The 57,671-nt window shown below is 38.3% G+C and carries 44 protein-coding genes, 2 tRNA genes, 1 pseudogene and 1 riboswitch (1 of these 48 only partly in view); of the genes and pseudogenes, 27 read left to right on the top strand and 20 right to left on the bottom strand.

The genetic code is table 11. The features are described from left to right. Window positions 1-489, top strand: partial view of a pyridoxal-phosphate dependent enzyme gene (locus E6H07_12505; GenBank protein TMI63592.1) — the 3' portion only. 462 nt of this gene lie to the left of the window's left edge; only the last 489 of its 951 coding nucleotides appear in the window; its start codon lies beyond the left edge, outside the window; it ends in the stop codon at window positions 487-489. Window positions 490-493: 4 nt separating this feature from the next. On the opposite strand, the gene E6H07_12500 is transcribed toward E6H07_12505, so the two are convergent. From E6H07_12500 to E6H07_12475, 6 genes are all read right to left on the bottom strand, one after another. Continuing rightward, on the bottom strand, window positions 494-1,144 hold the full coding sequence (locus E6H07_12500; GenBank protein ID TMI63591.1) for a J domain-containing protein: 651 nt from the start codon (window positions 1,142-1,144) through the stop codon (window positions 494-496). A 25-nt stretch (window positions 1,145-1,169) separates the two neighbouring features. Beyond that, window positions 1,170-1,913 (bottom strand): CHASE2 domain-containing protein, encoded by a 744-nt coding sequence (locus tag E6H07_12495; GenBank protein ID TMI63590.1) that lies wholly within the window; start codon window positions 1,911-1,913, stop codon window positions 1,170-1,172. Window positions 1,914-1,915: 2 nt separating this feature from the next. After that, window positions 1,916-2,959 carry a rhodanese-related sulfurtransferase gene (locus tag E6H07_12490; GenBank protein ID TMI63589.1) on the bottom strand — a complete coding sequence of 348 codons (1,044 nt, stop codon included), beginning with the start codon at window positions 2,957-2,959 and terminating at the stop codon, window positions 1,916-1,918. A gap of 105 nt (window positions 2,960-3,064) precedes the next feature. Beyond that, the gene (locus E6H07_12485; GenBank protein TMI63588.1) at window positions 3,065-5,578 is read right to left on the bottom strand and encodes a carboxypeptidase-like regulatory domain-containing protein; all 2,514 of its coding nucleotides are present in this window, start codon (window positions 5,576-5,578) and stop codon (window positions 3,065-3,067) included. A 76-nt stretch (window positions 5,579-5,654) separates the two neighbouring features. Continuing rightward, window positions 5,655-6,005 (bottom strand): hypothetical protein, encoded by a 351-nt coding sequence (locus tag E6H07_12480; GenBank protein ID TMI63587.1) that lies wholly within the window; start codon window positions 6,003-6,005, stop codon window positions 5,655-5,657. 38 nt (window positions 6,006-6,043) lie between these two features. Further along, window positions 6,044-8,485 (bottom strand): penicillin acylase family protein, encoded by a 2,442-nt coding sequence (locus E6H07_12475; protein ID TMI63586.1) that lies wholly within the window; start codon window positions 8,483-8,485, stop codon window positions 6,044-6,046. Window positions 8,486-8,853: 368 nt separating this feature from the next. Here E6H07_12475 and E6H07_12470 point away from each other — a divergent pair, with 368 nt between their 5' ends. The 7 genes from E6H07_12470 to E6H07_12440 all read left to right on the top strand — a co-directional run bounded on the left by E6H07_12470 (window position 8,854) and on the right by E6H07_12440 (window position 14,785). Further along, a complete protein-coding gene (locus E6H07_12470) occupies window positions 8,854-9,414 on the top strand; it encodes a LemA family protein (protein ID TMI63585.1) in 561 nt (186 codons plus the stop codon). Between the two features lie 27 nt (window positions 9,415-9,441). Next, a complete protein-coding gene (locus tag E6H07_12465) occupies window positions 9,442-10,398 on the top strand; it encodes a protease (protein ID TMI63584.1) in 957 nt (318 codons plus the stop codon). 99 nt (window positions 10,399-10,497) lie between these two features. After that, window positions 10,498-11,226 (top strand): SDR family NAD(P)-dependent oxidoreductase, encoded by a 729-nt coding sequence (locus E6H07_12460; protein TMI63583.1) that lies wholly within the window; start codon window positions 10,498-10,500, stop codon window positions 11,224-11,226. A gap of 39 nt (window positions 11,227-11,265) precedes the next feature. After that, window positions 11,266-12,048, top strand: coding sequence for an AraC family transcriptional regulator (locus tag E6H07_12455; GenBank protein ID TMI63582.1), 783 nt, complete (start codon window positions 11,266-11,268; stop codon window positions 12,046-12,048). A 62-nt stretch (window positions 12,049-12,110) separates the two neighbouring features. Then, window positions 12,111-12,962: a VOC family protein gene (locus tag E6H07_12450; protein ID TMI63581.1), complete on the top strand. Its 852-nt coding sequence runs from the start codon at window positions 12,111-12,113 to the stop codon at window positions 12,960-12,962. Between the two features lie 40 nt (window positions 12,963-13,002). Next, entirely contained in the window at window positions 13,003-13,302 is a 300-nt protein-coding gene (locus E6H07_12445) for a hypothetical protein (GenBank protein TMI63580.1), read from the top strand. Between the two features lie 253 nt (window positions 13,303-13,555). Continuing rightward, window positions 13,556-14,785 (top strand): DUF418 domain-containing protein, encoded by a 1,230-nt coding sequence (locus E6H07_12440; GenBank protein TMI63759.1) that lies wholly within the window; start codon window positions 13,556-13,558, stop codon window positions 14,783-14,785. A 55-nt stretch (window positions 14,786-14,840) separates the two neighbouring features. Here E6H07_12440 and E6H07_12435 read toward each other — a convergent pair whose 3' ends face one another. After that, window positions 14,841-17,453, bottom strand: a complete 2,613-nt coding sequence (locus E6H07_12435; GenBank protein TMI63579.1) for a glucosidase — start codon at window positions 17,451-17,453, stop codon at window positions 14,841-14,843. 210 nt (window positions 17,454-17,663) lie between these two features. On the opposite strand from E6H07_12435, the gene E6H07_12430 reads away from it, so the two are divergent. From E6H07_12430 to E6H07_12420, 3 genes are all read left to right on the top strand, one after another. Continuing rightward, a complete protein-coding gene (locus E6H07_12430) occupies window positions 17,664-18,575 on the top strand; it encodes a cysteine synthase family protein (GenBank protein TMI63578.1) in 912 nt (303 codons plus the stop codon). Between the two features lie 101 nt (window positions 18,576-18,676). After that, on the top strand, window positions 18,677-21,121 hold the full coding sequence (locus E6H07_12425) for a S9 family peptidase (GenBank protein ID TMI63577.1): 2,445 nt from the start codon (window positions 18,677-18,679) through the stop codon (window positions 21,119-21,121). A 3-nt stretch (window positions 21,122-21,124) separates the two neighbouring features. Next, window positions 21,125-21,484 (top strand): cupin domain-containing protein, encoded by a 360-nt coding sequence (locus tag E6H07_12420; protein TMI63576.1) that lies wholly within the window; start codon window positions 21,125-21,127, stop codon window positions 21,482-21,484. An 8-nt stretch (window positions 21,485-21,492) separates the two neighbouring features. On the opposite strand, the gene tnpA is transcribed toward E6H07_12420, so the two are convergent. Next, entirely contained in the window at window positions 21,493-21,954 is a 462-nt protein-coding gene (tnpA, locus tag E6H07_12415) for an IS200/IS605 family transposase (protein TMI63575.1), read from the bottom strand. Between the two features lie 352 nt (window positions 21,955-22,306). Then, window positions 22,307-24,667 carry a S9 family peptidase gene (locus E6H07_12410; GenBank protein ID TMI63574.1) on the bottom strand — a complete coding sequence of 787 codons (2,361 nt, stop codon included), beginning with the start codon at window positions 24,665-24,667 and terminating at the stop codon, window positions 22,307-22,309. Between the two features lie 132 nt (window positions 24,668-24,799). Between E6H07_12410 and E6H07_12405 the strand changes: the two genes are divergently transcribed. Next, window positions 24,800-25,252, top strand: coding sequence for a GNAT family N-acetyltransferase (locus tag E6H07_12405; GenBank protein TMI63758.1), 453 nt, complete (start codon window positions 24,800-24,802; stop codon window positions 25,250-25,252). Window positions 25,253-25,353: 101 nt separating this feature from the next. Here the strand turns inward: E6H07_12405 and E6H07_12400 are convergent, their stop codons facing one another. Further along, on the bottom strand, window positions 25,354-25,869 hold the full coding sequence (locus E6H07_12400) for a hypothetical protein (protein ID TMI63573.1): 516 nt from the start codon (window positions 25,867-25,869) through the stop codon (window positions 25,354-25,356). A 204-nt stretch (window positions 25,870-26,073) separates the two neighbouring features. On the opposite strand from E6H07_12400, the gene E6H07_12395 reads away from it, so the two are divergent. Together E6H07_12395 and sucD are read left to right on the top strand one after the other, a co-directional pair. Continuing rightward, window positions 26,074-27,321 (top strand): agmatine deiminase family protein, encoded by a 1,248-nt coding sequence (locus E6H07_12395; protein ID TMI63572.1) that lies wholly within the window; start codon window positions 26,074-26,076, stop codon window positions 27,319-27,321. A gap of 192 nt (window positions 27,322-27,513) precedes the next feature. Next, entirely contained in the window at window positions 27,514-28,389 is an 876-nt protein-coding gene (gene sucD / locus E6H07_12390) for a succinate--CoA ligase subunit alpha (protein ID TMI63571.1), read from the top strand. Between the two features lie 103 nt (window positions 28,390-28,492). Here sucD and E6H07_12385 read toward each other — a convergent pair. Together E6H07_12385 and E6H07_12380 are read right to left on the bottom strand one after the other, a co-directional pair. Next, window positions 28,493-28,582: pseudogene (locus E6H07_12385) on the bottom strand (SH3 domain-containing protein). 445 nt (window positions 28,583-29,027) lie between these two features. Next, window positions 29,028-29,876: a DUF4476 domain-containing protein gene (locus tag E6H07_12380; protein TMI63570.1), complete on the bottom strand. Its 849-nt coding sequence runs from the start codon at window positions 29,874-29,876 to the stop codon at window positions 29,028-29,030. A gap of 252 nt (window positions 29,877-30,128) precedes the next feature. Here E6H07_12380 and E6H07_12375 point away from each other — a divergent pair, with 252 nt between their 5' ends. From E6H07_12375 to E6H07_12365, 3 genes are all read left to right on the top strand, one after another. After that, window positions 30,129-36,287 (top strand): alpha-2-macroglobulin, encoded by a 6,159-nt coding sequence (locus E6H07_12375; GenBank protein TMI63569.1) that lies wholly within the window; start codon window positions 30,129-30,131, stop codon window positions 36,285-36,287. An 82-nt stretch (window positions 36,288-36,369) separates the two neighbouring features. Further along, window positions 36,370-37,428 (top strand): FAD-binding oxidoreductase, encoded by a 1,059-nt coding sequence (locus E6H07_12370; GenBank protein TMI63568.1) that lies wholly within the window; start codon window positions 36,370-36,372, stop codon window positions 37,426-37,428. Window positions 37,429-37,523: 95 nt separating this feature from the next. Next, window positions 37,524-37,880 (top strand): hypothetical protein, encoded by a 357-nt coding sequence (locus tag E6H07_12365; protein ID TMI63757.1) that lies wholly within the window; start codon window positions 37,524-37,526, stop codon window positions 37,878-37,880. Between the two features lie 123 nt (window positions 37,881-38,003). Here E6H07_12365 and E6H07_12360 read toward each other — a convergent pair whose 3' ends face one another. Then, window positions 38,004-38,780, bottom strand: coding sequence for a zinc-dependent peptidase (locus E6H07_12360; protein ID TMI63567.1), 777 nt, complete (start codon window positions 38,778-38,780; stop codon window positions 38,004-38,006). 112 nt (window positions 38,781-38,892) lie between these two features. Further along, window positions 38,893-39,699 (bottom strand): zinc-dependent peptidase, encoded by an 807-nt coding sequence (locus tag E6H07_12355; GenBank protein ID TMI63566.1) that lies wholly within the window; start codon window positions 39,697-39,699, stop codon window positions 38,893-38,895. Window positions 39,700-39,779: 80 nt separating this feature from the next. Between E6H07_12355 and aspS the strand changes: the two genes are divergently transcribed. Then, on the top strand, window positions 39,780-41,609 hold the full coding sequence (aspS, locus tag E6H07_12350) for an aspartate--tRNA ligase (protein TMI63565.1): 1,830 nt from the start codon (window positions 39,780-39,782) through the stop codon (window positions 41,607-41,609). Window positions 41,610-41,663: 54 nt separating this feature from the next. Beyond that, window positions 41,664-42,509 (top strand): alpha/beta hydrolase, encoded by an 846-nt coding sequence (locus tag E6H07_12345; GenBank protein ID TMI63564.1) that lies wholly within the window; start codon window positions 41,664-41,666, stop codon window positions 42,507-42,509. Here E6H07_12345 and E6H07_12340 read toward each other — a convergent pair. After that, window positions 42,469-43,929 carry a serine protease gene (locus tag E6H07_12340; protein TMI63563.1) on the bottom strand — a complete coding sequence of 487 codons (1,461 nt, stop codon included), beginning with the start codon at window positions 43,927-43,929 and terminating at the stop codon, window positions 42,469-42,471. The genes E6H07_12345 and E6H07_12340 overlap by 41 nt on opposite strands. A 36-nt stretch (window positions 43,930-43,965) precedes the next feature. Between E6H07_12340 and E6H07_12335 the strand changes: the two genes are divergently transcribed. Then, on the top strand, window positions 43,966-45,234 hold the full coding sequence (locus E6H07_12335; GenBank protein TMI63562.1) for a replication-associated recombination protein A: 1,269 nt from the start codon (window positions 43,966-43,968) through the stop codon (window positions 45,232-45,234). Here E6H07_12335 and E6H07_12330 read toward each other — a convergent pair. After that, the gene (locus tag E6H07_12330) at window positions 45,228-46,115 is read right to left on the bottom strand and encodes a phytanoyl-CoA dioxygenase family protein (GenBank protein ID TMI63561.1); all 888 of its coding nucleotides are present in this window, start codon (window positions 46,113-46,115) and stop codon (window positions 45,228-45,230) included. The genes E6H07_12335 and E6H07_12330 overlap by 7 nt on opposite strands. 67 nt (window positions 46,116-46,182) lie before the next feature. Here E6H07_12330 and E6H07_12325 point away from each other — a divergent pair, with 67 nt between their 5' ends. The 4 genes from E6H07_12325 to E6H07_12310 all read left to right on the top strand — a co-directional run bounded on the left by E6H07_12325 (window position 46,183) and on the right by E6H07_12310 (window position 48,981). After that, entirely contained in the window at window positions 46,183-46,632 is a 450-nt protein-coding gene (locus E6H07_12325; GenBank protein TMI63560.1) for a GNAT family N-acetyltransferase, read from the top strand. A 131-nt stretch (window positions 46,633-46,763) separates the two neighbouring features. Then, window positions 46,764-47,741 (top strand): hypothetical protein, encoded by a 978-nt coding sequence (locus E6H07_12320; protein TMI63559.1) that lies wholly within the window; start codon window positions 46,764-46,766, stop codon window positions 47,739-47,741. A gap of 38 nt (window positions 47,742-47,779) precedes the next feature. After that, window positions 47,780-48,166: a T9SS type A sorting domain-containing protein gene (locus E6H07_12315; protein ID TMI63558.1), complete on the top strand. Its 387-nt coding sequence runs from the start codon at window positions 47,780-47,782 to the stop codon at window positions 48,164-48,166. A gap of 398 nt (window positions 48,167-48,564) precedes the next feature. Then, the gene (locus E6H07_12310; GenBank protein ID TMI63557.1) at window positions 48,565-48,981 is read left to right on the top strand and encodes a hypothetical protein; all 417 of its coding nucleotides are present in this window, start codon (window positions 48,565-48,567) and stop codon (window positions 48,979-48,981) included. Window positions 48,982-49,029: 48 nt separating this feature from the next. Here E6H07_12310 and uvrA read toward each other — a convergent pair whose 3' ends face one another. Beyond that, a complete protein-coding gene (gene uvrA, locus E6H07_12305) occupies window positions 49,030-51,897 on the bottom strand; it encodes an excinuclease ABC subunit UvrA (GenBank protein TMI63556.1) in 2,868 nt (955 codons plus the stop codon). A gap of 183 nt (window positions 51,898-52,080) precedes the next feature. On the opposite strand from uvrA, the gene E6H07_12300 reads away from it, so the two are divergent. From E6H07_12300 to E6H07_12290, 3 genes are all read left to right on the top strand, one after another. Further along, window positions 52,081-52,686: a hypothetical protein gene (locus E6H07_12300; protein ID TMI63555.1), complete on the top strand. Its 606-nt coding sequence runs from the start codon at window positions 52,081-52,083 to the stop codon at window positions 52,684-52,686. Window positions 52,687-52,863: 177 nt separating this feature from the next. Further along, a riboswitch (SAM riboswitch) is annotated at window positions 52,864-52,993 on the top strand. Window positions 52,994-53,139: 146 nt separating this feature from the next. Then, window positions 53,140-54,399, top strand: a complete 1,260-nt coding sequence (locus E6H07_12295) for a homoserine dehydrogenase (protein ID TMI63554.1) — start codon at window positions 53,140-53,142, stop codon at window positions 54,397-54,399. Window positions 54,400-54,448: 49 nt separating this feature from the next. Further along, on the top strand, window positions 54,449-55,420 hold the full coding sequence (locus E6H07_12290; protein ID TMI63553.1) for a glycosyltransferase family 2 protein: 972 nt from the start codon (window positions 54,449-54,451) through the stop codon (window positions 55,418-55,420). 62 nt (window positions 55,421-55,482) lie between these two features. On the opposite strand, the gene E6H07_12285 is transcribed toward E6H07_12290, so the two are convergent. From E6H07_12285 to dnaA, 3 genes are all read right to left on the bottom strand, one after another. After that, window positions 55,483-55,574, bottom strand: a tRNA-Ser gene (locus E6H07_12285). A gap of 123 nt (window positions 55,575-55,697) precedes the next feature. Beyond that, window positions 55,698-55,771, bottom strand: a tRNA-Pro gene (locus E6H07_12280). A gap of 123 nt (window positions 55,772-55,894) precedes the next feature. Then, window positions 55,895-57,328 (bottom strand): chromosomal replication initiator protein DnaA, encoded by a 1,434-nt coding sequence (dnaA, locus tag E6H07_12275; GenBank protein TMI63552.1) that lies wholly within the window; start codon window positions 57,326-57,328, stop codon window positions 55,895-55,897. Between the last annotated feature and the right edge of the window lie 343 nt (window positions 57,329-57,671).

Below are 57,671 nucleotides of genomic sequence, written 5' to 3'. Positions count from 1 at the left end.
GGCCAGGCTACTGCAGCTAAAGAATTGATCGAAGAAACTTCATCACTTGATTGCATCATTGCCCCTGTTGGCGGAGGGGGTTTGCTGAGTGGAACAGCATTGAGTGCTCATTATTTTTCTCCCGTTACTTTGGTATATGCCGGCGAACCCGAAGGGGCAGCCGATGCTGTTCTCTCTTTTAAAAACGATAAAATAGAAAAAGCTCCATTTGTAAAAACAATTGCTGATGGTTTACTTACAACACTGGGCGATAAAACATTTCCTATTATTAAACAATATGTAAAAGACATTCTTACCGTAAGTGATGAAGAAATAATTGCTGCAATGAAATTAGTGTATGAGCGAATGAAAATAGTAGTTGAACCAAGTGCCGTTGTGCCTTTAGCAGCTTTATTAAAAAACAAATCACTATTTGAAGGAAAAAGAGTTGGAATAATTTTCAGCGGAGGAAATGTGGAGCTGGGGAAACTGGGAGAATGGTTTAAATAATTCTTTATCTGCCAGCCAGCCATATCAACAAACAAATAAGTGCTGTTATAACAATAGCAATAACGAAAGAATATTTTTCTTGCTGATCCTGCTTTGTCAATTTTGTTTCAAAATTTCTTATTCTCAATGACTGCACATCATTTTTGCCGGCTAATTTATATAACTGCCGAACTATTTCCTTTGTATAGTCAGGGGTCAACACCCGGCCAGATTTCATTATCGAATCAATTATTGAAATAGTGATATCCGGTTCATTAAAGCCGGAAAGTTTTTCAATCGTTTCATCCGAAACCAGGTTCAGTATATAATCTCTTAACCCTCCTTTGTCCATTCGAAAAACATCAATCTGCGCCGCATATCTCTCCAGTTCCAATGCCTGCTTCAAAACAGCTACCGGTGTTGTAGCCTGCTGCTTTGTTTTTTTACCAATACTTTGTTCATACCAGCGTTGCTGCAGGTAGTAATACTTTTTTGAAGGATTCGTAAGTACCTCATAGGCTTCCTTTACATCAGCAAAATGAACAGCCGCATATTTATCATTGTTTGTTTTATCGGGGTGATATTGAAGTGCAAGCCTGCGGTAAGCTTTTTTGATCTCCTGCATTGTAGCGGAGGGCTCAAGTTCAAGTATCTGGTAATAATCTTTGAGGTGCATGAAGTAAAAAGAGTGTATAATTAATTTAGTCCTGGAAATCCAAAATTGTCCTCAATGCATTTGCAAGAATAACAACACCATAAGTATCTGGCTTTTTATCCGGGTAATCCTTGACAAGTCTTATTGGAGTAAAATGTTTATCCTCATCTGTAGGCCCCAAATAACCAAAGATCACAATCTTTCCTTTAAAAATATTTGCAACTAAATCCTTATTAATATCTTCTCCATGCACATGCTTATACTGGTTCACCGTTCTTGTGAAATTAACCGGTATTGACTTGTTCACCTTGAATTTATAGCCAAAGTCAGGCTTCCAATGCCTTGCTATTTTTAAAGCGAAATGCTCATAAAGATTTCTCTTAATCTTACTGACAGGAATAAACCTATCCGATAAGCCATTTGTTTCTTCGAGCACAGCCAAGCCTTCATCCATTGCATGAGATCGGAATTTATTATGTGATCTTATCGGGTTACCCAATGAGTCAAGTGCATAAGAAAGAATATCATTTTTAACAATCCTCAAAGCTTCAACCAATTTTGAATCCTGTAAGCTGTCTTTCTCCCTGATAAACCACGCATCTATAGCAATAAGTATAGGTTTGCAGCTATCAATCTTAAGAAGCATTTTTGCAATAGCTGCCCTGTCTACATCCCCGATATTAACAAGAACGATATCGGGATCAACCTGATTTGTAAGTTTTACTTTGGGAACATTACAACGCACATTAAAAAGTAGTCCCGAGACAAGTAGGATAAATGAAAGACGCATTTTTATTTTTTATTTTTTTCAACAAACTGATCCAATCTCGCCTTTGATTTATTAAACACATTCCTTCCTTTATCAATTCCACTTCTTAGTTTCTTTTGTTCTTCTTCGGTTAAATGAATAAAATCCAGGCATTCATTGCCGCAGGTATTTTCATACTTCACTTTGCACTCATCACATTGTATAAATAATAAATGACAAGCATCGTTCACACAGTTAACATGTGTATCTGCAGGTTTACCACATTGATGGCATTCGGAAATAATTTCTTCCGTTACCCTCTCCCCCAACCGCTGGTCGAATACAAAATTCTTTCCGTGAAATTTCAGATCCAATCCATTTTGTTTAGCCTGATTCACATAATTGATAATACCGCCTTCAAGATGAAACACATTTTTAAACCCCCTATGCAGCATATACGCCGAAGCTTTTTCACAACGAATACCCCCCGTGCAATACATGATAATATTTTTCTCTTTGTTTTCTTTCATCATATCGGCAGCCATTGGCAACTGCTCACGAAAAGTATCACTGGGTATTTCAATAGCCTTTTCAAAATGGCCTACTTCAAATTCGTAATGATTACGCATATCAATAACGATGGTATCGGGATCATTGGTCAGTTTATTAAACTGCTCCGCATTTACATACCTGCCACGATTGGCCATATCAAATGCGGGATCGTTAATTCCATCGGCCACAATTTTATTCCTGACTTTTATATCCAGCACATAAAAACTTTTACCGTCATCGTCTACCGCTATATTTAAACGCAGATCATTTAGAGGTTTTATTGAATACAGGTAAGATCTGACCGCTTCAAAATTTGCTGTAGGCAAACTGATCTGTGCATTGATACCTTCCGATGCTACATAAATTCTTCCTAACACACCCAGTTCTTTCAATTGTTTGTACAGTTCATTCCTGAAAAGCTGTGGCTCTTCAATTTTAAAGTAACAGTAAAATGAAATGGTAGTACGTGAGGTGGAATCGTTCTTAATGATCTCTTTCAGCTCCTTGCGGGAGATGCGGTTATGTAATTGTGCCATGTTGTTTAAATTTTATCCGCCGCGGCGGACCCAATTGCAGGTTGGGCAAAATTCTAAAGCAGCACAAAGATAAGCGGGAAAAAGAAAAGGGCAAGAGGCCAGCAATTATGGATAATCATCCCGTTGCTTCGCAATTTTTCTTCCGATACCAATTCTGAAATTACTCGTCCATTTATTGCCATTAAGGAATGATTGCACAAAATCAATTCGTACCCCTCTTACGATCTTCCAGATATTGATATTTTCAAAACCGGCCGATACCTCGTAGAAGTTTGCATTTTTATGATAGAATCCATTAGCAGCAGCGATCAAATGCCAGTTCAATTTTTTAATTAATGGAATTTTATTGGTAATAAATCCATTAAAGTGATGTTCAATATGCCCATATGCATAAAATTTTTCTGTGTTGCTGAACTCGTACATAGGTAATAACTGGAAGCTGTTTAGGTAATCTGCAGCAAAATGAGAAATGTTACCATTGAAGTGGCTATAGTCGGGGACCTGTACATTATTAACATTGACAAACCCACCGGCCCCGATATGATAACTGAATTTTCCCTGTAGCCTGAAGTTCAGGTCGTCATTAACTGATAGCTTCCATTTTGAAAAATCCCCATCAGTACCCAGAAGGCCATTAAATGCTCCTTCAACCTGTAGATCAAATACCGGGTACTTTGAACCGAGATTAATTTTTCCTTCCGGCAGTTCAATATATTTTGATTTTGGCTGCCAACTTAGTTTGTATAAAAAAGTAAGCATCTGGTGGCGTTTGAGATTTTCATTCATCAACTCCACCGGGTAGTTAGGTGTAAATTCCCTGTCATCTTTATTATACCACGTATAATCGGTGCTATTTTCAAGCGGCATTCTGTCCTGGTATTGAAATCCAACTGTCCAGTTAAACCCATTACCAATTCCCTGGGAATAACTACCACGGAGGTACCATGCTTCATAAAAAAGCAAAAGATTTTTTTGACTAAAAAGGGTGGCTAATGTATTTCTCCGTGGTCCGATATTGATCTTATTATTAAATTGAAAAACACGTTTACCTCCGGAAAGCATAGCCGACGAATGATACTTCGTTCCGAAATTGTATCGTGTCGTAAGATGGGCATAAAAATGCTTATTCAAAAAACCATACCTGATATTGGGTGATAATGTGATTTTCCTTTTGCTGTAAGGGTTTTCATCCAGCCGTTTCGTCCAATCAAAACCGGTATTAAGAACTATTCCCTCGACGATATTATAACTCAATATCTCCGGTATCGGTTGAAACTGCAGCGTAATTCTTTTAGGTGTTGTTACAAAAGTTGCACCTGTAAACAATGCACTAAACACAGATATCTTGCTCATCACCTTGTCCATTGAATCAATATAATTCTTACCCTTCTTTACAATTTCCATGCTGTCCTTCACTTTGTAATCATGTACTTCATCAGTCATCAATGGCACTGGTCTTGCAGTTTCCCAATAACCCATTGTTTTTTTGTTGGCACTGTCTGTAACTTTTAATAAGGTGCTGCTAAAATCTTTTTTTGATAATACAGGATTGAAATTAACATTTGAATACACATTTAAAAAACTTCCGTATGCATCAACACCTAATATATTTACTGTAGGATAAAGCACCTGGTTTTTTATCATCCACCTGTTGTCGCTACCGTGTCCGTGTGTATACAATTGCTGGATCTTTAATGTATCGATCAGTTCTATCTGGCTTTCTTTGGTAAGTGTAAGTTCCAGCGAATGGATCCGCCAATCATTTTCAACAATATTTATAAAGCCGGTGAACAATGGTTCATATTTTCTACGAGGGATAACCTGTATCTTATTAATGAGTATTCCATCTTCTATAAAAGTCCCTTTGAAACGAAATTTATAATAAGAGACCGCATTATCTGCCAATGGGGAAACAAAGCCGCGTTGGTTGAGTGAATTTTCCCGTCCACCGATAAAAACATTTTCTTCATAAAAAGAAAAAAAGTGAGGTGCACTCAATCCATAATCATTGGGCCGGCCGCTTACTTTGGTTGAGATCACTTCTATCTTTTCTTTATCCGGTTTATCAACAGAATAATTTGCGATCGATTCAGATAGGTAGATCATTTTCTGTTTACTGGTATCTGCATCACCAAAATCTACTTTCTGTCCCAGTATTTTTTTAGGGTAGCTACGAACCTTAAAATTTCCTTTTGTATACACCTGGCAGGTGAATTTATCCATCTCGGCATTATGAACTTTGCGTTTGGCTATTGCCGCTCTCATGATCTGGTAAGCCTTATCTGACGGCGCACTTACTACAATTTCTTCAAGACCTTTTTCCTCCACGTCAAGAATAAAATCAACTGTCATATCAGCATCAGTAACATTAATACTCCTTTCTTCTTTTCTATATCCTACATACTGACATATGAGAGTGTATTTGCCCGGCGCCAGTTGTAAAACAAAAACTCCGTCATTATTGGAGTTGATACCATTTGTGGTTCCTTTTACCGATATACTTGCAAATGGAAGTGGTTGATTGTCGTCTTTAGTCCGCACACTTCCAGTGATTTTACCGGCAAACCCAGAAGAATAAAAAGCGAATAAAAAAAGGAGGCAGGAAAAAATTCTTTTCATATTGTGGTTGCCGGATCAAAACTCCGGTGGGTGGTGAATATTCTGCTCAATATAAGAATTCTATTTCTTTTATCAGTCATTTGACCGGTGACGAACGCAAATAACTACCAGCTAAAGCAGCCAGGCCACCAATGAGTCCTGCTATAAATCCTGTAACAACTATTAATAAATATGGAGACCCACCTAAGGGTAATAATGAAGCGACTTTAACAGCCAATACACCATCATTTTTTAAATTGATCCAGAGAGCTAATCCACCCCATAACAAAAACAAACCTAAAAACCCGGAGAGAAATGCTTTCCATGGTTTCTGATGAATAAGTGCTGCAACTAAAAATGCTGCGATGGCTAAACTCCACCATGGAAGATATAATCCGGCTATAAATGCAAGCAGACCGGTTAAAATGATTGATGTGATAAGTTTCATCGCTTTAGTTTTTGTTATTGGTTGCTTGTAATATAATACTATTGATTAATTTTCATTCTCCACTTCACTTTTGCATCATTCTTATCTCCTTCACGCATATACCATAGCTGGTTATATTTTCCATTGGCCCATGTATCAACTGTGTTATCATAATACTTACTACCGGGGTTTCCGCTTTGTCCGCCGGGATAAACACCATAAGCTTCTGTTGGAGTAGTAAGATGTACGATCATTCGCCAACTGGGACCATGACTATGCGTAACCGCATTTATAATATTACCATAACCACCTACATTCAATCCTTTTCTTGCAAAAGGTTCCAGGGTTTTGATCAAATGATAAATTGTGGGATTTTTGAATTTTGTCCACTCCAGTTTTCCTTCTGCTTCTTCTTTCTTCAGCTCAATACTTGCTTTTTTTAATGCAGCCGTAACCACATCAAACAAAGTTTCTTTCTGTGGTGTATTAATATTATCTATAAACTTCATGGCGGAATCCCTTTTCAGTATTTCCATTAAAGTTTGTTCACCGGGTGCATATGCTTTAGGAGTTACTCTTGCAAGATCATCTGCCCATATCTCTCTTTCTAAACTATCATACCAGCATTGATAAACTGTTTGTCCTTTCGAATCAGGTGATGCTTCCAGGTTCCAGCTTTTAAAAATATCTAAATACTTTTTCTCATCTGCATTCAGTTCCCCTTCTTTTATATATTGTAACATAATTCCTCTCGCATCTTCCGCCAATGTATTGAAATAATCTCCCTGTAGTTTCATCATATCCTGTGGTGTTATGGCATTCATTGCAGAAAGTTTATTAGAGATAGTGATGCCACGTGGTGTTATATAGTCACCAGGAATAAAATATGGATAGGTAGAATCAACGGGTCGTTGGTTGGCACTTTGTAAAAATCCCTGCAATGGATTTTTTGAATGAGGATTTTCTCCCTGTGGTATATAACCTTGCCAGAAATAACTGCTGTCAGTACCCGGCATCAGGTATTGGCCCTGCATATCCCATCTTGCAGGAAATTTTCCTTGTTGCCAGATAGCAATATCGCCGGAGTGAGATGCAAATACAAAATTCTGTCCCGGGCAACTGAATGTTTTTATCGCATCAACATACTCATCATAGTTATGTGCATGGTTTAGTTTATAAAATGTGATGCCTTCATTGCTGGCTTCATGTGCAGCCCACTTCACTGCAATATTTTTGTTTTTTGCTAATGGTTCAGTAAAACTTTCATCAAACATCACCGGGCCGAAGATGGTATAAGCAACCGTGTCCAGTACATCTGCACCGCCTTTTACTTTTATTCTTTCTTCCTGCAATGTTGATGATGTCCATTTTCCATCAAACCAATATTCCTTTTTTTGTCCGTCTTTAAATTGTATTTCATAATAATCCTTAACATCCCGCTGTGCATTGGTTACACCCCAAGCAATACTATCATTGAATCCAATAATTATAAATGGACTGCCGGGTAATGAAACACCATAGGTATTACTTGAAGCTGACACCAGTTGCATTTCATACCAGATAGATGGCAATGAAAGTTCAAGATGCGGATCATTACATAAGATCGGTGCACCGCTTTGCGTTTTGCTTCCGGCTACTACCCAGTTATTACTTCCATTCGTTTTATCCTGCTCCACTTCTGGTCTTGCAGGCACAGTATCTTTTTTAGCAAAATAAATTGAATCAGCAGTTGCAGGTTTTACCGGTACAATACCTGGTGGGTCAAACACTGTTCCTTTAGGTATGATGGGCACCAGCGAATCATTCACTTCAGGATAGATCATTTTAAATTCTTCCGTTGTGAAAACACTTTTTGCGTTAGTGTATGCAAGATCATGTTCTGTTTCACTGCTCAGCATTTTTGCCATCATCTTTAATAATAATGCTGTACGCAGGTTGCTCCAGGGTTCTGGTTGTATGTTCAGTAATTTATACTCAAGCGGAACAGAACTTTCAGTAAGTGTGTTGATATAGGCATTGACGCCATTTGTATAGGCATCAAACATTTTTTTATTCACCGGATCTTTTTCAATTTCTTTTAATGCATTCTCCGCAGCGTAAACCATTCCTAGTCTTCTTTGCCCCCTGTCAAAATTGATGGCCTTCTTTCCGGCCACTTCACTTGCACGGCCTGCAGCTGCTTTGGTTTGCAGATCCATCTGGAATAAACGGAATTTTGCATGTAAATAGCCTTGTATAAAATAAAGGTCCTCATCATTCTCAGCAAATACATGAGGAACCAATCGTTCATCAAATAATACTTCAGCCTTCCCTTTCAGGTTCGGAAATTTTAATTCTGCATCAAAACTTTCATCAGCCGGTTCAGCATTTTGCCAAAAGCCAACCTGTGGACTTAAAAATTTTCCAGCCGGCATTGGCAATGAATCGCCCCAGGGCCTGCTGAGTGCATACACAAGACCAGCCGTTACAACCGAAGAAATTATAAAAGGTACTATTCTCATGGATCTGATTTATTCCCGAAAAGTAAAAAAGAACAGGCAAATGGATGGAAATAGTTTTAAACCTGTGAGAATGTAATGTGCACCTACAAATATTTGAGTTTTGTCATACCGAGCCAGATTGAAACAGCTTTTAATAGAATGACTGCAAGCGAGTCATCTCAGACTTGTTAACCTTTGAGATACTTCGACTACTATCATTATAAAAGAAAGAGTATCTAACTAGCCGTCTTCGGCATGACAGACTCGGGTAAATAGAGCATTCACTATTGACTATTAACTGCTGATCACCGACTCCTGACTACCAACTACCGACTCTCAACTCATCACTCATCTTTTTTCTTTAAATTACATTTCTAAAAAAATCAACTATGCCAATTCTTATTGTTGTCGGAATAATTGTTCTGATCGTTATCTGGGCTATTTCATTGTACAACGGACTTGTTCGCCTGCGCAACCGCAGGCAAAATGCTTTTGCAGATATAGATGTACAACTTCGTCAGCGTCATGACCTGGTACCACAGTTAGTAGAAACAGTAAAAGGTTATGCATCACATGAAAAAGAACTGCTGACAAGAATTACGGAAGCCCGTACAGCAGCAATGAGTGCAAGATCAATTGATGATAAAATTGTAGCCGAGCAGCAACTTACTTCTGCTTTGCAGGGTTTGCGGGTACAGGTAGAAGCTTATCCTGATCTGAAAGCCAACCAGAACTTTTTGCAACTACAGGAAGAACTCAGCGATATAGAAAATAAACTGGCTGCCAGCCGTCGCTTCTTTAACGCCGCCACAACTGAATACAATAATGCAGCGGAATCTTTTCCCGGAAATCTTATTGCAAACAATTTTGGTTTCAAACGTGAAATTATGTTTGACCTCGGCACCGAAGGAAGACAGACGATGGAAGCACCACCAACAATCAAATTTTAGTCCCGATAGCTATCGGGAGCAGATTCTATGAGATATATCGGACTCGATAAACAGATCAGCAGGAATAACCGTAATTCATTTTTCCTGCTGATTGCTTTTCCCGCATTGCTGCTGGCAATGGTATATGCAGCTGTTTACTTCCTTGTAAAAAATCACAACTCAAATGCAAATGTGAATGACAGTGTGTATGATTCCACACAAACTTTTATAGGCGTAGCGCCGGTTGTATTGGCAGCAGTAGGTTTGTGGTTTTTAATTGCATGGTTCGGACATTCGGCATTTATCCGTTTGGCAACAGGCAGTAAACCGCTTGACCGGAAAGAAAATAAAAGAATTTATAATCTCGTAGAAAATCTCTGCATACAAAAAGGCATGCAAATGCCGAAGATCTATATCATCGAAGATGATTCGCTAAATGCATTTGCAAGCGGTATTAATAAAAATAGTTTTTCCATTTCCGTTTCAAGGGGATTGTTGAATAAACTGGAAGACGATGAACTGGAAGGTGTGCTGGCACATGAACTTACTCATATCATTAACCGGGATGTAAGAGTACTCATCATCTCCATCATCTTTGTCGGCATATTTGCTTTCCTTGCAGAAATGGCTTTCCGCAGTATACGCTTTACCGGCAGAAGCAGTAAAGACAGTAAAGGAAGTGGCGCTATCATCTTAATTGCAATTGTAGTTACAGCACTCGCCTACTTTATTTCCATGTTACTCCGTTTTGGCATTAGCCGCAGTCGTGAATATCTGGCTGATGCTGGCGCTGCAGAAATAACAAAGAAACCTTATGCGTTGGCTAATGCATTAAAAAAAATCAAAGGCGATCCTTTTATAGAAGCAGTAGAAAGTCGTGATGTAGCACAATTGTTTATTGATAACCCACAAGTATCTGAACGCAAATCCGGTTCATGGGATAATTTATTTGCCACTCACCCACCGATTGATAGAAGAATTGAATTGCTGGAGCAGTATGTGTGATAAAAAATATTTACTTTTTAAAGGGTGATTACTTTGGCATATTTTTAAATTTGCAAAAAGATTCTGCATCTATTATTCATTAACCATAAATATTAAAAAATGAAAATCACAAATAAGAAAATACTGATAACAGGTGGAGCTTCCGGAATTGGTTTTGCTTTAGCAGAAAGATTTATACAGGATGGCAATACAGTTATTGTCTGTGGAAGACGTGAAGCTGTTTTAAATGAAGCTAAAGGGAAACTACCATCACTCATCACAAAAGTTTGTGACCTGGTATCAGATACAGAAAGGGAATCTCTTTTTAAATGGATATCTGAAGAACATAGTGATCTGAATATATTAATTAATAATGCAGGGATCCAGCAATGGATATCGCTCAATGATCCTGATTTTTTTCAAAGAGCAAAAGAAGAGATCACTATTAATATAGAAGCCCCGATACACCTGGCTTATTTATTTCAAAACTTACCTTCCTTAACAGCAATAATGAATGTAACATCAGGCTTATCGTTTGTTCCGCTTACTAAAACCCCGGTTTATTCAGGCACAAAAGCATTTTTTCACTCCTTTACACTTTCGCTCCGGCATTTATTGAAGCCAAAAAATATTGAAGTGATAGAAATAATACCACCAGCATTGAATACTGATCTTGGCGGAAAGGGTATACATGATTTTGCCCCGCCAGTAAGTGGTTTCATCGAATCAATATTCGAACAGTTAGAGCAAGGGAAAAATGAACTCACTTATGGCTTTACAGAGCAAGCATCTAAAGCGGGGGCTGAAATATTAAAGCCGGCATTTGATAAGGTAAACCAGGTAAATTAAATACGGTTATCAGCATTAGTAGCATAATCATCAATCCAAATGAAGTACTGGTATCAAAAACCAAATCAGTTAATAGCAGAATATGTAAGAACAGTTTTGATACTGGAAAGCTTTTCTCAACCAGATTCAAATAACCTGCCGCTATTTACCAATGGTATGCCTGCTCTTCTTTGCCGGACCGAAAATGAAGAAACGGGAAATGAGAATATTTTACAATTGACCTTGTTTGGAAAATCAACTCCCACAGATGGTTGGGAAACTGATGACAATACAACAATCATCGCTTATTTCTTTAAGCCATTTGCATTGGCAAGTATATTTAATATAGCTGCCGCTAAACTAATAGATACACCAATTGATCTTTCTAACTGGAGTCCGCATAAAACAAATGCACTCAGAACACAATTAGTCTATGCAGCGTCAACAAGCAGTAAAATAGAAGTACTTGATAATTTATTAATTCATCAACTGCAGGAGAACAACAAAGAATGTGAGATCATTAAATACGCCACCGACCAGATCATGTACGATTCAGGTACTGAAGTTTTATCTGCAATACTGAAAAAATTAGATCTCACTGAACGAACCTTTCAACGCATCTTTAAAAAGTATGTAGGTGTAACACCCAATCAATACAGGCGGATCTGCCAGTTCCAACTTTCATTTACACAATTAAGGTCCCAGGAATTTAATAAGCTTACTGATATTGCTTATGATAATGGTTTCGCCGATCAAAGCCATTTTATCCGTTCATTCAAAGAGTTTACGCAAACTACTCCTATGAACTATCTCAGATCGGGCCTGAATAAAAAAGATGAGTAGTGTCGGTTTTATTCTATTCTCCGCTTATAGACTATCTTAGGTTTGCCTGTAAATACTAAAATATGAAAGAGAAAATAACTCCCTGCCTTTGGTTTAACGGCCAGGCAAAAGAAGCAGCAACATTATATTGTTCTGTTTTTGCTAATGCAAAAATTACGGCGCAATCTCCCATTGTAACATCTATCAACGTTTCGGGTCAAAGCTTTACTCTTTTGGATGGTGGGCCTATGTACAAGCCCAATGCATCCATTTCGTTTTATTACATCTGCGAAAAAGAAGAAGAGTTAAATAATATCTGGAATGCATTCAGTAAAGAAGGTACTGTGCTAATGCCATTGGATAAATATCCCTGGGGTGAAAAATATGGATGGATAAATGACAAGTTTGGCATTTCATGGCAATTGGGGTTAGGTAAAATAAGTGATGTGGGTCAGAAAATAACACCCTGCTTCCTATTCACCGGCAAACAATATGGAAGGGCTGACGAAGCTATTGCACATTATTCTTCCATTTTTAAAAACCCGATAGTTGATGGCATTCTTCGATATGGTCCTAATGAGTCACCGGATCAGGAAGGAAAAATAAAACATGCTCAGATGAGCTTAAGCGATAATAAGTTTATGTTGATGGAAAACGCAGCGTCACACAATTTAACTTTTACAGAAGGTGTATCATTAACTATCTATTGCGAAACACAGGAAGAAATAGATCATTACTGGAATCAACTTACAGAAAGCGGAGCCGAAAGTATGTGCGGATGGCTGAAAGATAAATTTGGTGTATCATGGCAGATCATCCCAACTATATTAAACAAAATTATGAGTGATCCCGCCAAAGCAGGTAAGGCAGCTCAAGCTTTTATGTCAATGCGGAAATTAAATATTGAACAAATAGTGCAAGCCTCTATTGCGTAAAAATCAGAACACATGGCTATTTAAAATTTATCTTTATGGGATGGCGAACAACACATCCCCGCATATATTAAACACATCTGCTACCCTTCTGGGTTTTTGCCTTGTTGTAATTACATCCCTGCGTATTGCAAACCTGACTGAGACAATGATCATTGATGAGCTGACATCAGTAATTGCTTTATTGCTTACTCTTTCATGCGGGTTTTCATTTATGTCTATCCGTGCAAAAAATGAGGTCAAAGAAGAAAGATTTGAAACAATTGCTGATTATTTTTTTATGATCTCGTTGTTCGGGATTTTGATCATCATTTTATTGATCACGTTTAATTTTATTAAATAAACTTAAACAGCAGTATGCTATCTGCTATACTTAAGCTCAAAATAAATTTTCTGAGATCATTTTGATTACATTATCTTGTTACACCATCCATTGTTATTCATTCAAGTCACCAATTTAGATTTCTTAATTTATTATACACCAAACCGCCATTGATCTACACATGCAACCACCAAACACTCAAGCCACTCCTGCGGGTGGAGAAACCGCTTTTATTCCGGTAACCAATTCTGAACGCATCTTACCACTTGACATCATGAGAGGTTTTGTGCTTTGCGGCATCCTGCTCATGAATATTACAGGATTCGGACTTGCCAATGCCTACATGAACCCAACTGTTTCTGGCGGCTCTACCGGCTGGAGCTTATACGCATGGATCACTACCAATATGTTTTTTGAAGGCACTATGCGGGCCTTGTTCTCACTGCTATTTGGCGTAGGCGCCTTTATTATATTAGATCGCTTAAGTAAAAAAGATGCCGGAATAAAAGCTGCAGATATTTATTTCAGAAGACTTTTATGGATGCTTGTTTTTGGTTTGATACATGGCTACCTCCTCCTTTGGACCGGTGAAATTTTATATGATTATGCTCTTATGGGTTTATTACTTTTTTCATTCAGGAATATGGCACCAAAAAAATTGATTCTTATTGCCCTACTCCTTTTTGCAATTGGTACATTCTGGACCTACAAAGATTATACAGGCGACAAAAAATTAGTTGCCGATGTAGCCCTGGCTCAAACTAAAACAGCGCAGGGGCAGGAACTTTCCAAAGAACTGAAAGAAGCTACAGCTAAATGGGAAAAAATAGAAGAAAAAAAATCTCCTAAACATGTAGAGGAAGTTAATACAAACATGAGAAAAGGATACCTTGATCTAGTTGGTTATTTAGCACCCAAGAATCTGGAAGGCGATACATTTTGGGTTTACCGGTATGACCTATGGGATATATTTAGTATGATGTTATTGGGTATTGCTTTTTTCAAATTGAATATACTATCAGGTGGAAAATCATACCGCTTTTATGGGCTGATGGTTTTATTGGGATATGCTGTTGGCTTAACAACAAATTATTATGAAGTAACATCTATAATGTCAGGCAATTTTTCATTTTTAGCTTTTTCAAAATCATATCTTACCTATGACCTTGGCAGAGTTGGTATGGCCGTCGGGCATATCGGGCTTATAATGATATTCGCCAAATTACCCATACTGGGTTGGCTAAAAACAAGAATAGCTGCCGTAGGTAAAATGGCATTAACCAATTACATCATGCACTCCCTTATCTGCATGGTGATCTTTACAGGTGTTGGTTTTGGAATGTTTGGAAAATTGCAACGCTATGAATTGTATTATGTAGTATTTGCTGTTTGGATCTTTCAATTGATCATTAGCCCGATCTGGTTAAAGTATTTTCATTTCGGACCAATAGAATGGCTTTGGAGAAGATTGAGTTATCAGTATAAGCCACCTTTCAAAAAATAAAATAATTCTTTATGCAGTTGCTGGGATAAGCATACCAGCAACTGCATAAGTGATTTTAATCCTCATCCATCTCCAATAATAAATTAACGATCAAAGCTGTCCATCCCGTTTGGTGAGAAGCTCCCAATCCCTTCCCTGTATCGCCATGAAAAAATTCATAGAAGAGATGATGCTCTTTAAAATGCTTTTCTGTCCAGCATGAATGATCCATATCATGATACTGAAAAGCACCTTCATCATTTCGTTCAAAGATTTTTAATATTCGTTTGGTAAGCTCATTGGCAATTTGCTTGAGGTTCATTTTTTTTCCTGAACCTGCAGGAAATTCATAAGTGTATTTATCGCCATAATATTCATAATATTTCCGAAGCGAATTAATGATCAGGTAATTTAATGGCAACCAGATAGGCCCCCGCCAGTTGGAATTGCCCCCAAACATATCACTGGAACTTTCCCCGGGTTCATACTGAATACTGTAATTGCGATCCTTATATTCAAATGAGTAAGGATGGTCCTGGTGAATTTTTGACAAAGAACGAATACCATAATCAGATAAAAACTCAGCTTCATCCAACAATCTTTTTAACAGGTGTTCCATCCTGTCACCGATCATGATCGCAAATAAATAATTACCGTCTGCATTCTTTTTATCAATATCTGAGATGATGCGTGTCAGGTCAGGTCTTGTTTGCCTGATCACTTCTAATCGTGTATTGAATTGGCGAAGCTCTTCAAACATATCGACATGCATTATTTCAACAGCCAGCAATGGAATGATCCCTACCAATGAACGTATTCTCAATCGCTGGCTGGTACCATTTTCAAATTGAATGGCATCATAATAAAATGCATCCTGTTCATCCCATAAGGAAATATCTTTTTTCCCGATATGATGCATGGCCCACCCGATATTTAAAAAGTGCCGGAAAAATTTTGCTGCCGATTCTTCATAAGCCTTGTTATGCTGCGCCAGTTCCAATGACATGCGCAACATATTGAGTGCATACATTGCCATCCAACTGGTAGCGTCAGCTTGTTGCAATTTTTTTATACCCGGTGGCATATGGTTCCTGTCAAACACACCGATATTATCCAGACCTAAAAAACCACCTTCAAAGATGTCTGTTCCATTTGCATCTTTTTGATTTACCCACCACGTGAAGTTCATAAGCAATTTCTGAAAAGCCCTTTCTAAAAAATCCCAATCAGGAACTCCTGTCTTTTTTCTATCCGTTTCAAATACTTCCCATACACCCCATGCATGTACAGGAGGATTTACATCACTGAAATTCCATTCGTATGCAGGAATTTGTCCGTTGGGATGCATATAATATTCGCGGAGCACAACCAATAACTGTTGCTTCGCAAATTCCGGATCTACATGAGCAAAAGTTGTTGCATGAAAAGCAAGATCCCATGCTGCAAACCATGGGTACTCCCATTTATCCGGCATGGAAATTATGTTGCGGCAAGTAAGATGTTGCCAATCATAATTTCGTTTATGATTACGGCTGGGTGCTTCTTCACCGGGTTCTCCAAACAACCATTTAAAAATATCGAGATAATAGAATTGTTTTGTCCAGAGCAGGCCGCTTGCAGAGCTACGCAGTAATGCTTTATGTTCAGGTGATAATTTTTTTGGTGTCAACTCATCATAATATTCATCAGTCTCTGCTATTCGTTTGGCAAAAATTTTATCAAACTCGATCCATGGGTCTTCAATTTGATTTTTGCTTAACCTCACTTTAAAAACTGCGGATGCTCCCGGCTTTATTTTTTCCTCCAACCAGATCGCTGCTTTAGTACCTTGCTTTTTGGGGTTGACCGTATCCTCATTATCGACGACATAGTTATTGATCCCATCTTTTACAAATGGAGAATCATTTGGCCGGTTATACATCCTCTCATTATTCGTTTCATTTTCACAAAATAATTGCTCACCACCCTGGTGATAAAGAAAAAAAATACCATTACGATCAGAACTTGTTTGCAGGCAATCGGCAGAAAGCGAAGAAATTTCAGGCCTTGAGAAACGGGAATTATGTTTCCAGAAATTACGAAACCAAAGATGAGGCAGTACATGAATGGTAGCATCCTCAGGTCCGCGGTTATAAACTGTAACCTTCATCAGGATATCGTTCATCTCCTCTTTTGCATATTCGATATAGCAATCAAAATAACGGTTCTCTTTAAATATACCTGTGTCGAGTAATTCATACTCGGTACTTAAACGATCTCTCTTGTTTTGCTCCATCATATCCAGGTAAGGAAACTCTGCCTGCGGATATTTATATAAAAATTTACAATAGGAATGCGTAGGTGAAGAATCCAAATGAAAATATAATTCCTTCACATCCTCTCCATGATTGCCTTCTCTATTGGTCAATCCAAAAAGACGTTCCTTTAAAATGGTATCTTTTCCATTCCAGAATGCCGGAGCGAAACATAATACCTGGTCACTATCACAAAAACCTGCTATCCCTTCTTCACCCCAACGGTAGGTGTAACTGCGGGCAAGATCATGATTAATGTAATTCCATACATTTCCTTCTTTGCTATAATCTTCCCTTACTGTGCCCCATTGCCGGTCAGACAAATAAGGGCCCCACCTTTTCCAATTTTTATTATTGTGTGAACGGGAAAGCCGTTCTTTTTCTACAAAGTCCAATAGTGTGTATTTAAAACAATTAAACTGTTTGAATAACTAAATATAAATCGTCGGGTCATTATAAATAGTATATAATTTATGCTAATATAACGATTACAGTCTCTCATTGAAGTATATCACCTGGCGGCGTAGAACAGTTTGTGAAAAACAAGATTTGGCTGAATAGAAATGTTGATTTAGGAAATATCTTTACCAAAATCATTAAAAGAAATGAAAGCGATAGGCAATACACCTTTGATCAAATTGGAAAAATTATCAGAACCCGGCTGCGCCGATATCTATGTGAAATATGAAGGGGCCAATCCAACAGGAAGTATGAAAGACCGGATGGCACTTTCGATGGTTGAAGGTGCAGAAAAAAGAGGACAACTAAAGCCAGGCGACAAAGTGATGGATTATACTGGGGGAAGTACTGGTAGTTCGCTGGCAATGGTGTGTGCCACTAAAGGTTACAAGGCATACTTTGTTTCTTCCGATGCATTTGCAGAAGAGAAACTACAAACTAGGCGTGCCTTTGGGGCAACGCTTGAATTATTTCCAAGTGAGAATCGTGCCATAACAGCGAAGCTGATCGATTCAATGGTGCAGCGGGCAAAAGAATTAAGTAAAGAACCGGGTGTATTCTGGACAGATCAATTTAATAATGTTGACAACCGGAATGCTTATCATGAAATGGCGAAAGAAATTATTGATGTATTGGGGAATGATATCGATGAGTTTATCATGGGTGTTGGTACTGGTGGATGTTTCTCCGGCAACTCAGAATATTTAAAAGAAAAAATTCCAGGTATTAAATGTATTGCAATAGAACCTTATCATGTTCGTGCATTGTCGGGTGGTGAAATGGGTGGCAAACATAAATTAGAAGGCATCGGTGCTGGTTTTATTCCTTCTATATGCAGATTAGATCTGGCAGATGAAATAGTTGCCGTGAAAGATGAAGATGCAATGGATACTACAAGAAAACTGGCAAGAACAGAAGGTATATTCGGCGGCACTACTTCCGGTGCCAATGTATGGACGGCTATTCAACGTGCCAGAAAGCTGGGAGCAGGAAAAAAGATCGTTACTGTAGTTTGTGATTCGGGATTGAAATATTTGAATGGGGATTTGTACAAATAGTTTCAATACAAAATCATTCTTACAACTCTTCTTGCTGAATATTTCAGAAGGTTAATTCTGAATACCGTTTAATCAATATATTTAAGCCTTAATTTTTTACCATGCACAAACCAATTATTTTTCTTTTTTCACTTATTCTGTCAGTATCCATTTTAGCACAACAAAAACTAACAGTCGAAAAAATAATGCGTGACCAGAATTGGGTGGGCACATCTCCATCCAACGTTCAGTGGAGCAATGATGGTCAGTCAATTTATTTCAACTGGAATCCGGATAAAGCCCTGGCAGACTCTATTTACTACATCACACTTACCAATAAAATTCCAGTAAAAGCTTCTTTAGCTGAAACACAGAATTACAGATCTGTTGGAAATTATGTTTATAATCTTTCCCGCACTGCATATGTATTTTCAAAAGATGGTGATATTTTTTATACCGATACAAAAACAGGAAAGACGAAACGCATTGTTCAAACTTCCGATGCCGAAAGCAACCCTCAATTTTCTTTTAATGAAACAAAGATCGTTTATACAAGAAGCCAGAATTTATATGCATGGGATATTGCTTCCGGTGAAACGATGCAGTTAACAAACCTTCAGGCTGCACAAGCCGGACAAACAACACCACCACCTACAGGAAATTTTGGAGGAGGCGGAGGTTTTGGCGGTGGCGGAAGACAAACAGGTGCTGGTTCTGCCGCAGCAGCTAATCAACAGGAAGATTGGTTAAAGAATGATCAACTCAAATATTTTGAAGTATTAAAATCAAGAAAAGAAAAAAGAGACAAAGGTGATGCATATAATAAGTCATTACCTAAACCAAAAGAATTGCGCAGCATAAATATTGAAGACAAACAATTACAAGGATTGAATTTAAGTCCTGATGGACGATTTATTGGTTATCGTTTATTCAAAGCTGCACCTGTTGCAAATGCAAAGACCACAATTGTTCCGAGCTATGTAACTGAAACCGGTTTTACAACAGATATTCCGGGCCGTACAAAAGTGGGAACAGCACAAGGCAGTTCTGAGTTTTTTATTTATGACAGGGAAAGAGATACCGTTTGGTCAGTGAAAGCTGATTCAACAATTCCGGGAATAAAAGACCCGCCTGATTATTTGAAAGACTATCCTAAAAAATTGGAAGAGAAAACAAAGAACCCGCCAATGAGAGCAGTAACTTTTAATGCAGTGCAATGGTCACCATCAGGAACAAACCTGGTAGTTGAGCTTCGTTCTGTTGACAACAAAGACCGCTGGCTGATGTTATGGGATACTGCAACACATAAATTAAAATTGCTCGATCGTCAAAGAGATGAAGCATGGATCGGCGGTCCTGGAATTGGCTTTGGCCGTATTGGCTGGATCGATGATAACACATTCTGGTTTCAATCCGAATCGACAGGCTATTCTCATTTATACACGATCAATGTAAATACAAAAGAGAAGAAAGCATTAACAAGCGGTAAGTATGAAGTGCAGCAAGCACAACTTAGCCGTGATAAAAAATCTTTCTTCATTACAACTAATGAAGTGCATCCGGGTGAACAACACTTTTATCGCCTGTGGATCGCCGATGGAAAAAAAGAACGCATTACTACAATGACGGGAGCACACCAGGTTGCTGTTTCACCTGATGAAAAATATTTAGCTGTGCTCTATTCCTACTCTACCAAACCATGGGAATTGTATTTACAGGAAAATAAAGCTAGTGGAAAAACTGAACAGATCACAAACAAAGCAATGAGTGATGAATTTAAATCATACTCATGGAGAGACCCTGAAGTAATAACATTTACTGCAGCAGATGGTGCTCAGGTATATGCAAGAATATTCAAGCCGGCAAACCCTCATCCCAATAAGCCAGCTGTTTTATTTGTGCATGGCGCAGGCTATTTACAAAATGCACATAAATGGTGGAGCAGTTATTCCCGTGAATATATGTTCAACAACCTGCTTGCCGATAATGGTTATTATGTAATGGATATTGATTATCGTGGCAGTGCAGGTTATGGCAGGGATTGGAGAACGGGCATCTATCGTTTTATGGGAGGAAAAGATATGACCGATCATGTGGATGCTGTAAACTATTTGGTGAAAACATATGGTGTCAATCCAAAACATGTCGGGCTGTACGGTGGTTCATATGGCGGCTTCATTACATTGATGGGTATGTTTAACTATCCTGATGTATTTGCAGCAGGTGCTGCATTACGTCCGGTTACAGATTGGGCAAATTACAATCATGGTTATACTGCTAATATTTTAAATGAACCATTCAATGACAGTCTAGCGTACAGGAAGAGCTCACCTTATTATTTTGCGGATGGACTGAAAGGTGATTTGCTTATCTGTCATGGTATGATAGATGTGAATGTACATTACCAGGATGCTGTAAAACTTACACAAAGGTTGATCGAATTAGGAAAAAATAATTGGGAGCTTGCTTCTTATCCCATGGAAGATCATGGATTCGTTGAGCCCAGCAGCTGGACGGATGAGTATAAACGTATATTTAAATTGTTCGAAACAGTTTTAAAAAAATAGATCATGCTTCAAAAAATAAACTGGGACAATGTGCCTACCGAAACTGTGAACCCTTCAATGGAAAGAAAAATGATATGGGGTGAAAAGATCATGATCGCTAAAATGAAATTCAAAGATGGCTTTGTTGTGCCGCTGCATCATCATTTTCATGAGCAGGTTACACAGGTTATTAAAGGTCAAATGCGTTTCTGGTTTGGAGAAAATAAAGAACAGGTAATGGATCTATATCCCGGTGATGTAATTGTTATCCCTCCCGATCTGCCGCACGAAGCATTGATGATCGGTGAAGTGGAAGAGATTGACACATGGTCACCACCAAGACAGGATTGGTTAGATAAGACGGATGACTATTTGAGGAAATAAATGGAATTTTATTCTGGTTCTTTAAAAATATATTGTTCTTCGTATTCTACTTCAAAAACTTTTAAGAAATGTCTATACTCATCTAAGAATGTTTCTTTCTGATGATGAACTTCCTGATTTTGAATATATCGAACTACTTCATCTACATGACTTTTAGAATATGAAAATGCGCCATAACCTTCTTGCCATGAAAATGGAACGGCACAAAAGCCTTTGTCTTTAATCCATTTGCTACTTTCTGTTTTTATATTTTGCACCAATGATGAAATGGATTGTAACGGTCGAAGACCAATAAGTATATGAATATGATCGGGCATGCTATTTATTTGTAACATCTTGTGACCATTATTTTGAATGATACCGGTCATATATTTATGTAATTCATCCTTCCAGGCTTTTTGAATTAATGCTTTCTTGAATTTTACAGCAAATACAAATTGAATATGCAGTTGTGTATAAGTGTTTGCCATTTATCCTAAATAAGATAGATAAATATACTAAAGCTTGCCGTGTTCCGTAGGAACACATTAAGGGTAGAAAATCGAAAATCCGTGTTGGCGTTCCGTAGGAACGCATTGTGCTCATTGGGTTTGATATTTTGATTTCACATAATGTTCCTACGGAACATTATTCTTAATTCCCATTTTTCTACCCATAAGATGTCCCTACGGGACATAAGTACATTTCGAGATGTGCTCAATAGAATTACCAACCGCAAAAGTGTGCGACGCAACAACAGCTTAATAGTAGCAATGCAGTTTGTTTAATAAATAAAAAAGCCAACCCAAATCAGGCTGGCTTTGAAATAAAATGTTGTAGAGTTTAAAATCCAAACTGTTGTCCGCCACTTCTCGGATCAGTCTTTGTTTCAAACTTAAATTCTTTTGGCGGCTCTGCTCCCATCAGGTTCTTTACAAAATAATCCCAGCGTTTGCGCATCATATAAGGTGAGTCGGCACCAAAACCATGACCTGCATTGGGAAATACAACAAGATCATAATCCTTGTTCGCTTTTGTCAATGCATCTACAACAAGCATTGTATTATATGGCGGCACATTATTATCCATCAGTCCATGTGCAAGCATCAGTTTTCCTTTCAGATTTTTTGCATAGGTCTGGTTGGCTTGAGCATCATAATTATCTTTTCCATCAGCACCTTTCGTTAATAAACCAATATAACGTTCGCCCCAATCATCTTCATAGTTGCGATTATCATGATTACCGGATTCTGAAATACCTACTTTATAAAAATCAGGATAACGGAACATAGCCGCTGCTGTTGCAAAACCTCCGCCTGAATGTCCCCAGATACCAACCTTAGTTGTATCGATATAAGAATATCGCTGTGACAATTGGCGAATGCCTGCGATCTGGTCCGGCAATGTATTAGTACTCATATCGGGCCAATACATATCATGAAAACTTTTTGAACGGCCGGGATTACCTGTGCCTTCAATTACAACAACTACAAATCCCAATTCAGCCAAAGCCTGGTGATCACCTCTTGCTGCACTGAAACTCCACCCGCCTACACTACCGCCTTGCGGACCGGGATAGATATAATTAACAACAGGATATTTTGCCTTTGAATCGAGATTAGTTGGCGTAAACATCAAACCATAAATATCTGTTTTGCCATCTGCTGCTTTTAATGTTACAGGTGTTGGTGGCTTCCATCCTGTTGCTTTCAGTCTTGATACATCTGTTTTTTCTAACTCAGCAATTTGTTTCCCATTTATATCACGCAACACGGATACTGATGGTACATCCGGCTTTGAATACGTATCGATAAAATAATTTTCATTTGGTGAAAAGCTGATGGAATGTGTGCCTGCACCCGGAGAAAGTAATGTGAGACCTTTTCCATCAAAACCAACTTTATAAAATTCGGCGAAATAAGGATTCTCTGTTTGACGGCCGTTAACCATAAAATACAGCTGGCGTTTTGCTTCATCCACTTTTATTAAACGTGTCACTACCCAATCACCTTTTGTAATTTGATTTTTCAGTTGGCCTGTAGTTGCATCATACAAATACAGATGGCCCCAGTTATCTCTTTCGGAAAACCAGATGATCTCTTTAGATTTTGGCAAATAACGCCAGTTGATAGAACCCCAGCCTGATTCATATTGAGTAGCCACTGTTTCTTCAAACACTTCACGTACTTCGCCGGTTGTTGCATTCGCAATACGCATTTTTCCCTGCTTATGATCACGGGAAGTAGTAAGAAAAGCAAGTTCTGTTCCATCAGTATTCCAGGCGATATCATCAAAAGTTCCACTGCTTGATATATCATCACTGAGTGATGCACGATGTGGATCGGGAGGAATATTGAACATTACAACCTTTGCTTCATCAACATTAATTACACAACGGCTGATCATCGGAATTTCTTTATCACCCGGCAACGGATATTTCCATGCTTTTAATGTTGGATGACCCACATTGGTAGATGCGAGATACATATCACCCACATTACGTTGATCCTGTTTGAAGGTGGCGATCTTTTTTGAATCGGGTGACCATTTTACTATTGCCCTGTCGCTGGCTTTCCATCCTGCATTATCTGTTGCATATCCAAAATCTTTTATGCCGTCAGTAGTTAATTGCTTTTCCTCTTTTGTTTTCACGTCTCTTACCCAGAGGTTATAATCTTTAATGAATACTGCCTTTGTCCGGTCAGGCGACATCACTTCAAGGCCAGCTCCCCTGAAACCGCCTTGCCCCGACTGCATAGCATTATTAATTGCGGTATCAGTTGACACAATTCCGCTTTGCAGATCATATCTCCACTGTTTTCTGTCAGCATTAAATATGATTGCTTTCCCATCCAGCGAAAAATTAATATTCTGAAATGGAAGCATTGAAGCTTTGTATGATCTTCCGGTTGCTTTAGAAAGCCCTTCAGCCATTTTTTCATGATCAAAGGCTGCACTTTTTGTACCCTTTACTGCATCCACCATTATAAACTCGCTACCCGTAGGTGTTAATACACGGTACCAGAATTTATCACCGGGCATCCAATTGGCTCCTACATTGCCACGGTCAATATACCGTTGTATATTGCCGCCTAAAAGATTTTCTGCCTGCTGGTAATCTTTTGTTGTAAAAACTTTGCCTGGCTGTGCGGATGCTGAAAATAGGATTGAACAAATAGCAACTGTGCTGAGTATTCTTTTCATGTTATGTTATTAAAATTTTGGAAGGTGAACAGGGCGCAATTTAGAGAATCAGAAGGAAACCGCAGTTACCACTTATCCAGTGGATAAACTGCGAGTAGAATGCATGCTATTTTTCTGATTATCTTCGAAAATATGTTGAGCATATTAAGAACTGATTCCACGCATCCTGATTTTATAGAACTGGTAAAACAGTTGGATGCTTATTTAGCTGAACTGGATGGTGAAGAGCATGCATTTTATAATAAGCTGAATGTAATTACACATATTAAACACGCAGTGGTTGTTTATGAAAATGATTACCCAGTTGCCTGCGGTGCTATCAGGGAATTTAAGGCAGACAGTATGGAAGTAAAACGAATGTACACCCTGCCTGAAATGCGGGGTAAAGGAATTGCCGGAATTGTTTTAACTGAATTAGAAAAATGGGCTGCTGAGCTGGGTTATAAAAAATGTGTGTTAGAAACCGGCAAAAGACAACCCGAGGCTATCCATCTTTATGAAAAGAACGGCTATAAAATTATTCCCAACTATGGAGAATATCTAAATATTGAAAACAGTGTTTGTTTTGAAAAAGAATTGAAATAATAGCATATATGTGATCAATAATTTTTATCACCATCACAGCGAAGAATACAAAAGCCAACCTGAAACAGGTTGGCTTTTGTGATAAAATATCTGATGAAGAATTAAATTAAAACTGCACCCCAGATGATCAATGAAATAATAGCACCGATCCATGCCCATTTAGTTCTTGAAGATTTATCACCCCCGCTAATCAGGTAAGCAATCAAAACTCCTATTAATGACAGAAAAAGTCCCAGGGCCAAACCACCCCAGTTGATACCACCAACTCCGGCTACCGCAGGTTCTCCGTTTACCGCAGCTTTAGTGAAATATTTTTCTACCCTTTCTTTGCTGAAACTACCATCCTCGTTTATGTTACTTCTCAACTGCCGCTGTCCTAATTTAAAATTCATCTTGTCAAAACGACTCATTTTATTTCCAGTCATCTTTTCAAGATCCTTTACCTTGATCTGGGAAAGTTCCATTAATGAGATCAGTTGCCCGGTGTTGCCTATAGGAATATAAACTTCAGTGGCTTTTACCGGTCGCTCTACAGATGGAACAGAAAATGAGTTGTTGGATGAATAAGTTGCTGAGAAAATAGAAATGAATCCAAGGAGTGTAATTACTTTTTTCATAAACTGGGCTTTTGGTTAAGAATAGTCTAATTTACTAAATTTATATATACAAGCCCATATTTGTTTTTTTTCAAAAAAATTTCCCGGAATCAATGATTTGCTCAGCCTGCTTTAATATTGGTAAAAATCAGGAAAAAGAAATTTTTAACTTACCGGATAAACCGATTGAAACAGCTATCCATCAGTGAAAATAAATTTGTAACTATGATGAGACAATCCCCAAAAATATTAGTCTTTATATTTTTTCTTAATCCACCCTTGTTTGCAATAACCCAGGAAATTAGAATTCCTGCAGAATGGGAAAATCAGGAAACTGTGTGGCTGACATGGTTTGGCCAGGAAAGACGTGATTCTGTAACCTGCCGGGTTATTGAGGCTCTGCAGCCGCATGTTAAGATTTCCATGAATGTTGGATCAAATTCTATGAAGACAACTGCTAAACAGTATATGGCTAAATTCATGGTTGACACTTCTACGGTTGAGTTTGTGACTGATCCGCATATTGACTTCTTTGCAAGAGACTATATATTTTTTGTAAAAGATAAAAGCAACAAATTAAAGGTGGTTTGTTTTGATTATTCATGTTATGGTATGTACCCGCAGATATATGAAAAGCCAATGCCGGAAGGAGAAAAGAAATTTGGACAATGGGATGAACGAATGGCGATGCGAATGGGTTTACCGATGATTAAAAGTGATTATATTTTTGAAGGCGGGGGAATTGAAGCAAATGGTGCCGGAACTTTCATGATCATTAAAGAAATGGCGCTGCAACGTAACCCGGACAAATCAATACCGGAAATTGAAAACGAACTCAAAAAAACACTTGGTGCCCGCAAAATAATCTGGTTAGTGAAAGGACTTATCGAAGATCGGCAATTTCCAAAGTTTGGCCCATTTTATAAGAATTACTTCGGCGGCGGAGCTAATATGCATATCGATGAACTCTGCAGGTTTGTCAATGAAACGACTATTGTATTGCCGTATCTCTCAAAAGATGATAAAGACAAAAGCCCGGTTGACAGCATCAATTATCCGATGCTTGAGGCGAATTTTAAGATCCTTGAAAATGCTAAAACGGCGAAAGGAGAAAAGCTTAAAATAATTCGTATTCCGATGCCGGAAATTGAGGAGTTAAAATTTACATTAACAGCTTCTGAATCCGATTCTAAGCGTTATAAAGATTTTGGAATAAACAAAGACGATACTATTTATCGAATACCGGCAGCCAGTTATTGCAATTTCTTTATCAGTAACAAAGTAGTATTAATTCCTAAATACTGGAAACCGGGAATGTCAGAGACTCAAAAACAAAAAGATGAAGAAGTAAATAAAATATTTACTCAACTATTTCCTGACAGACAGATAGTACAAATTTATACATTGCAAGTAAACAGAGGTGGTGGTGGAATTCATTGCATGACACACGAACTGCCAGTTTCAAAAAATTGAACGGCAACATAACAGTTATTTTTCTGTTATGTTGCTTACGAATACGCATCAAATCGTTCATGCTATTTCGATTAATGCCGAATAGAATTCCAGAACGTACAGGAGTGCGACGCAACAGATGTTCCTTAGTAGCAATTCAGCCCGTACAAAAACATTAAATTCCTTATTTTTGCGCAACATTCAAAACAGCATATGAGCATTCTCGTTAATAAAAATTCCAAAGTTCTGGTACAGGGTTTTACAGGTGGCGAAGGTACTTTTCATGCCACGCAGATGATCGAATATGGTACCAATGTGGTTGGCGGCGTTACTCCCGGCAAGGGCGGCAATAAACATCTTGACAAACCCGTCTTCAATACTGTTGCGGCTTGTGTAAAAAATACCGGTGCCAATGTAAGTATCATTTTTGTACCGCCTGCATTTGCAGCTGATGCCATTATGGAAGCTACTGATGCAGGTGTTGCTCTTGTGGTTTGTATTACCGAAGGTATTCCTGTGCAGGATATGGTGAAGGTGAAACATTACTTACTGGGAACAAGTACAAGACTTGTGGGTCCCAATTGTCCCGGGGTTATTACGGCAGATGAGTGTAAAGTGGGCATCATGCCCGGTTTTGTTTTTATAAAAGGTCGTGTAGGTATTATTTCAAAAAGTGGTACGTTGACTTATGAAGCAGCAGACCAGGTAGCGAAAGCAGGTCTCGGCATCTCTACTGCTGTTGGTATCGGTGGCGACCCGATCATTGGTACGACTACTAAAGAAGCTGTTGAATTATTTATGAATGATCCGGAGACAGATGCGATCGTTATGATCGGTGAGATCGGTGGCGGCATGGAAGCTGAAGCTGCGAACTGGATAAAATCAAATGGAAATAAAAAACCGGTAGTTGGATTTATTGCCGGGCAAACAGCACCTCCCGGCCGCAGAATGGGTCATGCCGGAGCTATTGTTGGTGGTGCTGATGATACAGCTGCTGCAAAAATGAAGATCATGGATGAATGTGGTATTCATGTGGTACAAAGCCCTGCAGATATTGGCAAGATGATGAAGCAGGTGATCGGGAAGTAACAGACAATTGGCAATCGGCAATTAGCAATAAAGTAAAAACCAAATAATAAAAGCCTCTTCAAATCGAAGAGGCTTTTGCATATTGCCTATTATCTATTGCATATTAAAAACGGCGGTTATTATCCCAGTCTCTATCCCGGTCATTATCCCTGTTACGATCATTATCTCTGCGGTCCCAATCACCGTCACGGTCGTTGTAGTCACGATCTTTTCCGCGACCATTTCTCATTTCATCTACATCTACCATACCGTAAGCATTGACAGTAATGCGGAGGTCTTCATTCCTTACAAAGAAACTTTTTGAAGATACCAGTTTCATACGGTTGCTGAAAAATCCACGACTTCTTTCATACACTTTAATAGTGTGTATTCCGGGACGTATTCTGTCGAGCCTAATGGTGTTGTCATTGTTATAGTTTCTGCCATCTACCACGATCTCAAAGTTTCTTCGTGATTTAATTGTTACCGATGGATTTCGATCGGCTGCCATTGCTGCCAGAGTAAAAAGGCTAACGAAGGCAAGAGTCATAATTTTTTTCATGGTCAAAGATTTTAAAGTTATTGGCCGAAATTTACCGGGGTAGTTCCGGCCAGTTTATTTTCATAGTATCCCGGGTACGATCTTAAATAATCTTTCATTATTCCCTGTAGTCACGGATAAAACGGGCCAGTTCATCACGGCTGTTGCTGAACGTTAACAGATCATTGACGGTGTAATAACTGTTTTTATCAACTGTGTAACGGTAAGCATACTTTGCCAGGTCGAGTTTGTTGTTCTCAAACGTAAAGAGTTGGAGCATTTCTTTTACCTGCTGTGTTGTGAACAGGTTACTATTGATAACCTGTTTTGCAAGGTCCACTCTTGTGTTCTCAAACATTTCCCGACGCAATGTTTCTTTTACACGACTGAAATCAGCATTGCTCATTTCACGGCCATAGCCATTTTCATAGTTACCGTCCCTGTCACGATCGTTGTTGCGGTCGTTGTCACGGTCATAGTCCCGATCCCTGTCGCCATTACGATCGTTGTCGATATCACGATCGTTATCGATGTCACGATCGTTGTCAATGTCACGGCCCCTGTCGCCATCACGGTCATAACCCCAACCGTCATCATTTTCAATCCTGCCTTCATCGGTAAATACTTTACCGAATTTGTTGATGGTTATGTCAAAATCATAACCACGACGAAGATTGATGCGACTGTTGTAAACAACTTCACGTTTGCTGCCAAGGATGTCGAAGACGCGGTTGTTATTGTTTCCGCGTTTCTTTTCTTTGGTGATCTTAATGGTGTGTGAACCGGTCCTGAGATTTTTAATGATGATGCTATTATCCATATCGAAAGAATAACGGCGGCCATCTACTTCCACCTGCAGATCTTTGCCGGTGCCGAAGCTTGAAATACTCAGGTAAGGGTCATCATACATTGCCAGTGCGGCAATTGAGAATAGTGAGCTTAATAAAAGGGTAGAAATTTTTTTCATAATATGTTTCCTCCTGCATCGTATTTTTCAAACGACATGCCATCGTGCCAAAATGCTATGAAAGAAAACGTTAATGATTATTGTTTAGTAAAGACTAAATTTTTTAATTGATTAAACCTTCTTATGGCGGTTACTTTTCACCAACCATTACCATGAGTTGTATCGTCATGAGAAAATAATTTATGAAATTATCTTTCACAGCGCATCTAATAAGCAGTTCTAATAATTTAACTTGTACTAAAATCATAACCCATGTTCTCATTTTTAAAAGGTTGCATTCTTGTTGTTACTATTTTCTTAACAGTGTCCATCACAGGAAATGCACAGTCCGTTAAAACCTATCCTGCCGAATGGAAAAAGGTAGAAGACTTTATAAATAAAAAACTGCCCAAATCTGCATTGACGGAAGTAAAAAAGATCTATGCACTTGCAAAGAAGGATGGTTCGGTAGGAGAAGCACAGGTTATTAAATCACTTATTTATATTATAGGTTTACAGGAAGAAACACGAGAGGACAATCAAGTACTGGCAATAAAGGAAATGGAAAAAGAGATTGCAGGAAGTAGCGAAACTGTTGCTTCTATATTAAACAGCCTTACAGCCGGCCTCTACCTTCAATATTACCAGAACCATCGTTGGGAGTTGTATAACAGAACCAATACCGTTCAATTTAAAAAAGAAGATATTAAAACATGGACGACAGATGATTTTCATAAAAAGATCTCAGCACTTTATTTAAGATCCTTGCAGGCAGAACAATTGCTGAAACAAACAAGATTGGATAAATATGATGCAATTATTATAAAAGGTAATGTCCGCCATCTCCGTCCTACCCTTTTTGACCTGCTTGCCCACCGTGCATTTGAATATTTTGAAAGCGATGAACGATATATAACAAAACCTGCTTACAAATTTGAGATCGACCAGGCTTCAGCTTTTGATCCGGCTGCTGATTTTGTTACAAGAAAGTTTATAACCAAAGATTCTTTATCGCTTCAGCACAAGGCATTATTAATTTATCAAAAACTGATCGCTTTTCATTTGAATGATGTAAAACATGATGCATTAATAGATGTGGACATTAAACGGCTGGAGTTTGTCAGCGAAAACTCCACGCATCCGGATAAAGAAAAATTATTCAAGCAATCGTTAACCCATATTGCAAACCAGTATAACAATTTACCCGCAGCCGCACAGGCATGGTTCCTGCTGGCGAATGCATATAATATAGATGCCGATAAATACAAACCTTATGGAGACAGTACACATCGTTTAGACAAACTAAAAGCAAAAGAAATTTGCGAACGGGTGATGCTACAAAAAGATTCATCAGAAGGAAAGATCAATTGCATAAACCTTTTGAATAGAATAACAAAAAAAGAATTGCAGTTTAAAATTGAAAAAGTGAATGTGCCCGCAATGGCCTTTCGTTCGTTGGTGGAATACCGGAACCTTAATGAATTGCATTTACGCATTATCCGGGCGGATGAAAAACTAAAAAAAGAATTGGAGAACCAGGATAATGATAAATACTGGACTGCTCTCCTAAAAGCAATACCTCTAAAAGCATGGCAACAGATCTTACCCGCAACATCTGACATGCAGCCACATAAAACTGAAATAAGAATTGATCCGCTTATGCCCGGTGAGTATATTTTGATCAGCAGCAGCGATAAAGATTTTAAAATTGATAAGTCGGTACTCGGAGCAAGATTGTTTTATGTTTCTAATATCAGTTATATAAATAGCGGAAAAGATTTTTTTGTACTTCACCGGGAAACCGGTCAGCCATTAAGCAATGCTGCTGTACAGATATGGGAACAACGCTACGATCAGAAGCAGTCAAAATATATCATTGAAAAATCAGGTAACTATAAAGCTGATGCAAATGGGTATTTTAAGATCAATGAAGCAAAGAAAGATAATAACAATTATACCTACCAACTTGATATCAGCTATAAAGATGAACGATTCTATATGTCTGAATGGCTTTATGATTATTACTACTCTAATACAGAGACTGAAAAAAATGAATCTACAAGCATTTTTCTTTTTACTGACCGCAGTATTTACCGGCCGGGGCAAACGCTATATTATAAAGGAATAACAATTCTTCGAAGCCCAAAGAAAGGAAACAGTATCTGGCCCGATTATAAAACAACCGTTTACCTGCGTGATGCAAATGAGCAGATAGTTGACTCAATGAAAGTAACTACAAATGAATTTGGTTCTTTCTCCGGTACGTTTCAGCTTCCTTCCACCGGCTTAAATGGCAGTTTTGATATTTACACCGAAAACAATACCGGCAACGCATCATTCCGTGTGGAAGAATACAAACGTCCCAAATTCTATGTTGACTATGAACCGCTAAAAGGAACTTATAAAGTAAATGATATAATAAAAGTAACGGGCTTTGCAAAAGCCTATGCAGGAAATAATATTGATGGTGCCAATGTAAAATACAGGGTAGTTCGTCAGCCGCGTTTTTTGTACCCATGGCTCTGGCGTAAATGGTGGCCGCCGCCAGTAGGAGAAATGGAGATCAAACATGGCGAAACAAAAACAGATAAGGATGGAAAATTTATTATCGAGTTTGCAGCAATACCTGACCTTACGATTGAAAAAAAGTTTGACCCCGTATTTGATTATACCGTGTATGCCGACATTACTGATATCACCGGCGAAACAAGAAGCGGTGAAAAATCAGTAAGTGTAAGTTATAAATCTTTAATACTGAAAACAGATATACCCCATCTGTTACCTGCTGATAGTTTGAAGCTGCTTAAAATTTATACAGAAAATATGAATGGCGAACATGAGCCGGCAAAAGTTACTGTCACCATTTCAAAACTAAAAGAAGAAAAAAGATTGATAAGAACCCGTTATTGGGAAAGGCCTGATCAATTTATAATGTCAAAAGATGAATACATCTTAAGCTTTCCGCATGACGAATATGATAATGAAACTGAATGGGAATTGTGGGAGAAAGAAATGCAAGTGTTTCAGCAGGCTGACTCCACTATGGCGAGTGGTGAGTGGCGAGTGGTGAGTGGGAAGTTTGTATCGGGGTTTTACCAGATAGAAATTATTACAAAAGATAAAAACGGGGAAGAAGTAAAAGATGTTCAGTTTATTGAATTGTATGATGAAAGATCAAATCAACTAAACAAGCCACAATACTTATGGACTGATACAAAGAATAAAGCTCCTGAACCGGGAGAGAAAGCAACTGTTAAACTTGGTACCTCTCCGGATGATCTGTTTATTGTTCAGGAGTTGGATAAGAATTCCGGAGCATGGAACATGCCTCTTGGCAAGCAGGGTTCGGAGTCAGGAGTCAAATATTCTTTCATTAAGCTTAACAACGAAAAGAAGGATCTGCAATACCCAGCAACTGAAGCTGATCGTGGGGGATTTGGAATTAGTTATTTGTTTGTAAAACATAACCGTTTTCATTCAGTGAGCCAGGTTATTGGTGTGCCGTGGAGTAGTAAGGAGTTGAAAATTGAATACGCAACATTCCGGGATAAGACATTAACCGGCAGCGAAGAAAAATGGAAAATAAAAATAAGTGGTTATAAAAATGAAAAACTTGCTGCGGAAATGCTGGCAAGTATGTATGATGCTTCGCTTGATGAGTTTGATCCTCATTCCTGGAGTGAACCTAATATCTGGCCTTCTTACACTAACTATTACCGCAGATGGGATGGAAGCAGAAATTTCATCCAGGTTGAATCACAGCAAAAATGGGAAAACTATGTAATAGAAGATATGGCCGTAAAATATTATGATCAGCTGATCGATAATTTAAATGATGCAGGATTGAGGTCGGGAAGAATAACGAACTATGAACAAGCCCAGCTTAAAAATGTCAATATAGGACTTAAACCTGCAGCGGGGATGGGACAGGAAGTAGTTGTAGCTGCTTCAAGGGCGCCAAATAGAATGCTTGAAGCTCCTGCCTCTTATGACGCTGTTGGAAATATTAAAGGTGTAGACTTGAAGACCTCATCATTGATTTTTAAGACTGGTAATGACGAAAAACAGGAACTTGGTTTCCAACCCCGCCGCAATTTCAATGAAACAGCTTTCTTCTTTCCTGATCTGAGAACAAATGAAAACGGTGATATTGAATTTTCATTCACCATGCCGGAGGCATTGACCAAATGGAAATTCCAAGCACTGGCACATACAAAAGAGCTGGCATTTGGTTATAGCAATAAAGAGATCGTTACACAAAAAGACCTAATGGTGCAGCCGAATCCACCACGGTTTTTAAGAGAGGGTGATAAAATAGAACTCAGCGCTAAAATTGTAAACCTTACAGATAAAGAAATAACGGGGCAAACACAACTGCAGTTATTTGATGCAGCGACCAATGAACCAATTGATGGTTTGTTCAGAAATGTAATACCTAATCAGTATTTCACAGTTGCAGCCGGACAAAGTGAAGCAGTTAAATTTCCATTGGAAATTCCTTTCCAGTTTAATAAAGCCTTAGTATGGCGTATCGTTGCCAAGTCAGGTGATAAAAGCGATGGTGAAGAAAATGCTTTGCCAGTTCTCACCAACAGGATGCTGGTTACAGAATCAATGCCGATCAATATGAAAGATGCTGGTTCAAAAGATTTCAAATTTGAAAAGTTATTGAACAGCGGTTCTTCATCATCATTACAGCATCATGCTGTAACTGTTGAATACACTACCAATCCCGTTTGGCATGCAGTGCAGGCCCTGCCCTATTTAATGGAGTATCCGTATGAATGTGCAGAGCAAACCTGGAATCGCTATTATGCAAATGCACTGGCAACAATGATCGCCAACAGTTCGCCCCGAATCAAACAAATATTTGAAACCTGGAAAATAAAAGATACTGCTGCCCTCATGAGCAATCTTCAAAAGAACCAGGAACTGAAAGCTGTATTGCTGGAAGAAACACCATGGGTGTTGCAGGCAAAAAATGAAGAACAACAAAAGAAAAATATCGCTTTACTGTTTGATCTGGTCCGTATGAGCAAGGAAATGAACAGTGAGTATGAAAAGCTAAAGCAAATGCAATCATCTAACGGCGGTTTTGTATGGTTCAAAGGAGGACCGGACAATGCATACATCACACAATACATTATTACAGGCATCGGGCATTTGAAAAAACTGGGAGTAGATATCAAAAAACTAAAACCCATTACAGATGCTGCTATCCCTTACCTGGATAATCAGATCAAAAAGCAATATGATGAACTGATAAAAAATAAAACCGATCTTAACAAATACACACCGGGCAACTATGAAGTGCAGTACCTGTATATGCGCAGTTTTTTCCCGGAAATAAAAATTGCTACGGCTTCAAAAACAGCTTATGATTACTTCCGGAGTCGTTCACAAAAAACATGGACCAAACAAAGCAAATACATGCAAGGAATGATCGCCTTGCTCCTACATCGGACAAATGATGCAACGACACCGGCTGCAATTTTAAGATCATTAAAGGAAACTTCTATAACCAATGAAGAGATGGGCATGTACTGGAAAGAACAAACCAATGCCGGCTACTATTGGTACCAGGCACCGATTGAAACGCAATCATTATTAATTGAAGCATTCAACGAAGCTGGCAAAGATGTAAAAACTGTTGATGACCTGAAAACATGGTTATTGAAAAACAAACAAACCACTAACTGGAAAACAACAAAGGCAACTGCGGAAGCATGTTATGCTTTGTTGCTGCAGGGAACAAAAATGCTCGATGATATGTCAACTGTTGAAATAAAATTGGGCAATAGCACATTTAAATCATCCGATAACAAAACGGAAGCAGGTACAGGCTATTTCAAAAAGACGATTGATGGTAATATGGTAGAGCCTGAAATGGGTAATATTTCAGTTACTATAAATACCCAACCAGCTAATCAACCGACTGGTCAATCAACCAGTTGGGGTTCGGTTTACTGGCAGTATTTTGAAGATCTTGACAAGATCACTACCGCTGAAACCCCATTAAAGCTGTCAAAGAAATTGTTTATTGAAAAGAATACAGACCGTGGCCCGGTGCTTACACCAATCAATGAAGGCGATTACCTGAAAGTGGGTCATAAAATAAAAGTGCGGATCGAATTGCGTGCAGACAGGGATATGGAGTATGTACATATGAAAGACATGCGGGCAAGCTGTATGGAACCGGTAAATGTATTGAGCAGTTATAAATGGCAGGGCGGTTTGGGTTATTATGAAACCACCAAAGACGCAAGCACCAATTTCTTTTTTGATTACGTACGCAAAGGCACTTATGTTATCGAGTATTCATTATTTGTAACACATACCGGCAACTTTAGTAATGGTATAACTACAATACAGTGTATGTATGCACCGGAGTTTACAAGCCACAGCGAAGGTGTTCGTGTGAATGTAGAATAATATAATAGCAGCAGAGACGGGAGAAGCAGAGATTCTTCCGTCTCCGCAATACAGCGGTTAATTTCCTTCTTACATTTACCGGATGAATGTGGACGTATTAATAATAGGACAAGGAATTTCCGGCACCTGTTTATCCTATTTTTTAGAAAAAGAAAATATTTCATTCCTTGTTATTGACGATGCAAACAACAATGCCCCTTCAAGAGTGGCTGCAGGTATTATCAACCCTGTTACAGGCAGAAGGATCGTAAGAACATGGATGATCGAAGAATTGCTTGAATTCAGTTTACAATTCTATACAAAGCTTGGCGATGAATTAAACATCAAAGCCATTTCCCAAAAACAGATCATTGACTTTTTTCCTTCACCTCAAATGAAATTAGCTTTTGAAGATAGATTTAAAGAAGGAGAAACTTATTTACAAAAACCTGTTGATGAAAATTCTTTTCTTCATCAATTTAATTATGATTTTGGATACGGGATGGTCTCTCCTTCGTATAGCGTTCATCTTCAAACGCTGCTACCAGCATGGAGAAACAAACTGATCAATCAAGATCAATTACTGGAAGAAACATTTGATATTACACAACTGAAGATTGAGCAAGATGCTGTTTATTACAAAGACATTACTGCTCAAAAAATTATTTTTTGCGATGGCGTTCAATCATATCAAAACAATTTCTTTAATAAACTTCCTTTTGCACCGAATAAAGGAGAAATGCTGATTGTGGAAATACCGGAACTATCAACCGATTACTTTTATAAAAAGGGAATGGTGCTTGCTCCGCTTTCAGAATCGGGCCTCTTTTGGTTGGGTAGCAATTATCTCTGGGAATTTGAGCATGAGAATCCAACAAAAGAATTTTATTTACAAGCTGAACAATTATTACAAACCTGGTTAAAGCTTCCATTTAAGATACTGGAACACCGGGCATCTGTTCGCCCTGCTACTATTGAACGAAGACCATTTGTTGGTTTTCATCCGAAATATTCTTCTATTGGAATTTTAAATGGCATGGGAACAAAGGGTTGTTCACTGGCACCTTATTTTGCAAAACAATTATCAGGAAATATCTGCAGCAATAAACCCATTTTACCAGAGGTTAATATTTCCCGTTTCAAAAAAATTCTTTCGCCCTGATTTTTCAAAACTAATAACTTCATCGAAAATAAAATGAACTATCAATGAGCAATACAAATGACAATTCTTATTCCATCCCTGCTTCCTACCGAAGAATGGAAAACATGCATATCATTTTCTGGCTGTTAAAAGACATCAGCTGGTGTTTGTTCTGGAAGCCTCTCGGTATAGCTATGATCTTTCCAACATTGATCATTGCCATCGTAATTTCATACCGTACACGGAATATCAAATCAGAGCTATCACATAATCTTGCTGTCGTTTTTTGGATCTCTGCAAATAGCTACTGGATGATAAGCGAGTTTCTTGGCTTTGATGAAAAGATAATACTTGGTTATGAGGGTAAGTATGGAGCAGTAATACCTTTTGTAATAGGTATATGCTTTCTCCTCTACTATTATCTAATACAGCGTCCTGTTGAAATAAAAAGACAAAAAACGGTTATAATGTAACCAGCAAGTCCAGTTGCTTCTTCAGTTTTCGTTGCTTGTAGTAGCGTCTAACAAAATAGACAATTGTCATTGTTATCATGGGTCCGGATTTTTAAGTTTTCGATAAGGGTTAAGGGTATAGTTCTACATTTCAATTATTTTATGTTTCGTCAATGGGTCCTGGTTCAGCACACGGCATAATGCTTCGTACAGATCGGGCATATGCTGTTTCAATCCGCTCGGATTTTCAAAAAAAGCTTCCGTACTTACCGCCCAGAACTCATGCAGGTTGCTGAATGCATAACTTCTTAAAAAACTCCTGCGATTCGTTATCACATCTGCCAGTATTGGACCGGTAGTGCTACTAAAGCGATCATAATTCAATCTGAAATTTTTATCAATGCCTAATTGTGCGAAAAAATTATTATACAGCAATGCATGACTCATTTCATGCACGGCCACATTGATATCATTATTTTTATTAGAATAACCATATAAGAAATGTTTCCAGCTCAGGTAAATTCCATCGGGTGCTACATGGCCAATATATAATTCTTCGTCGTCATCCATCCGGTATGCATCGGCCAGCACATAAATATCTTTAAAGTGCTGCATCTTATAATTTTTTAAACCGAATGTTACCTGTATTGCAGATGCACTTACTAAAATGGCAGTATCATCATTTCTCTCTAAACCTATAAAGTGAAATTTTTTTGATTCTTTAAATTCATGTACCCGGCTTACAAAACGGTATTGCAGATGTTTTGGCAATTCATTGAAGTAGTTAAATAAACCACCGATCACAAATGAATAGTTATTGAAAACGGTTTCCGTAACAGTGGGATAATCCTGTACAAAAGGCTTGTCAGGCGCAATTTTACTTGTGAATAATTGTCTTATTCGATGGAAAAAGTTTTGCATAAAGTACGGTTCGGCTTATAAATATAAACACTCATTTTCCCATTTGCAAGCTTTACTTTTTTTCTCGTACAATTACGGAGATATTTTACCTGCCTGTAAATAACGACGTGATTCAGCGTTTTCGTGTTGCAGAGGGCAATACTTTTTTTTCAGTCATGGGATCCTGGTTCAATACCTCACATAATGAATGATATATAGCGGGTAAATTAGTTTTTAATTCCTCCGGTAATTCAAAAAAAGCCTCCACACTTACTGCCCAGAATTCTTCGAAATTGGTAAAAGCATAGTTGCGTAAAATACTGCGCCGGTGCAATAAAGCCTGTATAAGCGCCGGGCCATATTGCTGAGTATACTTTGCAAAATCAGTATGAAATTCTTTATCAATACCAAAGTCCCACATATTATTTTGATGACGCAGCGCATGTGCCATTTCATGAATGGCAGTATTTACACCATCTGTATCATTCTTAAATCCTTCCAGCAAATACTTCCATGAAATATAAATCCCGGTGGTAGATACATGCCCCACATTCAATCCTTCAATACCTGCCTGTCCGGTAGGCAGGTCTTTTGCACGGTATGCATCAGCGATCAAATAAATATTTTTAAAGAAAGGAAGAAGATAACTGCGTAAGCCAAATGTCAACTGTACAGCCGCTGCACTCAGCAGTACCTGCATTTCAGGCTTTTCTTCAAGATCGACATAATGAAAATGCTTACTGTTTTTAAAATAATAAACTCTTTTTAAAAACCGGAGCTTACCTGGATCAGGTAATTTATTATAGTAGCATATATGTTTCGAAACAATATCATGCTCAAATCTTGTAATCTCCGCCAGCTCTTTGTAGGCAGCAGGTATTGAATCAGGGTTTTTATTGCTTATAATAGCGCCGATTATTTTATGCAGCGGGTTGGGCATTGAACAAATCTACCCGTTTTAGGAATATGGCACATCGGCCATTGAACCTTATCTTTGCCGCCTGAAAAAACAGATCATACATGTTCAGAACTCATACCTGTGGCGAATTAAGATTGACAGACATAAATAAAGAAGTAACCCTTGCGGGCTGGGTACAAACCATTCGCAAATTCGGCAGCATCACATTTGTTGACTTGCGTGACCGTTATGGCATCACACAGCTATTATTCAGCGAAGACCTCAGCAAACAGCTTGATGAAAATCCATTAGGCCGTGAGTTTGTGTTGCAGGCAAAAGGAACTGTGACTGAACGCAGCAATAAAAATCTGAACATCCCGACAGGCGAAGTAGAGTTAACTGTTTCATCGTTTTCAGTATTAAATAAATCAGCAGTGCCGCCATTTACCATACAGGATGATACAGATGGAGGCGATGATCTTCGAATGAAATACCGCTATCTTGATCTGAGAAGAAATGCAGTAAAAAGAAATCTTGAACTGCGTTATGCGGTAAATCGTGCAACAAGAAATTACCTGCATGCACAAGGCTTTATGGATATTGAAACTCCCTTCCTGATCAAATCAACTCCTGAAGGGGCAAGAGATTTTGTTGTTCCATCCAGGATGAATGCAGGGCAGTTTTATGCATTGCCTCAATCACCACAAACATTTAAACAATTATTGATGGTAAGTGGTTATGACCGTTATTACCAGATCGTAAAATGTTTTCGTGATGAAGACCTGCGTGCCGACCGTCAGCCCGAGTTCACCCAGATAGATTGTGAAATGGCGTTTGTAGAACAGGAAGATATTCTGAACATGTTTGAAGGATTGATAAAATCCATTTTCCAAGATGTAAAAGGAATTGATTATTCGGATAAAGTAGAACGCATGACATGGGAAGATGCGATGTGGAATTATGGAAATGACAAACCGGATATTCGTTTCGGTATGCAATTGCTTAACCTGAAAAAACCTTCTTCAGTTTATACCGCAAAGCAAGATAATGCTACGTTGATTGATGGGGCAGGTTTCAAAGTATTTGATGAAGCAGAAACTGTTTTGGCTATTGCTGTGCCCGGATGTAGCGAATACAGCCGCAAGCAAACTGATGAATTGACCGAATGGGTAAAACGTCCGCAAATAGGAATGAAAGGTTTGGTATTTATAAAATGTAATAACGACGGAACTTATAAAAGCAGCGTAGATAAATTTTTTACAGAAGAAAAACTAAAAGCCATTGCTGATGCAGCAGGTGCAAAGCAGGGCGACCTTGTATTGATATTGGCAGGCGCAGAAGAAAGAACAAGAAAAGCAACGAGTGATTTAAGAATGGAAATGGCAGAACGTTTGGGATTGAGAAAGAAAGATGAATTCAAGTTACTCTGGGTACTGGACTTTCCTTTGTTTGAATATGATGAAGAAGGCAACCGCTGGGTAGCCCGTCATCATCCATTCACTTCTCCTAAGCCATCGCAGATCGAAACGATGATCAATAACGAAGCGTCAATTAAAGATGCAGCAAAATATCTTGAGCATCCTTATGCTGGGATAAAAGCAAATGCGTATGATATGGTGTTGAACGGAAATGAAATTGGAGGTGGTTCGATCAGGATCTATCAAAGAGAGTTGCAGGAAAAAATGTTTGCAGCATTGGGTATGACCAAAGAAGAAGCACTGCATAAATTTAGCTTCTTACTCGGCGCATTTGAATACGGAGCTCCTCCGCATGGTGGTATTGCATTCGGCTTCGACCGTTTATGTGCTATTCTCGGCGGCAGCGAAAGCATCCGTGACTTTATTGCTTTTCCCAAAAACAATGCAGGTCGTGATGTGATGTTAGATGCTCCAGCAACGATTGATGAGAAGCAGTTTGAAGAATTGCAGATACGACTTGATCTAAAAAAATAAGAATGTTGGAATTCTTTTAACAACCGTCGGATTAATTTTATTGAAATCTGTTTTATGAATATAAATAGCCGTATCATTCTTGGACTTGCAGTTTTTGTTTTATCCTGTAAAAAAAATGACAGCCCGAACCCCAACGGTGAACAAGTCTCAAAAGATGTTTCTTATGGTACACATGCACAGCATAAAATGGATATTTATTTACCTGCAGGGCGCAGCACCACTACAACTAAAGTGATAATCATGATCCATGGCGGTGGATGGAACACGGGTAGCAAAGCCGACCTGGATATATATATTGATTCGTTACGAAGAAGAGAGCCTTCGTATGCAGTGTTCAACCTGAATTACCGTCTTGCCAATCCTCCAGATCTTTTCCCAGTGCAGGAAAATGATATAAAAGCTGCTGTTGAATTTATTTACAGTAAACGTAACGAGTATCATATCTCTGATAAATTTGTTTTAGTAGGAGTCAGTGCAGGAGCTCATCTCGCATTATTGCAAGGTTATAAATACACATCGCCTGTTAAAGTAAAAGCTATCATTGATTTTTTTGGGCCTACTGAGTTAGTTGATTTGTATAATAACCCGCCCAACCCACTGGTGCAACCATTACTGGTAAGTGTAACAGGCGGAAACCCGACAACACATGCAAGCATCTACGCTTCTTCCAGCCCGATAAATGCAGTTACTGTTCAATCATCACCTACAATGATATTACAGGGCGGTGCTGATAATGTTGTATCGCCATCACAGTCTGACAATTTAAATATAAGACTGTTCACAGCCGGCGTTATTCATCAATATGTATTTTACCCAACTGAAAGCCATGGGTGGACTGGGCCTAACCTTACCGATTCATTTAATAAGATACAGGCTTTTCTTTCGGCGAATGTGAACTAAGTGCTGAAATTTTTCTTTTCTGAATAAATCTGCGGACCAAAAAGAGAAGTATTAGAAGTAGGAACAAACCAACCAATAACAAACCGAATTTTATTTTTCGTTCAGTTTTGTCAAGCCCATTTTCAATCTTCGTATTACAATCATTGATATAATAGGATAGTCCCGGAAAAGCAGGATTGAGCTTCTGCAATTTTTTTATTTTAGCCAGGGCTTCCCGGTATTCAGCATTATCATAGTCATCCATTGCTTTACTAAACAATGCAGAAGCCTTTCCTTCCCTCGCAACAATTTTTAATGAGTCTAAAAAATCCTTTACGATACTTACCGGTATTGAAAAATTCATGCCTGCTGCCAGTGAAGCGGAGCCGTATTCTTTACTGCCGAATGTAGCGATACCGATCACCTCACCATTCTCATTACATACCGGCCCACCGCTATTGCCATGATTGATTTCAGCATCCATCTGTACCACATTCCACCCGGTTGTTGTTTTTCGTATACCACCAACAATACCGGTTGTAAGTGATGGTTCTTGGGTGGATTCAGATGATAAGTATGCATTACGTGTCACCGGGTCAGGATAACCATATACATAAATTCTATCTCCAACACGTGGTAGCGTAATATTGGCTAATCGTAATGTAGGGAAAAAACTACCTGGTTCTATTTTCAAAATGGCAATATCCTTTCCCGGCATTGATGCTCCTTTTTTAATAATACGTGCCAATGTTGTTTTCGAAGAGGCTTGTCCACTGGCTGTATCAGTTGCATAAGAAACATAAATATTACGTTTCAGATTCTCCAGTAAAATAGACTGAATGCTCGAATATATTTCTACAAAGGAGCTATACAACAATTCTTTTTGTTCCTCACTGAATTTTACAGCCCATGCTGCTTCCAATGCAGCTATATTAGTTTCAGTCACCTGCTGAAAAGCGGAAAGAATAAATTTTCGCCGGATATAATTACCGGATTCATCCACCACATGACAGTTGGTAACCAGGTAACCATCTTCAGTTATAATAAACCCTGTTCCGGATGTAGTGATTGTTTGTGTATGATACCGGTAATCAGCAGTATTCTTAAAAAATTTAGCCGGCCTGTTACTTATTTGTTTTAAAACAATATCCAATTTTTCTTCGGCATTCATCCGGGCTCCAAATCTTTCGATATCACTGATGGAATCCAACAATGCATTAAAAAGCCGGTTATCAACAATCACCTGCTTCACATAAACCGTAGCCGAAAAATTTGTTTTGATCATTACCACACCGGGTCTGTTGCGGGCATAGTTCTGCGCCGCAGAAGATTGGCTGCTGCCTTGTTTTGCAAACAAGACAACAAAAAATACGGTGTGTAAAACGAACAATTTTATTTTACAGGACAGCCTCATTATGATCTTTCTGATTTTAAAATACATAAAAAACAAACTTGTTGTAGTATTGCTTTTTGTTTTATGAATTCAGCCCCACAAATACCTCTTGCGGAGCGTATAAGGCCAAAAACTTTACCAGAATTGGCCGGACAGGAACATCTGACCGGCAAAGGAAGCATATTGCGTGTTGCCATTGAAATTAATTCTGTTCCTTCCATGATATTCTGGGGACCACCCGGTACTGGTAAAACAACCATTGCAAATATTATAGCTAATACATTAAACGTTCCTTTCTTCACTCTTAGTGCCATAAGTGCCGGAGTAAAAGATGTACGGGAAGTAATTGAACAGGCAAGAAAAAAAGCCGGCTCCATTTTATTTATTGATGAGATACACCGCTTCAACAAAGGCCAGCAAGATGCTTTACTCGGCGCAGTTGAAAAAGGAATCATCCGCCTGATCGGGGCAACAACCGAAAATCCTTCTTTTGAAGTTAATTCAGCATTACTAAGTCGCTGCCAGGTATATGTTTTAAAACCGTTGGAAAAAAAACATTTGATTCAATTGCTTAAACAGGCAATGGAAAAAGATGAATGGCTGAAAACTAAAAAAATCGAATTGAAAGAAACAGAAGCGCTACTCAATATCTCCGGCGGCGATGCAAGAAAATTATTAAACCTGTTTGAGCTGGTTTGTGAAAATGCCGGAGATGAAATTATTATTACTGATGAACTGGTGATGAACACTGCCCAGCAGCGGATCGCTTTGTATGATAAACAGGGTGAACAGCATTATGATATTATTTCAGCATTTATAAAATCTATTCGAGGCAGTGATCCTAATGCTGCTGTATATTGGTTAGCAAGAATGATCGAAGGTGGAGAAGATGTAAAATTTATAGCAAGACGACTTGTAATACTCGCCAGTGAAGATATTGGTAATGCAAACCCGACAGCATTGGTATTGGCAAATGCCGCATTTGACGCAGTTAATAAGATCGGTTACCCAGAAGCCAGTATTATACTTTCCCAATGTGTCACTTATCTTGCTTCATCACAAAAAAGCAATGCAGCAGTTGCGGCTATCGGTGCTGCTTCCGCTGCTGTTAAACAACATGGTGATCTACCAGTGCCCCTGCATATCCGCAATGCTCCTACCAAACTGATGAAGGAAATGGGTTATGGAAAAAATTATGAATACTCCCATAACTTCGATAACAACTTTTCTCCGCAGGAATACTTACCGAAAGAAATATCGGGTACTAATTTTTACAATCCCGGGAAAAATACAAGAGAAGAAGAATTGCGAAAGTTCCTGAAGAGTTTGTGGAAGGATAAATATAATTACTGATCATTGGGCTTATATAACAGCGGGAAAAATTGCCCCTCCATTTTTTCTCCTTTTTTCACAGGAGGCACTCCATCCAATAATACATCATCAGAATCCGAATGAACGCCATCCTCAAACACATTTATTACAAAAGCCCTTCTTGGTTTATCACTTTTGTTTTCACCAGAGCCATGTAAAGTAAGTGAGTGATGAAAAATTGCTTCGCCTGCTTTTACTTCGGCAAACCTGGGACTCTCAAATTGTTTTTTTTGTTCTTCATTTAAAAAATCTTTTATACCCTGCGGCTCACCGGCAATGACAGGCTTGGGTAATAAGCCCCAGCGGTGACTGCCAGCTATATATTGCAAACAACCATTTTCTTTTGTCGAATCATCCAATCCGCACCAACAGGTAAGATGTGCTATTGGTTTTGTTCTTGTCCAGTAAGAATAATCCTGGTGCCAGGCTACCACTCCACCTTTCTTCGGCGGTTTCCAAAAAAGCTGATCATGCCAGAAGCGAACCGGCTTATTTCCGAGTAATTGCGATGCCGCAACCAGAAACCGGGGATTCCATAATACATCATGAAAACCGTTTGTGATACGCCATGCTCCTAATGCATGAAATAAAATTGTACCGGGATCGCTTGATTCATTTGAATGAAACTCATAAAACAAATGATGACCAGAGTGATTAACATCAGCCAGTTCCGATAATTCATTTCTCAATTTTTGAACCTGATCTTCATCCAGCATTTTTACACCAGCCAGGTGGCCATTATCATTAAAAAAATCAACCTGCTCTTTTGATAACAGGAATTGCTCCCAATCTGATTTTTTTTCAGGCCATTTAAACAGGCTTGAGATCAAATGATGTACTAAGCTTAGATCACTGCCTTGCATAGATTGCTTTTTTTAAAGTTAGTGATTTTGGCTAATGCAGATTGCTTACATTTATTTTTTAAAGTATATGAACTGGATTTGTAAAAGTTTTGATGAATTGACTCCGCATGAATTGTATGCTATTCTGCAATTACGAAGTATAGTTTTTGTAGTAGAACAGAACTGTGTATACCTGGATATGGATGATAAAGACCAACACTCATTTCATCTTATGGGTTGGGAAAATGAGAAGTTATGTGCTTATACAAGGATAGTTCCCAAAGGAATTTCATATAAAGATTATACGGCTATTGGCCGGGTGGTAACAGCACCACATGCAAGGGGCAAAGGTGCTGGAAGGGAACTAATGTTACACTCAATTGCAAAAACAATTGAACTGTTTGGAAGCAATTCCATAAAAATCGGCGCACAACTTTATCTGAAAAAATTCTATGAATCGCTTGGCTTTATTCAAACCAGCGACACTTATCTGGAAGATGGAATCGAACATATAGAAATGATACTGCCACTTTCTTAGTAATTCCACTAAGCAAGCCCAGATTAATCACCATTCATTATAAGAAAACTGTTAAAGCATTCGTTTAACACCAGCGGGACTATTTATTTTAGTCCTTGAAATCCAATAGAGAAACGTAAATATCCAATACTATGAGAACACATGTATCCTTAAAACGGCATTTACTACCCGTTTTATTCTTATTAATCACATGCTTTAGCAGCAAATCACAATCAGTAGGTTTTTTAGATGGTAAAGTTGAGCTCGGTCTTAACCTGGGGCCTTCATTTTTTCTTGGTGATCTGGGAGGAACAAGAGGTAAAGGAAAAACATTTGTAAAAGATGTAAACATCCCATTCACTAAATTAATGAAAGGTCTTTATCTAAACATTTACCCGAGAGAATGGCTGGGCTTTCGCCTTGCTGCTAATTTCGGAGAACTTGAAGCAGCAGACAGCATCATTAGCTCTGGTGGTAAAGATGAATGGTTCAGAAAGAAAAGAAACCTCTACTTTAAATCAAAATTATCTGAAGCCTATTTCGCAATGGAAATCTATCCAACTGTATTTTTAGAACAGTATGATGGATTGCAGGGTAAGCTCAGACCTTATGGTTTAATTGGTATAGGTATATATCATTTTAATCCCACAGCCGAATATATTGAACCCAATGGGGAAAGAAGATGGGTAGATTTAAAGCCACTTAGGCTTGAAGGCCAGGGCATGTCACAATACCCCGACCGAAAAGAATACAAACTAACCCAAATGAATGTCCCAATGGGCTTTGGTGTAAAATATTATGTGAAAGAAACTATGTATATAGGACTTGAGGTCCTGCATAGAAAAACATTCACTGACTATATAGATGATGTAAGTACTAAATATGTTGACCCGGTTGTATTCAGTCAATACCTGTCTCCACAGGATGCAGTTGTGGCTAACCAATTATATTATCGTGAAAACCTGCTTCCTAATTACAGGCCTACTAGACATATTGGCCAGCAACGAGGTGATCCGACAGAGAATGACGCTTATTTCTCCGGCTTATTAAGATTTGGTTGGCGGTTGAATGGTGACAACAGCCCCAACGCAAGAGCCAAGAAACAGCTGAGATGTCCTGTTTATTTCTAAGAATATTTTTTAAATCCGCCTAATAATCCCGAACCCGTATGAAACCCATATTGAAAACTGTTTATGTCAGCTTGCTTGCGACAGGAGTTATGCTTTGTCATAGCGTGTCAGCAACTGATGAAAAAGACGATAATGATAAAAGGAAAAAGGAAGCAAAGACAGCAAAAGCTACAGAACGCTTTTCTCTCAATAATAAGTCTCTGAAGATATATCCTGATCCGTTCAAAAGAGATATGCATGTTATATCAAAAGAAAAAACAACAACAACTTTTTTTGTATTTGATGTGGAAGGCACACTGTTAGTGAACCGTTCCCTCAAAGAAAACGAACATATAAAATTAACCGGCCTTCAAAGAGGTTATTATTCTTATCACCTGTTTGATGGTGACGAAGAGAAAGCAACCGGTAAATTCGAAATAAGATAAAAGTTCTTTTAAAATAGCTTTTTTAAGCAATCAATAAGCAGCAGGGAGCTTAATAAAATCTGATACCTGGTTAAAAACCTGATCCGTTCTCTATTGGTACTCTCATTAGTATAAATTTTATTGAACACTCTCTGCCCTGCTTATTGCTATTAATCTGTAGTTCTTTTTTTACGCCATAACAAACCCGTTAGGCAGGGAAAGTCCCTTGATCCACTATCTGAAAACCGGGCCGGTTTCCGGTCAGCATAAAAGATTCAGGTTCTTTTCCTGCCTGTCTAAACGGGTCTTACAACAGTAAATACTACGCTTTACATTCACAATTTACACACATCTCATACCCATCATTTAGCAGCTTTCAAAATCATTTCATACATTTAGATATACCAAAATCTACTTTTATGGAACAAAATCCTCAAACTAATCCTTTAGCTGGCCTTCACAAACAAAAACTGTATGCTTTAATTGCTGCAGGCATTGGCATCATAGCAATGTTTCTTCCATGGTGGAAAATATCTTTTGGCGGGTTATTTGGTGGAATGTCATCTTCAGTTAATGGAATGCACGAATTAGGAATAATTGTTTTTCTTGGGTTTGTAGGAGCTGCAGTATTGTGTTTTCTCGGCGACAAAACAAAACCATTTGAAGGTCAATTTAAAATGATAGCTGCCGGATGTTTTGCAGGTGCTGCTTTATTTACCCTTATTCGATTTCTTCAGCAGACTGAGTTTTCATCGTATGGCATTTGGCTAAGCCTGTTAGCTGGCATTGCAGGCGCAGTTGTAGTTTATGTTTTAAAACCTGAACAACTAAAATAATATAAAGTAAATTTTATGAAAAGGGATAGTCAGAAATGGCTACCCTTTTTATTTTAACTCCAGCTTCAAAAAATCTGCTGTATAACTGTCTTTACAATTCACTAATTCTTCCGGTGTTCCTTCAAAAAGGATCTTTCCTCCACCATCACCACCTTCGGGTCCGAGATCGATAATATGATCAGCTACTTTGATCACATCCATATTATGCTCTATCACCAATACACTGTTACCCCGGTCAACTAATTTATTCAATACATCCAGCAAATGCTGAATATCTTCAAAATGCAAACCGGTAGTCGGTTCATCCAATATGTAAAACGTTTTACCAGTATCCCTTTTACCCAACTCAGTAGAAAGTTTCACCCGCTGTGCTTCTCCCCCACTTAATGTAACAGCCGATTGGCCGAGTGTGATATAACCCAGTCCCACTTCTTCCAGTACTTTTATTTTTCGATAGATATAAGGTACATTTTGAAAAAACTCCACAGCTTCCTCCACTGTCATATCAAGCACATCAGCAATTGATTTTCCTTTATAACGTATCTCAAGTGTTTCCCGGTTATACCGCTTGCCATTACATTTTTCACAATGCACATAAACATCCGGTAAAAAATTCATTTCTATTACCCTCATGCCACCGCCTTCACACACATCACAGCGGCCGCTTTTTACATTAAATGAAAAACGGCCTGCGTTATAACCGCGAATCTTTGCTTCAGGTACAGATGCAAACAATGTCCTTATATCTGTAAAGAATCCACAATAAGTAGCCGGGTTGCTTCGTGGCGTACGACCAATGGGGCTTTGGTCAATCTCAATTACTTTATCGATCTCTTCAAGGCCCTTCACAGATTTATAATCAAGCGGCATCATTTTAGAACCATACGCATGCTTAGAAAGGATCGGGTACAATGTTTCATTAATTAAAGTTGATTTGCCACTGCCGCTTACTCCTGTTACCACAATAAATTTCCCTAATGGAAATTTTGTATCTACATTTTGTAAATTATTTCCCTTTGATCCTTTGAGTTCGATAAATTTCCCTGTGCCTTTCCTTCTTTCTTTGGGCACTGCAATAGTTTTCTCACCATTGATATAAGCAGAAGTGAGTGTGTTTATTTTCAGTAATTGTTTGGGTTCTCCCTGCGCCATTATTCTACCGCCATGGAAACCAGCACGGGGACCAATATCAATCAAATGATCGGCGGCAAGCATAATATCTTTATCATGCTCCACTACCAAAACACTGTTACCGATATTGCGTAGGTTTTTTAAAGCTTCGATCAGCCTGTGATTATCTCTTTGATGCAAACCGATCGAAGGTTCATCCAGTATATAAGTAATGCCTTGTAACTGCGAACCTATTTGAGTAGCTAAACGAATACGTTGGCTTTCGCCACCACTCAGGGTTTTTGAAGTACGGTTTAATGTAAGATAAGTTAATCCCACATCGAGCAGGAACTGTAAACGTTCACGAATTTCTTTTAATACATCTTTACCGATTGCTTTTTGTTTATCAGAGATCCGTAATTCAATCCCATCAAACCAGGCAGCAAGATTATCAAGATTGAGGTTGCTAAGGTCGGCAATATTTCTGCCAAGTATTTTAAACCATAAACTTTCTTTCTTTAGTCTCGCACCATTACAACTGCCACATGTTTTAAGTGTCATGTATTGCTGTACCCATTCCCGTAAAAATTCTGTGCTGTGTGGCGAAATAAACCATCTTTTCAGCATCGGTACAATTCCTTCATAACTACCCGTGTATTCCTGTGGCACAGTTTCATCTCCTGCATCCACTTCCATTGATGAACTGATATTCTTATCTCCGAACAGTAGCAAGTCTATTTGTGCCTTTGTCAACTTGCTTACAGGTGTATCTAATTTTATTTTATACTTTTTTGAAAACTCAACCACTTGTTTATATACACTTGCATCTCTTTCCTCTCCCAGCGGCGCTATGCCACCTTCCATTACACTTTTCGATTTATCGGGTAGCACCAGGTCCATATCGATCGTAAAAATATTTCCCAGGCCTTTACAAACAGGACAGGCGCCATAAGGTGAGTTAAATGAAAATGCATTGGGTGATGGTTCTTCGTAACTAATGCCGGTGTCTTCACACATCAGCATTTTGGAAAAAGAAACGATCCCTTTTCCCTCCACTTCAATAAACATCAGATCTTTTCCCAGCTTTAAAGACTGTTGAACACTCTGACTTAATCGTGAACGGAATTCGTCGTCAACCTTTAACCTATCTACTACCAGCTCTATATCATGAATCTTGTAACGATCCACCTGCATTTTCGGAACGATATCTTTTATTTCACCGTCAACTCTTACTTTCAGGTATCCTTTCTTTCTTAGATCCTCAAACAGCTCGCGGTAATGGCCTTTTCTTCCTCTTACCATCGGGGCTAACAGTGAAATTTTTTTACCCGTAAATTTTTTAAAAATGTTTGATACAATTTCATCCTCACTCCATTTCACCATTGGTTTGCCGGTGTTGTAAGAATAGGCTTCACCGACTCTTGCAAATAACAACCGAAGAAAATCATATATCTCGGTAACTGTACCAACTGTACTGCGTGGGTTTTTATTCGTTGTTTTTTGTTCAATGGAAATTACAGGTGATAGCCCGGTTATCTTATCTACATCGGGCCGTTCCATATCACCAATAAATTGTCTTGCATAAGCACCAAATGTTTCCATATAGCGGCGCTGGCCTTCGGCATATATAGTATCAAATGCCAATGATGATTTTCCACTACCACTGATACCAGTTATAACAACCAGTTTATTTTTAGGAATTGCTATATCAATATTCTTCAGATTATGCACCCTTGCACCAAACACTTCGATCAAATCTGGATTAGATGTTTCAACGATAGTACCATTGGTTTTTTCTTTTGCCATAGAGAAATAAAAGTCTACGAAGATAAGAACTGCATACTTAAAAAATGATTTCTATCTCAACCAGATGATGCACCATTGATTTCGTTTTTGCAAAAAAAATTGTATTTAATTTTTTTTGGCACAAAAATTTCTAATGTAGGATGAGAGTATCAAAATAATTCCAGTACAAAAAAACTTTAACGTATGAAAATTACCATTTTGACAATGGCAGCTATAGGTATTTCCATTTCTGCCTCAGTGAATGCCCAGGAAACGTGGGATCCTAAAAAAAACCCGACCGTTGACTCTATTCATGCAAAGTATGAAGGCAAATTAGTGGTGTCAAAACCAGCCCCAACAATTGACCAGGTTTTTCCGGTAATAGGACAATATGAATCTTCTGCAAATATGGATGCCAAATCAGTATCTGTTAGTATTGATGAAACGAATAAAGGTATTGTATGGATAACAGGTTTGCCCCAGGGAAAAATTAAAGCAATGCTGAAAAGATCTCCGGCGACTTACAGAATTCCGCCTCAAACGGCAGAAGACGGAAAGCAGGTACCTGAAGGAACTGCGATCTATGATCATGAAACAAACACATTAAGCATTAGCATCGGAAAGAAATTCAATGAAGCTGATCCTGCCAGTGTTTTCTTACCGCCTCCGGCACCAGTAGAAGAAGCAGCTCCAGTGACCGCAAAAACGAATTCTAAAACTAAAACAAAGCCTGTAGTAAAAGAAGAACAACCTAAGGCCTGGATGTATACAGGAGTTAAAATAGATAAATCAACCGCATCTAATCAATAAGTAAGTAACAGTAACACTCTATATATTGGTTTCTCATAAGGATGTTGGACTTAAGAAAGGGCTGAGCTGGTTCAGCCCTTTCGATTTTAGAAAACAAATAACTGTTAGTATAAAAACTTCCTGAATGGCTTGAATAGCCAATTATCAACCCTTATCTTTGCCTCAGTTCTTACACACATCTTATCAAGAAAGGCTGAGGGTAATGGCCCAATGAAGCCTTGACAACCTACCTCCTATTTGCTCTGAGCGAAGCGAAGGAAAGGTGCCAATTCCATCCCTGGTGAAGAATGTCAGGGTCAGATAAGTCAGCCGATAGCTTAAATAAAATTTATTATCATAATGAAAAGCTCGCCTGATTTACCGGCGGGCTTTTTTTATTCTTTCCTGTTAAGTGTATGTTATACTGCAAAAACTAAAAAAACAAGAAAATAATTTTACATTAAAACGGAAGCAATGAGTACTCACAGGCAATTGACGATCGGTTTATTTGGATTTGGTGTTGTAGGCGAAGGATTGTATAAAATACTTCACCAAACGCCTTCATTGAAAGCAACAATCAAAAAAGTCTGTATTAAACATCCGGGTAAAAAAAGAAATGCACCTGATGAATTGTTTACAACTGATAAGGACGTTTTATTAAACGACCCTGAAATAAATGTGATCGTTGAGGTGATCAATGAAAGTGAAGCTGCATTTGAAATTGTTTCTACTGCATTAAGAAACGGTAAAGAAGTGGTAAGCTCCAGCAAAAAAATGATCGCTGAGCATTTTAAAGAACTCTTACAATTACAAAAAGAAACAGGTCTCGCTGTTTTATACGAAGCATCGGCCTGTGCATCCATCCCTGTTATCCGTAACCTCGAAGAATATTTTGACAATGACCTCCTGCATGGCCTAAGAGCTATTGTAAATGGCAGTACCAATTTTATTCTCACAAAAATGTTTGAGGATAAACTTGAGTTCCAACAGGCTTTGATACTTGCCCAACAGTTAGGTTTTGCAGAGTCTGACCCAAGTCTTGATGTAGAAGGGTATGATGCATTGAACAAATGGGTGATTCTTTTGAATCACGGGTATGGTATTGTGGAGAAACCAGAAAACATTGTATTTACCGGCATTCAAAACATTAATGCAGGTGATGCACAAGTGGCTTTACAAAAGGGCTATGAAATAAAACTGATTGCCCAGGCAAAAAAACTAAAAGATGGTAAAGTTGCGGCATTTGTATTACCGCAATTTGTAAAACAGGATGATCATTTTGTTTTTGTGAAAAACGAATACAATGGTGTAGTGATTGAAAGCGGATTTTCTGATCAACAATTTTTATATGGAAAAGGCGCCGGCTCCTTCCCTACTGCTTCGGCTGTATTGAGTGATATTTCGGCACTCACTTACGATTATCATTACGAATATAAAAAGCTGTATTATCAAAAACCACATGAACTCAGCAATGACTTTCATGTAAGAGTTTATATCAGTTTTGATGATATCAATAATATTCCCAAAGAAAAATTTGAATGGTTTGAGGAATGGCATGCTCATGAAAAAAGAAAATACATTGTTGGCATATTACCCTTTGCAGAATTAAAAAATACAAACTGGTGGAAGGAAAATAGCACTTCACTCATCCTGATGCCTGACGCAATAGTAGAAGATGCTGAAACCAGGAGATTAAAAAAGAAAAGTCTTGAACTGGCTGGTGTCTTTCTTTGATATCACTACTCCGGCTGATTAATTTATCTTTACAATAACCAATAAAAGAATGCCGGAATTATCAGTTGTTATTACAGTAAAAAATGAAGAACAGAATATCAGGCTGTTGCTTGAATCAGTTTGTCATGCTTTATCTCATCTCGATTATGAAATATTAATTGTAGATGACGGTTCGGATGATAATACCCGCCAGCAGGTGCTTGAATATGCAGATGAAAGAACAGTGCTGGTGGAACTGAGAAAGAATTATGGTCAAAGTACCGCTATGACCGCGGGCATCGATTACAGTCGTGGTAAATATGTGGCATTGCTGGATGGTGATCTCCAAAATGACCCGTCAGATATTCCAGCGATGCTGGAACTTCTTAAAAAAGAAGATTGGGATGTTGTTGCAGGTAATAGAAAAGACAGGAAAGATGGTTTTTTATTGCGCAAAATTCCAAGCAGAATTGCAAATGCTATGATACGCAGAATGACTGGCGTTTATATAAAAGATTATGGGTGCACTCTCAAAGTTTTCAAACGTGAAATCGCAGAAGAGTTAGGGTTATATGGCGAATTGCACCGCTTTATTCCAGTACTTGCCAAAATGCAAGGAGCAAGAATAACACAAGTAGATGTTAAGCATCATCCTCGTCAGTTTGGGAAAAGTAAATATGGCATCAACCGTACATTCCGGGTTATGAGTGATCTTATCTTAATGATTTTTATGCGCCGTTATATGCAAAAACCAATGCACCTGTTCGGTGGTATTGGCTTTATAAGTCTCGGTCTCGGAATTCTTATCAATCTTTATCTTCTTGGGTTAAAAATGGCAGGCCAGGAAATTGGCGGTAAACCATTATTGATCTTAGGGCTCATTTTATTATTAGGTGGCATTCAGTTTATAACTATTGGTATTGTTGCCGATATTAATATGCGGACTTATTTTGAAGCACAGAATAAAAAAACCTACAACGTAAGAAAAATTTATCGTGGCAAATCTGAAGTAGCAAAGAATGCCGGAATAAGTCAACTCTGATCTTATTACTCCACTACATTTCAATTTCAAATAAAAATCAAAAGCCCCGTCTGAACAGGGCTTTGCGGTGAGGGCGGGATTCGAACCCGCGGTACAGTTTAACCCGTACGGCAGTTTAGCAAACTACTGATTTCAGCCACTCATCCACCTCACCAGGGAATAAGCCGAAAATCATTTTTTAAACAGTTGTGTCACAAAAATAACTACACTTTCTGCTACACATTTTAAGCTAAAATGACAAAACCCTTATCAGATAAGAGTTTCATCATTTTTTATGTCGGGAGGACAGGATTCGAACCTGCGACCCCGTGGTCCCAAACCACGTATTCTACCGGGCTGAACTACCTCCCGAGCCCTTTCCCCCTGAACTGTTTTTCAAGGGGTGGCAAAAATAGCCTGAAACCTTTAAGCTGCCAAAAGAAAAGTCCCAAACTCTTGAGAGAATTTGGGACTTTCTTTTTTCTTATAAACAAGTTACATAGCTGCCAGTTGTACTTTCTGCTGAAGCTCCAGTACATTTTCGCGGAATACACCATCGGTATCCATCAAATCCTTAACTGTCTGGCAGGAATGAATAACAGTAGTATGGTCACGGCCACCAAAATGTTCACCTATTGTTTTTAAAGAGTTTTTAGTAAATGCTTTGGCGAGATACATCGTTATCTGGCGGGCTTGAACGATCTCTCTTTTGCGGGTTTTGTGCAATAACTTATCATAAGGCACATCAAAATATTCACAAACCATTTTCTGAATAGTATCGATAGTGATCTCTTTGCTGGATGAACGAACGAAATTGCGTAAAACTTTCTTAGCAAGATCCAAATCGATCTCTTTCCGGTTCAAAGAAGATTGGGCTAAAAGTGAAATTAATGCTCCTTCAAGTTCTCTTACATTACTACTTATATTATATGCAATGTATTTCACCACTTCTTTCGGCATTTCCAGGCCATCATTCTTCATCTTCCTTTCAAGTATCTCAATCCGGGTATCATAATCAGGTATAGCAAGATCAGCACTTAAGCCCCAACGGAAACGGCTAAGTAAGCGTTCCTGCATTCCTTCAAGGTCTTTGGGTGGCTTGTCAGAAGAAAGCACCAATTGCTTGCCTGACTGGTGCAAATGGTTAAATATTGCAAATAATGCATCCTGGCTTTTTTCAGCTTTATTGAAGAATTGAACATCATCAATGATCAAAACATCGATCAACTGGTAAAAATGAATAAAGTCGTTAATCGCATTATTGCGGCTATGATCCATGAACTGGTTGATGAACTTCTCGGAACTTACATATAATACTACCTTATTAGGATGAAGTCTTTTTACTTCGTTACCGATTGCCTGGGCAAGATGTGTTTTACCTAAACCTACACCACCATAGATCACTAAAGGGTTAAAAGAATTAGCACCGGGCTTCTCAGCAACGGTTTTACCAGCTCTTCTTGCTACACGGTTACAATCGCCTTCAATAAATGCATCGAATGTATATGAAGAATTTAATTGCGGATCTATTTGCATTTTTTTCAACCCCGGAATTACAAACGGGTTTTTAACTGGATTATTTATAATTAATGGAAAATCCATTTCGTTGTTTGAATAAGTTTTGTATCCCTGACCTGTTACATCTACTGTTAATGGTTTGCTTGTTCCATTACCACTATCTACCATGATACGGTATTCCAATCTTGCAGTCTTACCTAATTCCCTCTTTAAAGTTTTGGCTAATAAATTTACGTAATGCTCTTCGAGATATTCAAAAAAGAATTGGCTGGGTACTTGAATAACGAGAACATTGTTCTTAAGTGATACAGGATTGATTGGCTCAAACCATGTTTTGTAATGCTGCCATTCAACAATGTCTTTAATAATCTTCAGACAACTGGTCCAGACTTTTTCAGCAGTTTTCTCCATCAGTTAGTAAGAAATTTATATCGGGTTAATAATTGTAAAATGGAAATTAGTGAATTTTCACTTGTGTTGATAAAAATATTTTTTTTATCAAAGGATGGCGAATATCTACATTCTTTGGAATAAAAAAAATTTTTACCCAATTGATTTTTGAATAAAAAAAATATAGTTCGGGTATTGATTTTTTCCCGTAGGAAATTAGTAATGAATATCCCGGCTTTTCGTCCCTTATTTATCATTAATTGCCATAAGATGCTAAATAGCTTTGTCTATCTGTAACTGTCAATAGATGCTGTTTCTCCAATAAAAGATGGCTGTTTTACAAACCGGGCACTCCCTTAAATAC

The organism is Bacteroidota bacterium (genome assembly GCA_005882315.1).
In the GTDB taxonomy this organism is placed as follows: Bacteria; Bacteroidota; Bacteroidia; order Chitinophagales; family Chitinophagaceae; genus VBAR01.
This window is presented reverse-complemented; position numbering and strand designations above follow the sequence as displayed.

Excerpts from the sequence above, each read along its gene's own strand:
- E6H07_12380 (TMI63570.1), bottom strand. The coding sequence starts at position 29,876 with ATGAAAAAAATTTCTACCCTTTTATTAAGCTCACTATTCTCAATTGCC.
- E6H07_12460 (TMI63583.1), top strand. The coding sequence starts at position 10,498 with ATGAAAATCACAAATAAGAAAATACTGATAACAGGTGGAGCTTCCGGA.
- uvrA (TMI63556.1), bottom strand. The coding sequence starts at position 51,897 with ATGGCAAAAGAAAAAACCAATGGTACTATCGTTGAAACATCTAATCCA.
- E6H07_12485 (TMI63588.1), bottom strand. The coding sequence starts at position 5,578 with ATGAAAAGAATTTTTTCCTGCCTCCTTTTTTTATTCGCTTTTTATTCT.
- E6H07_12355 (TMI63566.1), bottom strand. The coding sequence starts at position 39,699 with ATGCCCAACCCGCTGCATAAAATAATCGGCGCTATTATAAGCAATAAA.
- E6H07_12320 (TMI63559.1), top strand. The coding sequence starts at position 46,764 with ATGAGAACACATGTATCCTTAAAACGGCATTTACTACCCGTTTTATTC.
- E6H07_12340 (TMI63563.1), bottom strand. The coding sequence starts at position 43,929 with ATGTATTTTAAAATCAGAAAGATCATAATGAGGCTGTCCTGTAAAATA.
- E6H07_12375 (TMI63569.1), top strand. The coding sequence starts at position 30,129 with ATGTTCTCATTTTTAAAAGGTTGCATTCTTGTTGTTACTATTTTCTTA.
- E6H07_12405 (TMI63758.1), top strand. The coding sequence starts at position 24,800 with ATGTTGAGCATATTAAGAACTGATTCCACGCATCCTGATTTTATAGAA.
- E6H07_12425 (TMI63577.1), top strand. The coding sequence starts at position 18,677 with ATGCACAAACCAATTATTTTTCTTTTTTCACTTATTCTGTCAGTATCC.
- aspS (TMI63565.1), top strand. The coding sequence starts at position 39,780 with ATGTTCAGAACTCATACCTGTGGCGAATTAAGATTGACAGACATAAAT.
- E6H07_12400 (TMI63573.1), bottom strand. The coding sequence starts at position 25,869 with ATGAAAAAAGTAATTACACTCCTTGGATTCATTTCTATTTTCTCAGCA.
- E6H07_12395 (TMI63572.1), top strand. The coding sequence starts at position 26,074 with ATGATGAGACAATCCCCAAAAATATTAGTCTTTATATTTTTTCTTAAT.
- E6H07_12495 (TMI63590.1), bottom strand. The coding sequence starts at position 1,913 with ATGCGTCTTTCATTTATCCTACTTGTCTCGGGACTACTTTTTAATGTG.
- E6H07_12470 (TMI63585.1), top strand. The coding sequence starts at position 8,854 with ATGCCAATTCTTATTGTTGTCGGAATAATTGTTCTGATCGTTATCTGG.
- E6H07_12295 (TMI63554.1), top strand. The coding sequence starts at position 53,140 with ATGAGTACTCACAGGCAATTGACGATCGGTTTATTTGGATTTGGTGTT.
- E6H07_12370 (TMI63568.1), top strand. The coding sequence starts at position 36,370 with ATGAATGTGGACGTATTAATAATAGGACAAGGAATTTCCGGCACCTGT.
- E6H07_12465 (TMI63584.1), top strand. The coding sequence starts at position 9,442 with ATGAGATATATCGGACTCGATAAACAGATCAGCAGGAATAACCGTAAT.
- E6H07_12480 (TMI63587.1), bottom strand. The coding sequence starts at position 6,005 with ATGAAACTTATCACATCAATCATTTTAACCGGTCTGCTTGCATTTATA.
- E6H07_12475 (TMI63586.1), bottom strand. The coding sequence starts at position 8,485 with ATGAGAATAGTACCTTTTATAATTTCTTCGGTTGTAACGGCTGGTCTT.
- E6H07_12315 (TMI63558.1), top strand. The coding sequence starts at position 47,780 with ATGAAACCCATATTGAAAACTGTTTATGTCAGCTTGCTTGCGACAGGA.
- E6H07_12430 (TMI63578.1), top strand. The coding sequence starts at position 17,664 with ATGAAAGCGATAGGCAATACACCTTTGATCAAATTGGAAAAATTATCA.
- E6H07_12325 (TMI63560.1), top strand. The coding sequence starts at position 46,183 with ATGAACTGGATTTGTAAAAGTTTTGATGAATTGACTCCGCATGAATTG.
- E6H07_12420 (TMI63576.1), top strand. The coding sequence starts at position 21,125 with ATGCTTCAAAAAATAAACTGGGACAATGTGCCTACCGAAACTGTGAAC.
- E6H07_12360 (TMI63567.1), bottom strand. The coding sequence starts at position 38,780 with ATGCAAAACTTTTTCCATCGAATAAGACAATTATTCACAAGTAAAATT.
- sucD (TMI63571.1), top strand. The coding sequence starts at position 27,514 with ATGAGCATTCTCGTTAATAAAAATTCCAAAGTTCTGGTACAGGGTTTT.
- E6H07_12490 (TMI63589.1), bottom strand. The coding sequence starts at position 2,959 with ATGGCACAATTACATAACCGCATCTCCCGCAAGGAGCTGAAAGAGATC.
- E6H07_12365 (TMI63757.1), top strand. The coding sequence starts at position 37,524 with ATGGAAAACATGCATATCATTTTCTGGCTGTTAAAAGACATCAGCTGG.
- tnpA (TMI63575.1), bottom strand. The coding sequence starts at position 21,954 with ATGGCAAACACTTATACACAACTGCATATTCAATTTGTATTTGCTGTA.
- E6H07_12450 (TMI63581.1), top strand. The coding sequence starts at position 12,111 with ATGAAAGAGAAAATAACTCCCTGCCTTTGGTTTAACGGCCAGGCAAAA.
- E6H07_12300 (TMI63555.1), top strand. The coding sequence starts at position 52,081 with ATGAAAATTACCATTTTGACAATGGCAGCTATAGGTATTTCCATTTCT.
- E6H07_12500 (TMI63591.1), bottom strand. The coding sequence starts at position 1,144 with ATGCACCTCAAAGATTATTACCAGATACTTGAACTTGAGCCCTCCGCT.
- E6H07_12455 (TMI63582.1), top strand. The coding sequence starts at position 11,266 with ATGAAGTACTGGTATCAAAAACCAAATCAGTTAATAGCAGAATATGTA.
- E6H07_12310 (TMI63557.1), top strand. The coding sequence starts at position 48,565 with ATGGAACAAAATCCTCAAACTAATCCTTTAGCTGGCCTTCACAAACAA.
- E6H07_12410 (TMI63574.1), bottom strand. The coding sequence starts at position 24,667 with ATGAAAAGAATACTCAGCACAGTTGCTATTTGTTCAATCCTATTTTCA.
- E6H07_12440 (TMI63759.1), top strand. The coding sequence starts at position 13,556 with ATGAGAGGTTTTGTGCTTTGCGGCATCCTGCTCATGAATATTACAGGA.
- dnaA (TMI63552.1), bottom strand. The coding sequence starts at position 57,328 with ATGGAGAAAACTGCTGAAAAAGTCTGGACCAGTTGTCTGAAGATTATT.
- E6H07_12330 (TMI63561.1), bottom strand. The coding sequence starts at position 46,115 with ATGCAAGGCAGTGATCTAAGCTTAGTACATCATTTGATCTCAAGCCTG.
- E6H07_12445 (TMI63580.1), top strand. The coding sequence starts at position 13,003 with ATGGCGAACAACACATCCCCGCATATATTAAACACATCTGCTACCCTT.
- E6H07_12335 (TMI63562.1), top strand. The coding sequence starts at position 43,966 with ATGAATTCAGCCCCACAAATACCTCTTGCGGAGCGTATAAGGCCAAAA.
- E6H07_12290 (TMI63553.1), top strand. The coding sequence starts at position 54,449 with ATGCCGGAATTATCAGTTGTTATTACAGTAAAAAATGAAGAACAGAAT.
- E6H07_12345 (TMI63564.1), top strand. The coding sequence starts at position 41,664 with ATGAATATAAATAGCCGTATCATTCTTGGACTTGCAGTTTTTGTTTTA.